This window comes from Rhodanobacter ginsenosidimutans, from assembly GCF_042655685.1.
GTDB lineage: Bacteria > Pseudomonadota > Gammaproteobacteria > Xanthomonadales > Rhodanobacteraceae > Rhodanobacter > Rhodanobacter ginsenosidimutans.
The window spans coordinates 114,813-171,549 of record NZ_JBHSMM010000001.1 but is presented as its reverse complement, the minus strand read 5'-3'; the positions used below and the strand labels follow the sequence as shown (position 1 = coordinate 171,549).

General features: G+C 67.1%; 48 protein-coding genes, 1 riboswitch and 1 other annotated feature (2 of these 50 only partly in view). Of the genes, 26 read left to right on the top strand and 22 right to left on the bottom strand.

Annotated features, from left to right (window positions below):
- Positions 1 to 1,215, bottom strand: partial view of a M16 family metallopeptidase gene (locus tag ACFPK0_RS00710; RefSeq protein WP_377337656.1) — the 5' portion only. The gene continues 174 nt to the left of window position 1, outside the view; 1,215 of the gene's 1,389 nt are visible here — the first part of the coding sequence; its start codon is at positions 1,213 to 1,215; its stop codon lies off the left edge, out of view.
- Between the two features lie 145 nt (positions 1,216 to 1,360).
- Here ACFPK0_RS00710 and ACFPK0_RS00705 point away from each other — a divergent pair, with 145 nt between their 5' ends.
- The 3 genes from ACFPK0_RS00705 (at position 1,361) to fabB (ending at position 3,910) form a co-directional block, all read left to right on the top strand.
- Complete coding sequence (locus ACFPK0_RS00705; protein ID WP_377337654.1) at positions 1,361 to 1,936, top strand: DUF2239 family protein; 576 nt, start codon at positions 1,361 to 1,363, stop codon at positions 1,934 to 1,936.
- 248 nt (positions 1,937 to 2,184) lie between these two features.
- Positions 2,185 to 2,700 (top strand): 3-hydroxyacyl-[acyl-carrier-protein] dehydratase FabA, encoded by a 516-nt coding sequence (fabA, locus tag ACFPK0_RS00700; protein WP_056083299.1) that lies wholly within the window; start codon positions 2,185 to 2,187, stop codon positions 2,698 to 2,700.
- Between the two features lies 1 nt (position 2,701).
- Positions 2,702 to 3,910, top strand: coding sequence for a beta-ketoacyl-ACP synthase I (gene fabB, locus ACFPK0_RS00695; RefSeq protein WP_377337652.1), 1,209 nt, complete (start codon positions 2,702 to 2,704; stop codon positions 3,908 to 3,910).
- Between the two features lie 103 nt (positions 3,911 to 4,013).
- On the opposite strand, the gene ACFPK0_RS00690 is transcribed toward fabB, so the two are convergent.
- From ACFPK0_RS00690 to ACFPK0_RS00675, 4 genes are all read right to left on the bottom strand, one after another.
- Positions 4,014 to 4,784: a prephenate dehydrogenase gene (locus ACFPK0_RS00690; RefSeq protein ID WP_056083305.1), complete on the bottom strand. Its 771-nt coding sequence runs from the start codon at positions 4,782 to 4,784 to the stop codon at positions 4,014 to 4,016.
- Between the two features lie 272 nt (positions 4,785 to 5,056).
- Complete coding sequence (locus ACFPK0_RS00685) at positions 5,057 to 8,233, bottom strand: efflux RND transporter permease subunit (protein ID WP_377337650.1); 3,177 nt, start codon at positions 8,231 to 8,233, stop codon at positions 5,057 to 5,059.
- Between the two features lie 301 nt (positions 8,234 to 8,534).
- Complete coding sequence (locus ACFPK0_RS00680; RefSeq protein WP_377337648.1) at positions 8,535 to 11,693, bottom strand: efflux RND transporter permease subunit; 3,159 nt, start codon at positions 11,691 to 11,693, stop codon at positions 8,535 to 8,537.
- A gap of 1,061 nt (positions 11,694 to 12,754) precedes the next feature.
- On the bottom strand, positions 12,755 to 14,617 hold the full coding sequence (locus ACFPK0_RS00675) for a TonB-dependent receptor domain-containing protein (protein ID WP_377337646.1): 1,863 nt from the start codon (positions 14,615 to 14,617) through the stop codon (positions 12,755 to 12,757).
- Positions 14,618 to 14,757: 140 nt separating this feature from the next.
- A riboswitch (cobalamin riboswitch) is annotated at positions 14,758 to 14,981 on the bottom strand.
- 126 nt (positions 14,982 to 15,107) lie between these two features.
- Between ACFPK0_RS00675 and ACFPK0_RS00670 the strand changes: the two genes are divergently transcribed.
- From ACFPK0_RS00670 to ACFPK0_RS00645, 6 genes are all read left to right on the top strand, one after another.
- Positions 15,108 to 15,773, top strand: a complete 666-nt coding sequence (locus tag ACFPK0_RS00670) for an alpha/beta hydrolase (RefSeq protein ID WP_056083313.1) — start codon at positions 15,108 to 15,110, stop codon at positions 15,771 to 15,773.
- A 26-nt stretch (positions 15,774 to 15,799) separates the two neighbouring features.
- A complete protein-coding gene (locus ACFPK0_RS00665; RefSeq protein WP_377337644.1) occupies positions 15,800 to 16,837 on the top strand; it encodes a sensor histidine kinase in 1,038 nt (345 codons plus the stop codon).
- Positions 16,834 to 17,541 carry a LytR/AlgR family response regulator transcription factor gene (locus ACFPK0_RS00660; protein WP_377337641.1) on the top strand — a complete coding sequence of 236 codons (708 nt, stop codon included), beginning with the start codon at positions 16,834 to 16,836 and terminating at the stop codon, positions 17,539 to 17,541. The genes ACFPK0_RS00665 and ACFPK0_RS00660 overlap by 4 nt, the downstream gene beginning before the upstream one ends.
- Positions 17,542 to 17,859: 318 nt before the next feature.
- On the top strand, positions 17,860 to 18,612 hold the full coding sequence (locus ACFPK0_RS00655; RefSeq protein WP_377337640.1) for a TIGR04255 family protein: 753 nt from the start codon (positions 17,860 to 17,862) through the stop codon (positions 18,610 to 18,612).
- The gene (locus ACFPK0_RS00650) at positions 18,605 to 19,168 is read left to right on the top strand and encodes a hypothetical protein (protein WP_377337639.1); all 564 of its coding nucleotides are present in this window, start codon (positions 18,605 to 18,607) and stop codon (positions 19,166 to 19,168) included. Before ACFPK0_RS00655 ends, ACFPK0_RS00650 begins: the two co-directional genes overlap by 8 nt.
- Positions 19,168 to 19,617 carry a hypothetical protein gene (locus ACFPK0_RS00645; protein ID WP_377337637.1) on the top strand — a complete coding sequence of 150 codons (450 nt, stop codon included), beginning with the start codon at positions 19,168 to 19,170 and terminating at the stop codon, positions 19,615 to 19,617. The genes ACFPK0_RS00650 and ACFPK0_RS00645 overlap by 1 nt, the downstream gene beginning before the upstream one ends.
- A 279-nt stretch (positions 19,618 to 19,896) precedes the next feature.
- Here the strand turns inward: ACFPK0_RS00645 and ACFPK0_RS00640 are convergent, their stop codons facing one another.
- Entirely contained in the window at positions 19,897 to 20,949 is a 1,053-nt protein-coding gene (locus ACFPK0_RS00640; RefSeq protein WP_377337635.1) for an NAD-dependent epimerase/dehydratase family protein, read from the bottom strand.
- A gap of 437 nt (positions 20,950 to 21,386) precedes the next feature.
- Between ACFPK0_RS00640 and ACFPK0_RS00635 the strand changes: the two genes are divergently transcribed.
- Complete coding sequence (locus ACFPK0_RS00635; RefSeq protein ID WP_377337633.1) at positions 21,387 to 22,046, top strand: glutathione S-transferase family protein; 660 nt, start codon at positions 21,387 to 21,389, stop codon at positions 22,044 to 22,046.
- A 30-nt stretch (positions 22,047 to 22,076) separates the two neighbouring features.
- Here the strand turns inward: ACFPK0_RS00635 and ACFPK0_RS00630 are convergent, their stop codons facing one another.
- Positions 22,077 to 23,558, bottom strand: a complete 1,482-nt coding sequence (locus ACFPK0_RS00630) for a SulP family inorganic anion transporter (RefSeq protein WP_377337631.1) — start codon at positions 23,556 to 23,558, stop codon at positions 22,077 to 22,079.
- 73 nt (positions 23,559 to 23,631) lie between these two features.
- Positions 23,632 to 23,685 (bottom strand) — a sequence feature (sul1 is cis-regulatory element that is thought to sense ions involved in sulfur or methionine metabolism; They are found in Alphaproteobacteria).
- Positions 23,686 to 23,870: 185 nt separating this feature from the next.
- On the opposite strand from ACFPK0_RS00630, the gene hemC reads away from it, so the two are divergent.
- A complete protein-coding gene (gene hemC, locus ACFPK0_RS00625) occupies positions 23,871 to 24,785 on the top strand; it encodes a hydroxymethylbilane synthase (RefSeq protein WP_056083347.1) in 915 nt (304 codons plus the stop codon).
- Between the two features lie 256 nt (positions 24,786 to 25,041).
- Here the strand turns inward: hemC and ACFPK0_RS00620 are convergent, their stop codons facing one another.
- Together ACFPK0_RS00620 and ACFPK0_RS00615 are read right to left on the bottom strand one after the other, a co-directional pair.
- Complete coding sequence (locus tag ACFPK0_RS00620; RefSeq protein WP_056606962.1) at positions 25,042 to 25,839, bottom strand: DUF481 domain-containing protein; 798 nt, start codon at positions 25,837 to 25,839, stop codon at positions 25,042 to 25,044.
- Positions 25,840 to 25,924: 85 nt separating this feature from the next.
- Positions 25,925 to 26,821, bottom strand: coding sequence for a hypothetical protein (locus tag ACFPK0_RS00615; protein ID WP_056083353.1), 897 nt, complete (start codon positions 26,819 to 26,821; stop codon positions 25,925 to 25,927).
- Between the two features lie 127 nt (positions 26,822 to 26,948).
- Here ACFPK0_RS00615 and ACFPK0_RS00610 point away from each other — a divergent pair, with 127 nt between their 5' ends.
- Positions 26,949 to 27,920: a helix-turn-helix transcriptional regulator gene (locus ACFPK0_RS00610; RefSeq protein ID WP_056083356.1), complete on the top strand. Its 972-nt coding sequence runs from the start codon at positions 26,949 to 26,951 to the stop codon at positions 27,918 to 27,920.
- A gap of 92 nt (positions 27,921 to 28,012) precedes the next feature.
- Here ACFPK0_RS00610 and ACFPK0_RS00605 read toward each other — a convergent pair whose 3' ends face one another.
- A complete protein-coding gene (locus ACFPK0_RS00605; protein WP_377337627.1) occupies positions 28,013 to 29,821 on the bottom strand; it encodes an SLC13 family permease in 1,809 nt (602 codons plus the stop codon).
- Positions 29,822 to 29,975: 154 nt separating this feature from the next.
- Between ACFPK0_RS00605 and ACFPK0_RS00600 the strand changes: the two genes are divergently transcribed.
- Complete coding sequence (locus ACFPK0_RS00600; RefSeq protein ID WP_056083359.1) at positions 29,976 to 30,905, top strand: patatin-like phospholipase family protein; 930 nt, start codon at positions 29,976 to 29,978, stop codon at positions 30,903 to 30,905.
- A gap of 8 nt (positions 30,906 to 30,913) precedes the next feature.
- Here the strand turns inward: ACFPK0_RS00600 and ACFPK0_RS00595 are convergent, their stop codons facing one another.
- Both ACFPK0_RS00595 and ACFPK0_RS00590 read right to left on the bottom strand, forming a co-directional pair.
- Positions 30,914 to 31,282 (bottom strand): DUF488 domain-containing protein, encoded by a 369-nt coding sequence (locus ACFPK0_RS00595; protein ID WP_377337625.1) that lies wholly within the window; start codon positions 31,280 to 31,282, stop codon positions 30,914 to 30,916.
- 32 nt (positions 31,283 to 31,314) lie between these two features.
- Positions 31,315 to 32,031, bottom strand: a complete 717-nt coding sequence (locus tag ACFPK0_RS00590; RefSeq protein WP_377337623.1) for a glycosyltransferase — start codon at positions 32,029 to 32,031, stop codon at positions 31,315 to 31,317.
- 1,032 nt (positions 32,032 to 33,063) lie between these two features.
- On the opposite strand from ACFPK0_RS00590, the gene ACFPK0_RS00585 reads away from it, so the two are divergent.
- The 3 genes from ACFPK0_RS00585 to ACFPK0_RS00575 all read left to right on the top strand — a co-directional run bounded on the left by ACFPK0_RS00585 (position 33,064) and on the right by ACFPK0_RS00575 (position 36,075).
- Positions 33,064 to 34,149 carry a DUF748 domain-containing protein gene (locus tag ACFPK0_RS00585; RefSeq protein WP_377337621.1) on the top strand — a complete coding sequence of 362 codons (1,086 nt, stop codon included), beginning with the start codon at positions 33,064 to 33,066 and terminating at the stop codon, positions 34,147 to 34,149.
- A 43-nt stretch (positions 34,150 to 34,192) separates the two neighbouring features.
- Complete coding sequence (gene glmU, locus ACFPK0_RS00580; RefSeq protein WP_056083370.1) at positions 34,193 to 35,566, top strand: bifunctional UDP-N-acetylglucosamine diphosphorylase/glucosamine-1-phosphate N-acetyltransferase GlmU; 1,374 nt, start codon at positions 34,193 to 34,195, stop codon at positions 35,564 to 35,566.
- Between the two features lie 92 nt (positions 35,567 to 35,658).
- Positions 35,659 to 36,075: a hemerythrin domain-containing protein gene (locus tag ACFPK0_RS00575; protein WP_056083373.1), complete on the top strand. Its 417-nt coding sequence runs from the start codon at positions 35,659 to 35,661 to the stop codon at positions 36,073 to 36,075.
- A 25-nt stretch (positions 36,076 to 36,100) separates the two neighbouring features.
- Here the strand turns inward: ACFPK0_RS00575 and ACFPK0_RS00570 are convergent, their stop codons facing one another.
- Entirely contained in the window at positions 36,101 to 37,084 is a 984-nt protein-coding gene (locus ACFPK0_RS00570) for a chorismate transformation FkbO/Hyg5 family protein (RefSeq protein ID WP_056083376.1), read from the bottom strand.
- Positions 37,085 to 37,178: 94 nt separating this feature from the next.
- On the opposite strand from ACFPK0_RS00570, the gene ACFPK0_RS00565 reads away from it, so the two are divergent.
- From ACFPK0_RS00565 to ACFPK0_RS00540, 6 genes are all read left to right on the top strand, one after another.
- Entirely contained in the window at positions 37,179 to 37,448 is a 270-nt protein-coding gene (locus ACFPK0_RS00565) for a phosphopantetheine-binding protein (protein ID WP_007082529.1), read from the top strand.
- Between the two features lie 117 nt (positions 37,449 to 37,565).
- Positions 37,566 to 37,859, top strand: coding sequence for an ApeI family dehydratase (locus tag ACFPK0_RS00560; RefSeq protein WP_377337617.1), 294 nt, complete (start codon positions 37,566 to 37,568; stop codon positions 37,857 to 37,859).
- Positions 37,856 to 38,809, top strand: coding sequence for an LpxL/LpxP family acyltransferase (locus ACFPK0_RS00555; RefSeq protein ID WP_056083381.1), 954 nt, complete (start codon positions 37,856 to 37,858; stop codon positions 38,807 to 38,809). The genes ACFPK0_RS00560 and ACFPK0_RS00555 overlap by 4 nt, the downstream gene beginning before the upstream one ends.
- Positions 38,763 to 39,401, top strand: a complete 639-nt coding sequence (locus ACFPK0_RS00550) for a LolA-related protein (protein ID WP_304437642.1) — start codon at positions 38,763 to 38,765, stop codon at positions 39,399 to 39,401. Before ACFPK0_RS00555 ends, ACFPK0_RS00550 begins: the two co-directional genes overlap by 47 nt.
- A gap of 2 nt (positions 39,402 to 39,403) precedes the next feature.
- Positions 39,404 to 41,722 (top strand): MMPL family transporter, encoded by a 2,319-nt coding sequence (locus ACFPK0_RS00545; RefSeq protein ID WP_377340186.1) that lies wholly within the window; start codon positions 39,404 to 39,406, stop codon positions 41,720 to 41,722.
- The gene (locus tag ACFPK0_RS00540; RefSeq protein WP_377337614.1) at positions 41,706 to 42,140 is read left to right on the top strand and encodes a hotdog family protein; all 435 of its coding nucleotides are present in this window, start codon (positions 41,706 to 41,708) and stop codon (positions 42,138 to 42,140) included. The genes ACFPK0_RS00545 and ACFPK0_RS00540 overlap by 17 nt, the downstream gene beginning before the upstream one ends.
- Here the strand turns inward: ACFPK0_RS00540 and ACFPK0_RS00535 are convergent.
- From ACFPK0_RS00535 to ACFPK0_RS00510, 6 genes are all read right to left on the bottom strand, one after another.
- Positions 42,125 to 43,267 (bottom strand): Fic family protein, encoded by a 1,143-nt coding sequence (locus ACFPK0_RS00535; RefSeq protein WP_056083392.1) that lies wholly within the window; start codon positions 43,265 to 43,267, stop codon positions 42,125 to 42,127. The genes ACFPK0_RS00540 and ACFPK0_RS00535 overlap by 16 nt on opposite strands.
- Before the next feature lie 113 nt (positions 43,268 to 43,380).
- Positions 43,381 to 44,973, bottom strand: coding sequence for an NAD(P)/FAD-dependent oxidoreductase (locus ACFPK0_RS00530; protein WP_377337612.1), 1,593 nt, complete (start codon positions 44,971 to 44,973; stop codon positions 43,381 to 43,383).
- Between the two features lie 2 nt (positions 44,974 to 44,975).
- A complete protein-coding gene (locus ACFPK0_RS00525; protein WP_377337609.1) occupies positions 44,976 to 46,238 on the bottom strand; it encodes a cation:proton antiporter domain-containing protein in 1,263 nt (420 codons plus the stop codon).
- Between the two features lie 49 nt (positions 46,239 to 46,287).
- Positions 46,288 to 47,043, bottom strand: a complete 756-nt coding sequence (locus tag ACFPK0_RS00520) for a glycosyltransferase family 2 protein (protein ID WP_056083398.1) — start codon at positions 47,041 to 47,043, stop codon at positions 46,288 to 46,290.
- On the bottom strand, positions 47,040 to 47,831 hold the full coding sequence (locus ACFPK0_RS00515; RefSeq protein WP_377337607.1) for a beta-ketoacyl synthase chain length factor: 792 nt from the start codon (positions 47,829 to 47,831) through the stop codon (positions 47,040 to 47,042). Before ACFPK0_RS00515 ends, ACFPK0_RS00520 begins: the two co-directional genes overlap by 4 nt.
- Complete coding sequence (locus ACFPK0_RS00510) at positions 47,828 to 49,021, bottom strand: beta-ketoacyl-[acyl-carrier-protein] synthase family protein (RefSeq protein WP_377337605.1); 1,194 nt, start codon at positions 49,019 to 49,021, stop codon at positions 47,828 to 47,830. The genes ACFPK0_RS00515 and ACFPK0_RS00510 overlap by 4 nt, the downstream gene beginning before the upstream one ends.
- Positions 49,022 to 49,180: 159 nt before the next feature.
- Here ACFPK0_RS00510 and ACFPK0_RS00505 point away from each other — a divergent pair, with 159 nt between their 5' ends.
- Both ACFPK0_RS00505 and hemF read left to right on the top strand, forming a co-directional pair.
- Positions 49,181 to 49,885, top strand: a complete 705-nt coding sequence (locus ACFPK0_RS00505) for an ElyC/SanA/YdcF family protein (protein ID WP_377337603.1) — start codon at positions 49,181 to 49,183, stop codon at positions 49,883 to 49,885.
- Positions 49,886 to 50,107: 222 nt separating this feature from the next.
- Positions 50,108 to 51,010, top strand: a complete 903-nt coding sequence (gene hemF, locus ACFPK0_RS00500) for an oxygen-dependent coproporphyrinogen oxidase (protein ID WP_377337601.1) — start codon at positions 50,108 to 50,110, stop codon at positions 51,008 to 51,010.
- A gap of 106 nt (positions 51,011 to 51,116) precedes the next feature.
- Here the strand turns inward: hemF and ACFPK0_RS00495 are convergent, their stop codons facing one another.
- Positions 51,117 to 52,631 (bottom strand): mannitol dehydrogenase family protein, encoded by a 1,515-nt coding sequence (locus tag ACFPK0_RS00495; protein ID WP_377337598.1) that lies wholly within the window; start codon positions 52,629 to 52,631, stop codon positions 51,117 to 51,119.
- On the bottom strand, positions 52,628 to 54,136 hold the full coding sequence (locus ACFPK0_RS00490; protein ID WP_377337595.1) for a UxaA family hydrolase: 1,509 nt from the start codon (positions 54,134 to 54,136) through the stop codon (positions 52,628 to 52,630). Before ACFPK0_RS00490 ends, ACFPK0_RS00495 begins: the two co-directional genes overlap by 4 nt.
- 348 nt (positions 54,137 to 54,484) lie before the next feature.
- Here ACFPK0_RS00490 and kduI point away from each other — a divergent pair, with 348 nt between their 5' ends.
- Together kduI and kduD are read left to right on the top strand one after the other, a co-directional pair.
- Positions 54,485 to 55,333, top strand: coding sequence for a 5-dehydro-4-deoxy-D-glucuronate isomerase (gene kduI, locus ACFPK0_RS00485; RefSeq protein ID WP_377337590.1), 849 nt, complete (start codon positions 54,485 to 54,487; stop codon positions 55,331 to 55,333).
- A 7-nt stretch (positions 55,334 to 55,340) separates the two neighbouring features.
- Entirely contained in the window at positions 55,341 to 56,096 is a 756-nt protein-coding gene (kduD, locus tag ACFPK0_RS00480) for a 2-dehydro-3-deoxy-D-gluconate 5-dehydrogenase KduD (protein ID WP_377337588.1), read from the top strand.
- Positions 56,097 to 56,197: 101 nt separating this feature from the next.
- Here the strand turns inward: kduD and ACFPK0_RS00475 are convergent, their stop codons facing one another.
- Positions 56,198 to 56,737, bottom strand: the 3' portion of a protein-coding gene (locus ACFPK0_RS00475; protein ID WP_056607576.1) for a DUF4097 family beta strand repeat-containing protein. It continues 105 nt past the right edge of the window; only the last 540 of its 645 coding nucleotides appear in the window; its start codon lies beyond the right edge, outside the window; its stop codon occupies positions 56,198 to 56,200.

Sequence of the window (56,737 nt, the reverse complement as noted above, 5' to 3'; positions counted from 1 at the left end):
CAGCGCCGCCTGGCCCAGCGCGAAGGCCAGCCCTTGCGCGGTCTGGCGCTGTTTCAACTCGTCGGTCAGCAACAGCGTCTTGGCGCGCTCCAGTTCGTCGGCGGGAATCGGCTGGGTGGCCAGCCAGATGATTTCCTCGTGCAGCAGTTTTTCCGCCTCTTCCGGCGCGTGGCCGCTGGCCAGGATCGCGTAGGCCAGGAACAGGCCCGGCCCCACCCGCACATCGGCTTCCGCATCAACCTCGCGCGCCACCTGGTGGCGATACACCAGCGCCTGGTACAGCCGCGATGCGTCGCCGCGAGCCAGCAGCGCGGCGGCCACCTGCAGCGCGATGGTGTCGGCGCTGTCGGCCGCTGGCGGAATCAGCCAGCTGAGCGCCACCGCCGGCAGCGGCGCGGTGGCCGCGCTGATGGTGACGCGGCGGTTCTTGCGCCGCTTCGGCTCGGTGGCGGTGACGCGCGGGATCGGCGTGGCCGGCTTCGGTATCCAGCCGAAATACTGGTCGACCCAGGCATCGAGCTGCTTCGGGTCGAAGTCGCCCGCCACGATCAGGGTGGCGTTGTCGGGGCGGTAGAAGGTGCGGTGGAAATCGATCACGTCCGGCAGCGTTGCCGCTTCCAGATCCTCGATGCTGCCGATGGTGGGGCGACGGTAGGGATGCACCGTGTAGGAGTTGGGATCGATCGCGTTGAACAGCTTGCCGTAGGGGTTGGCCAGCACGCTCTGGCGATATTCCTCCTCCACCACGGCGCGCTCGGATTTGAAATTGGGCTCGTCCACGTTGAGGCTGGACAGCCGCTCGGCCTCGGCCCACAGCAGCGTCTGCAGGTAATTGGCCGGCACCACCTCGAAATAATTGGTGACGTCGTCGCTGGTGGTGGCGTTGTTGGCGCCGCCCACGTCCTCGGTGAGCCGGTCCATCTGCTCGGCCTGCATGTGCCGCGTGCTCTTGAACATCAGGTGCTCGAACAGGTGCGCGAAGCCGGAGCGGCCTTTCGGGTCATCCTTCGAACCCACGTGGTACCACATCTGCACCGCCACGTTGGGACTGCTGTGGTCCTCCACGCTCAGCACCTGCAAGCCGTTCGGCAAGGTGCGTTGCTGGTAGTGCAATGGAGGGATATCCAGATCCGCCGCCGCGACCGGCGCGGGCAGGGCCATGGCGGCAAGCAGGACGAGCGAAGCCAGCAAGGGGGCCGGACGCAGCAGGCGCATGGGCATTCCTGTCGGTTGAAAGAGGTAACGATAGCAAGCCGGCGCGGGTGCGCGTCCATCCCGACGAACGAGATTTGCCCGGGTGATATTGACGATGAATATTTACCGGGTAATATGCCGGTACATTTCTACCCGGATCAAACTCATGGTGCCTACCGACGACGTGACCTGCAGCGCCTTCGACGATCGCCACCTGATCGCCCGCGGCCCCCTGGCCGAGGTCGTTCGCGCCACCAAGCTGGCGCTCGACGCGGGTGCCGCCGGTTCGATCCTGATTTTCGACGACCGCACCAGCCAGCTGATCGAGGTCGATTTCCGCGGCTCGCCGGATGAGGTAATGGCACGGCTGCCGGGGCCTGCGCCCACCGCCGCCCGCGGCCCCGGCCGTCCCCGACTGGGCGTGGTGGCGCGCGAAGTCACCCTGCTGCCGCGACACTGGGACTGGCTGGGCCAGCAGCCCGGCGGCGTATCGGGCGCGTTGCGTCGCCTGGTGGAACACGCCACCCGCCAACAGGAACCGCAAGCCCGGGCACGCCAGGCGCAAGAAGCGACCGACCGCTTCATGCGCGTGATGGCCGGCGACCTGGCGGGTTACGAAGAGGCATCGCGGGCGCTGTACCGCGGCGAACGGGAGCGTTTCGCAGAACTGACGGCGAAGTGGCCGACCGACGTGCGCCAGCATCTGTTGAAGCTGGCGGCCGGCGCATGGACACCAGAGTGACCGTTTGAGCGCCAAACCTCAGCGCCACAAAGAAACCGTAATCCCCTCTCCCCTGCGGGGAGAGGGCAGGGAGAGGGGGACACGCCGCGGGGAAGCCACCCAGCTTCTTGACGCCCCGTTATGACCCCACCCGCTACCGTGTGTCGCATTGTGCGAATCGGCGTGCCCCTGTCACCATACGGTTTGACCGGTAGCTGTGGCCTGCATGCGCGCACTTCACTCCGGCTTCCTCCACTGATGAGCTTTTCATGACGCGTCCTTCCTCGTTAGATCACGATCAACTGCTGGCTTGTGCCCGTGGCGAAATGTTCGGCCCCGGCAACGCCCGCCTGCCCTTGCCGCCGATGCTGATGTTCGACCGCATCACCCACATCTCCACCGAAGGCGGCGCCTACGGCAAGGGCGTGATCCAGGCCGAGATGGATATCCGCCCCGACCTGTGGTTTTTCGCCTGCCACTTCGAGAGCGATCCGGTGATGCCCGGCTGCCTGGGGCTCGACGGCATGTGGCAGCTCAGCGGTTTCTACCTGCCGTGGCTGGGTGAGCCGGGCCTGGGCCGCGCGCTGGGCGTGGGCGAGGTGAAGTTCACCGGCCAGGTGCTGCCCACCGCCAAGAAGCTGCGTTACGAGATCGATATCCGCCGGGTGATGCGCGGCAAGCTGCGGTTGGTGATCGCCGATGGCAAGACGTTCGTCGACGACCGCCTGATCTACGCCGCCGACAACATGCGCGTCGGCCTGTTCCAGTCCACCGAGGGTTTTTGAGATGCGTCGTGTTGTAGTGACCGGTATGGGTGTGGTGTCGTGCCTGGGCAACGACGGGGCGACGGTTTCGTCGGCCCTGCGCGACAGCCGCAGCGGCATCCGCGCCGTTCCCGATTACGTGGAGCTGGGCCTGCGCAGCCATGTGGCCGGCGTGCCCGAGATCGACCTGGTGGCCGAGATCGACCGCAAGCTGAAGCGCTTCATGGGCGATGCGGCGGCCTATGCGTATGTGTCGATGCGTGACGCGATCGCCAACGCGGGCCTCTCCGCCGAACAGGTCAGCAACCCGCGCACCGGCGTCATCGCCGGCTCCGGCGGCGGCTCGCCGCAGTGGCAGATCGAAACCGGCGACCTGCTGCGCAACAAGGGCGTGCGCAAGATCGGCCCGTACATGGTGCCGCGCACGATGTGCTCCACCGTGTCGGCCACGCTGGCCACCGGCTTCGGCATCCTGGGCCTCAGCTATTCCATCTCCGCCGCCTGCGCCACCTCGGCGCACTGCATCGGCGCGGCGGCGGACCTGATCCGCCACGGCGCGCAGGACATCGTCTTCGCCGGTGGCGGCGAGGAAGTGCACTGGGGCATGACCTCGCAGTTCGACGCGATGGGCGCGCTCTCCACCAGCTACAACGCCACGCCCGGATCGGCCTCGCGCCCGTACGACGTCAGCCGCGACGGCTTCGTCATCGCCGGTGGCGGCGGCATGCTGGTGCTGGAGGAGTACGAACACGCGCGTGCCCGCGGCGCCAACATCCTGGCCGAGCTGGTCGGTTACGGCGTCACCTCCGACGGCGGCGACATGGTCGCGCCCTCGGGCGAGGGCGCGGTGCGCTGCATGCAGATGGCCATGGCCAATGTCAGTGGCCCGATCGACTACCTCAACACCCACGGCACCTCGACGCCCGTGGGCGACGTGGTCGAGCTGAAAGCGGTGCGCGAAGTGTTCGGCGACGCGGTACCGCCGCTGTCCTCGACCAAGGCCCTCACCGGCCATTCGCTGGGCGCCGCCAGCGTGCACGAGGCGATCTACAGCCTGCTGATGCTCAACGAGAACTACGTGGCCGCCTCCGCCAACATCACCGAGCTGGATCCGCTGGCCGAAAGCTTCCCGATCGTGCGCGAAAGCCGCGACGCGAAGCTGACTACGGTGATGTCCAACAGCTTCGGCTTTGGCGGGACCAACGGCACGCTGGTGTTCGCGAAAGTCTGAGCCTGCCCTTGTAGGAGCGGCTTCAGCCGCGACGCTTTTGGTTCGGTTGGACGAAAGGCGTCGCGACTGAAGTCGCTCCTACAGTCGCTCCCACCGGTGAGGGTCAGGCATCCTGCTTCCGCACCGGAATCGCCAAACTGTCGTCATCCGCACTGGCAAGCTGCCGGTCGATGCGCTGCAAGGCCCCCAGCAACTGCGCCCGCGCCTCGGCGGCGAACGGGTTCTCCTGCTGGATCGCGGCAAACAGATGCCCGGCATCGCCGCGCACCGCCGCCAGCATGTTCTTCAGGCCCTGGAACGACGGCGGCGTCACCGACAGGTCGTCGTCCACGCCGATCTCGATCAGCCCCTTGGCCAGGAAAAACGCCAGCGCGTGGGTATGCGCCATGTGCCGGTCATGCGTGGCCGGGTCCTGGTCGATCACCTCGCAACCCAGCTCGCGGAACAGTGCGCGCGTGCGCTCGGCCGCCTGCGGATGCCGCGCGCTGGCGCACACCACCGTGCGCAACGGCCGCTCGCCCCGCGCCAGGCTGAGCGGGCCAAACAACGGGTGCGTGCCCACGTGCGGTATCGCATCACCCAGTTGCTCGTCCATCAGCGCGCAGGGGTGCAGTTTCACGCTGCCCACGTCGATCACGGTGTGCCCAGCGCCCAGATGCGGCTTCAGCGCGGCCAGCGCCTCCGCCATCCGCGGCACCGGCATCGCCAGCACCACCCAGTCCGCGCCATCGATGGCGGCGACCATCGACGCCGCCGCCAGCGCGGCCGGCACCTCGGCCTGCGGATCATGGATACGCACCTCATGCCCCGCCCGCGCCAGCAGATCGGCAAACGCCTGGCCGAAGCGGCCGTAACCGAGTATCGCGAACACCATGGAGCCTTCCTGCGCGTCGAAAACAGTTGATGCTGCCACAAGCGCGGATTCTTCGTTCTATTGAGGGGCGTGATGGATTGAGCCAAACGTGGGATTGGCCGTCCAAAAGCATGATGTCGAGGCGGCATGCCCTTCGACTCTGGCCGCTGCGCGGCCGACGCTCAGGGAGAACGGTGGAGGTTCGTTCGGTCGATGTCGGGTTCCCTCATCCGATCACACTGAGCGTAGCCGTCCGCCGGACGGCGAAGTCGAAGTGCTGCGAGATCCCCGACTCAAGCCGAACCACCCGCCCGCGCACCCAGCCGCAACAACTTCTGCCGCTTCTTCTCAGCCTTGCGCTCCCTTCGCGCCGCCTTGCGCTCCCTGCGGTCATGGCTCCACAGATAAATCGCCGGCGTACTCAACAACGTCAGCAGTTGCGACACGAACAACCCGCCGAGGATCGCGATGCCCAGCGGCTGGCGCATTTCCGAGCCGTAGCCGAAGCCGATGGCCAGCGGCAGGGCGGCGCCCATGGCCACCAGGGTGGTCATGGTGATGGGGCGGAAGCGGACCAGGGCGGCTTCGCGGATCGCTTCGGGTGGTGAGCGGCCGTGTTCGCGTTCGGCGACGAGGGCGAAGTCGACCATCAGGATCGCGTTTTTCTTCACGATGCCGATCAGCATCAGCACCGCGATGGCGGACATCATGGTGAGCTGGGTGTGGGTGACCAGCATCGCCAGGAACGCGCCCATGCCGGCGGCCGGCAGCGTGGACAGGATGGTCAGCGGGTGGATCAGGCTTTCGTACAGCACGCCCAGCACCACGTACATCACCAGGATCACCGCCAGCAGCATCAGCAGGCCATTGTTGAGCGCGTCCATCAGGTTCTGGTTGTCGCCGGTGTAGCTTTTCTGCACGCCGGCGGGCAGGCCGGCGGCGAAGATGGCCTGGTCGACGTATTTCAGGCCGTCGGTCTGGGTCAGGCCCTTGGCCAGGTTGTAGTTGATCGAGGCCGATTCGAGCTGGTTGTAGTGGTTGATGGTGACCGGCGCGATGTGCGGTTCGATGTGCGCCAGCGCCGACAACGGAATCATCTTGCCTTCCGTGTTGCGCACGTAGGTGTTGAGCAGGTTGGCGGGGCTCAGTGACTGCTCGGCATCGGCGGTGAGCACCACGCGGTACTGGTTGATGTCGGAATAGATGGTGGAGATCTGGTTCTGGCCGAACGCGTTGTACAGCGCCGAATCGATCTGGCCCATGCTCACGTGCAGGCGGCCGGCGGCGTCGCGATCCACCTGCAGCAGCTGCTGCCGGCCGATGCTGTCGAAGCTGGTGCTGACGTCGCGGAATTGCTTCATGCCGCGCATCACCTGCGCCAGTCGCAGCGTCGGTTGCTGCAGCGGCAGGCCGGCGGTGCTGCTGAGCTGGAACGCATACTGGCCCTTGGCGCCGCCGCCGGGGCCGCCGCCGCCGATGAACTGCACCGTGGTCAGCGTCACGTCGAGGTCGCTGACCTGCTTGTAATACTTGTCCAGCCGGTCCACCACGGCCTGGCCCGGTTCGTGGCGGTCGTCGGGGCCGTCGCCCAGCGGCTTCAGATCCACGAACAGCGTGGACTGGTTGCCCACCGCGCCATTGTTGTTGTTGCCGCCGAGAATGGTGGAGACGTCCAGCACCGCCGGGTCGGCCTGCAGCACCGCGGCCATCGCCTGCGTGCGTTCGGCCAGCAGGGTCGGCGAGATGTTGGCGTCGGCGGTGATCTGCGCCTGCAGCAGGCCGGTGTCCTCCTTCGGCATCAGGCTGCCGCCGGCGGTCTTGGCCACCACTACCGCCAGCACCACGGTCAGCACCAGCAGCAGGATCGGTTGCCAGCGCATCACCCGCCGATGGTGCATGGCCCAGTCCAGCGCGCGTTCGTAGATGCGCAGCAGGCTGCCGTCGAAGCGCTCGGCCATGCGCTCCAGCCGGCCCGGCGTGCGCGTGCCGGACTCGTGCGCCAGCCAGGCGCCGCACAGGGCCGGCGTCAGCGTCAGCGAGACCAGCGCCGAGATCACGATGGTGGCGATCAGGGTGACCGAGAACTCGCGCATCAGCATGGTGAACATGTTGTTGCCGAACACCATCGGCCCGAACACGGCGATCAGCGACAAGGTGATCGACACCACCGTGAAGCCGATCTCGCGCACGCCGGTGAGCGCGGCCGGCAGCGGCGCCATGCCGCGCTCCATGTGGCGCACGATGTTCTCGATCACCACGATCGCGTCGTCCACCACGAAGCCCACGCACAGCACCAGCGCCACCAGCGAGAAGATGTTGAGGGTGAAGCCCAGCATCCACATCACCACGAACGCACCGGCCAGCGACAGCGGCACGCTGAACATCGCGATCACCGTGGGCCGCAGCCGGCGCAGGAACACCAGCATCACCAGCGCCACCATCACGATGCTCATCAGCAGCGCAATCTCCACCTCTTCCAACGCCGATTCGGTGGTGGGGGTGAGGTCGAAGATCGGGTGGATTTCCACGTCGGCCGGCATCAGGTGGCTGAAGCCCGGCAGGGCGGCGCGGATGGCGTTCACCGTGGCCACCGCGTTCGCCTCCGAGCGCTTGCTGATCTGCATGGTCACGGCGCGCTGGCCGTTGAACCAGGCCGCCGCGTACTGATCCTGCTGGCCACCGCTGATGGTGGCCACGTCGGACAGCCGCACCGGCACGCCGTCGCGGCTGGCGATCACCAGCGGGGCGAAATCGGCCACGGTGTGCAGCGCGTCGTTGGCGCTCACCGTCATCTGGGCGGCGCCGTTGCTGAGCATGCCTTGCGGCGAGGTGACGTTGGCCGCCCGCAGCGCGTTGGCCACGTCGTTGCTGGTGATGCCCTTGCGCGCCAGCGCGGCGCTGTTCAGCGCGATCCGCACCGCATGCGGCGCGCCGCCGGACACCTGCACCTGGGCCACGCCGGGGATCTGCGCCACGGCCGGTTTCAGCAAGGTGTCGGTGAGGTCGTAGAGCTGGTCGGGGGCCAGGCTGGTGGAGGTCAGCGACACCAGCAGCACCGGGATCTGCGAGGTGTCGAACTTGAAGTAGCCCGGCGGGCTGGGCATGCCCGCGGGCAGGTCGGCGGCGGCCGCGTTGATCGCCGCCTGCACGTCGCGGGCGGCCTTGTCGGCGGTGCGATCCATCTCGAACAGGATCTGGATCTGCGCGCCGCCCTCGCTGGCGCTGGAATACATCTGGCGCACGCCGGGAATCCGCCCCAGGTGCCGCTCCAGCGGCGCCACCACGGTGCTGGCCATGGTTTGCGCGTTGGCGCCGGGCATCTGCGCGAACACCACCACGCCGGGAAACTCGATCGACGGAAACGCCGCCACGCCCAACAACAGGTACGCCCACAGGCCACCCAGCATCAGCCCGATCGCCAGCAGCGAGGTGCCCACCGGGCGACGCACCATCGGCGCGAACACGTTCATGCGCACCGCCGTGCGTCACCGCGCGAGGTCGTCGATGGACGGGAACGGCGGCGGTTGGCGGCGAGAAGGGATGCAGGCATGCGCAGGGATATTACCGACGACGGCCTGCGCGTGGATGCCCGCCGCGCGAAAGTTTCTGCCACTCGGGTTCCCGGGAAAGCTTCGACCTCGCCCGTCATTCCTGCGAACGCAGGAATCCAGGGCCTTTGCGTTGAAGGGCCTGGAGGCACTGGATCCCAGCCTTCGCTGGGATGACGAGCAAAAGCTGATCCATCAGACCTCCCCAGGACCGGCACGCGGTTTACGACGCACTGGCCGCCAAACCCGCGCGCAGGCGCTTCTTCTCCGCCTTGCGCGCCTTGCGTGCGGCCTTGCGCAGCTTGCGGTCGTGACCCCACAGGTAGATCGCCGGCGTGCTCAGCAGGGTCAGCAACTGCGACACCAGCAGGCCGCCCACGATCGCCACGCCCAGCGGCTGGCGCATCTCCGAACCCACGCCAAAACCGATCGCCAGCGGCAACGCCGCACCCATCGCCACCAGCGTGGTCATGGTGATCGGGCGAAAGCGCACCAGCGCCGCCTCGCGGATCGCCTCGGGCGCGGACAGCCCGCGCTCGCGCTGCGCCACCAGCGCGAAATCCACCATCAGGATCGCGTTTTTCTTCACGATGCCGATCAACATCAATATCGCGATGATCGCCATCAGGCTGAGCTGGGTCTGCGTCACCAACATCGCCAAGAACGCGCCCGCGCCGGCCGCCGGCAAGGTGGACAGGATGGTCAGCGGGTGGCCCAGGCTCTCGTAGAGAATGCCCAGCACGATGTACATCGCCAGGATCGCGCCCAGCAGCAAGGTGCCGCCGTTGGATTGCAGATCCTGCAGCTCCTCGTCGGTGCCGCCGAACTTCAGCCGGATGCCGCCGGGCAGGTGGATCGCCAGCGCGGCCTGGTTGACCAGGTCGATGCCATGGCTTTCGGGCACGCCGGCGGGCAGGTTGTAGCTGATGTCGGTGGCTTCCAGCTGATCCTGGTGGACCACGCCGGACGGGCTGATGTTGGGCTCGATGCGGGCGATCGCGGACAGCGGGATCAACCGCCCCTGCGCGTTGCGCACGCGCGTGTCCAGCAGCGCGGCCGGGCTCAGCGACTGCGCGCCGGCACTGGTCAGCACCACGTGGTATTCGTTGATGTCGGAATAGATGGTCGACACCATGCGCTGGCCGAACGCGTTGTTCAGCGCCGTATCGACCATGCCCATGTTCACGTGCAGGCGCGCTGCGGCGTCGTGGTCCACCTTCAGCATCTGCTGCTTGCCCACCTCGTCGAATTCGCTGCCCACGTCGCGCAGCTCTTTCGACTTGCGCATCTGCTGCACCATCTTCAGCGCCCACGGCTGCAGGTCGCCGCCATCCTTGCTGATCATCTGGAAGCTGTGCTGCGCGCCCTCGTTGTTGCCGCCACCGCCGCCCATGAACTGCAGGGTGCGCAACTGCACCTTCATGTCGGGCAACACCTCGAACTGCTTGCTGAGCCGTTCCAGCACCACTTTCGAACTGTCGCGACGATGGCCCGGACCTTCACCCAGCGGCTTCAGGTCGATCCACATGCGGCCGTTGTTGCCCACCGCGCCGCCGTTGCGGCCCAGCATGGACGACACATCCAGCACGGCCGGGTCCGCCTGCACGATCGCCGCCGCCTGCTTCACCCGCTCGGCCATCAGCTGCGGCGAGATGTTGGCGTCGGCGCTGATGTTGCCGTTGAGCGCGCCGGTGTCCTCTTCGGGCATGAAGGTGCCACCGGCGGTCTTCACCACCGCCATGCCCAGCACCACCGTCGCCACCAGCAACAGCAGCGGTTGCCAGCGCATCAGCCGGCGGTGGTGCATGGCCCAGTCCAGCGCACGCTCGTAGACGCGGTGCAGCCAGCGGTCGAAGCGCTCGAACGCGCGCTGGATGCGGTTGAGCGGCTTTTCGCCGGCATGCTCCAGGGTGAGAAAGCGGCCGCACAGCGCGGGCGTCAGCGTCAGCGACACCAGCGCCGAGATCACGATCGCGGCGGTCAGCGTCACCGAGAACTCGCGCAGCAGCATCACCAGCATGTTGTTGCCGAACAGCAGCGGCGCGAACACCGCCACCAGCGACAAGGTGATCGACAACACGGTGAAGCCGATCTCGCGCACCCCGATCAGCGCGGCCGGCAGCGGTTGCTGGCCGTTTTCCATGTGGCGCACGATGTTCTCGATCACCACGATCGCGTCGTCCACCACGAAGCCGATGCACAGCACCAGCGCCACCAGCGACAGCAGGTTCAAGGTGTAACCGAACGCCCACATCGCCACGAACGCGCCGGCCAGCGACAGCGGCACGCTGAGCAGGGCGATCAGGGTGGGGCCGAGGCGGCGCAGGAAGATCAGCATCACCAGCGCCACCATCACGACGCTGATAACCAGCGTGAACTGCACTTCATGCAGCGCGGATTTGGTGGTCTGGGTGAGGTCAAGGATCGGCGTGATGGTGACATCGGCCGGCAGCATCGCGCGGAACGCCGGCAGCTGGTCGCGCACCGCGGCGGCGGTGGCCACCGCGTTCGCCTCCGGCCGCTTGGTCACCTGCATCATCACCGCGCGCTGGCCGTTGAACCAGGCGGCCTGGTATTGATCCTCCGGCCCGGAGGCTACCGTGGCCACGTCGGACAGCCGCACCGGCATGCCGTTTTTCATCGCGATCAGCAGGTTGCCGAATTCGGCCGGGTCCTGCAGCGCGTCGTTGGCCGACACCGTCATCTGCGTGTGGCCATCGCTGATGATGCCCTGCGGCGAGGTGACATTGGCCGCCCGCAGCGCGTTCGCCACGTCGTTGGTGGTGAGCCCCTTGGCCGCCAGCGCACCGGTATCCAGCGTCACCCGCACGGCGTGCGCCGTGCCGCCGAACACCTCCACCTGGGCCACGCCGGGGATCTGCGCCACCGCCGGGCTGAGCAAGGTGTTGGTGAGGTCGTACAGCTTGTCCGGCGGCAGCCCGGTGGAGGTCAGCGACACCAGGATCACCGGCACCTGGGTGGTGTCTGCCTTGAAGTATTGCGGCGGGTTGTCCATGTGCGTGGGCAGGTCGACCGCGGCGGCATTGATCGCCGCCTGCACGTCGCTGGCGGCCTTGTCCGCGCTGCGCCCCATATACAACTGCAACCGCACGAAGGTGCGCCCCTCGGTGCTGTTGGAGTACATCTCCTTGACCCCGGGAATGCGCCCCAGATGCCGCTCCAGCGGCGCCGCGACCGTGGCTGCCATGGTCTGCGCGCTGGCGCCCTGCATGTTGGCCGACACCATCACCACCGGCAGATCCATCGACGGCAGCGCGGCCACGCCCAGCAGTTGGTAAGCCCAGCTCCCCGCCAATATCAACCCGATCGCCAGCAGCGAGGTGCCGATCGGTCGGCGGATCATGGGCGCAAAGATATTCATGGGCTCTCCGTGGCGGGCAAGGATAGCCGCTGCCATGGCCCACCGCGATGTGCCTGAAGTCGGCCCTGCCGGATGGCATGGGCCTACCGAGCCGCGACCTTCTTTTGTAGGAGCGCACCCTGTGCGCGATGCTCTTGTTCTTTTTTTGGCCGTCTGTAGGAGCGACTTCAGTCGCGACGCTTTTGCTCTTGAATATGGCTCTAGAAAAGAGCTTTCGATCGCCTTTGGCGCTCGAGTTACTTTCTCTTTGCGTGGCCAAAGAGAAAGTAACCAAAGAGAAAGGCCACCCCGCTTCCGCGCCTTGCGGGCATCGTGCCCGCAAGGTCCGCGGTCGGGCTACGGGGTTTGTCGACAGTCCATCCATGGACTGACGCCAAACTGGTTCGCATCCATGCGGACCACCCTGCGGGCTTTTCCTTCGCCCGCCCGCCGCTTCAGAGGGGCCCCGGGTAGAGCAGCGCGCCATCGTGGCGCGCACTCGGTGCGCAGCGGCTGCGCCGCTGCGAGAGCGTCGCCGCGTGACGTTTTGCTCTTTCCCTCACCGTCCGATCACCCTTAGCGTAGCCGCGCAGCGGCGAAGTCGAAGGGTGAGGTTTGCGGGGCCTTTCGACTCTCGACTTAGGCCTTCGGCCTACGCTCAGGGAGAACGGTTGGGCTGGCGGCGGTGCTTTTGCTTTTGCTTTTGCTTTTGCTCTCGACCTTGCTCTGGCTCCATCCCGAGTGCGGGCCAGGATGGCCCGCTGCTCTACCCGGGGCCCCTGTGCGGCGGTGAGGCGGGGTCGACAGGCCGCGTAGCGGGCGTTGCCAGGGATGGCAACGCCTTTTCGCGCGGGCAGGAGCCCGCCCGAAAAGCCCGGCCCCGACTCACGGACTTGCCGGGCATGGATGCCCGGCAAGCGCCAAGTGGGGTGGCCTTTCTCTTTGGTTACTTTCTCTTTGGCCACGCAAAGAGAAAGTAACTCGAGCGCCAAAGGCGATCGAAAGCTCTTTTCTAGAGCCATATTCAAGAGCAAAAGCGTCGCGACTGAAGTCGCTCCTACAGAGGGAGCCAAGCAGGGGCATCACCGCATCGCAGGGCTATACCGCACCGTCAAAAAGAAACTCCGCCCCGGCTGGTTGTAGTACCAGACCGTTTCGTAGTCGCGGTCGAAGGCGTTCGCCAGGCGGGCTTCCAGTTGCCAGTCGGGGGTGAAGTGGTAGCTGGCGCGCAGGTCGGTGGTGGTATAGCCGGGCACGGCTTGTCGGTTGCCGGCGTCGGCGTAGCTGTGGCTGCGGGCGTTGAGGGTGGCACCCAGGCCGAACGCGCCGAAGCTACGGTCGACATCCAGCCGGGCGGTGCGTTGCGGGCGGCGCATCAGCAACTTGCCGTCGTTCGGGCCGCCGTCCTCGTTTCGCGGCTGCAGCCAGGTCAGGTAGCCCTGCACTTGCCAGCCGGCGAGGTCGATGCCCAGCTGGCCTTCCACACCGCGGATGCGGGCCTTGCTGATGTTCAGCGGGAAGTAGTTGCTGTCCAGCGCGATCATCTGGTCGATGTGGGTCTGGTAGGCGTTGATGCCCCAGTTCCAGTGGGTCAGGCGCTGGTTGAGGCCGAGTTCGACGCTGCGTGATTCTTCCGGTTTCAGGTCGGGGTTGCCGCTGCCGTAGGGGTAATAGACATCGTTGAAGGTGGGCGCGTGGAAGGCGGTGCCGTAGCTGGCCGAGAGGCGCAGGCCGTGGTCGAAACGGTAACCCCAGGCGGCGCCGCCGGTGTTGTGGTTGCCGAACTGGCCGTTGTGGTCGCGGCGCGCCGAGAGCTGGATTTCCTGGCGGCCGAAGTTGCCCTGGTATTGCGCGTAGCCAGCGGTGTTGTTGCGGCGGGTGTCGAGGTAGCCGGTGTCGCTGTCGACGCGCTCACCCTGCCAGTCGAGGCCCACGGTCAGCAGTTGGTTGGGCGCCACGGTGATGTCGTTCTGCCAGCCGGCCTGGTCGTGGCGCGAGCCGATGTAACCGCGAAAATCCTGGTTCTCGTAGCTGTCGTATCGGTCCAGGTTCTGGCCCAGGTTCAGCGTGGTTTTCCAGGCGTCGGTGGGGTTGATGCTGAAACGCCCGCCGGTCACCTGCTGCAGGGTGCGGCTGCGGTTCTGGTAGCTGCCGTCGAACTCGACCTCGCCCAGGTTGCGCAGCCAGGTGCCGGAGAGTTCGGCGCCGTTGTCCCAGCGGTAGCCGCCGCTGGCGGTGAGGTTCTTGTTGCGGTTGCCGTCGCGGTCGGGCTCATCGATGTAGCAGGCGGTGAAGGCCTCGGCCGCACCGATGCGGCAGCTGTTGATGCCGCGGGTGTACTGCGCGCCCACGCCGATGTTGTACCAGGCGTGCTCGTCGCCGCCGGACAAGCCCGCCTGCCCGCGCAACAGGTTGTTGCTGCCGGTGGTGAGGCTGAAGGACGGTTGCAGGCCGCCGCCGGGCTGGCCGTGGCGGGTGAATATCTGGATCACGCCGCCGATCGCATCGGCGCCGTAGAGGCTGGAGCGCGGCCCGCGCACCACTTCGACGTGGTCGATCTGTTCCACCGGAATCTGCTCGAACGCGGCCAGGCCCGCGGTGACGGAACCCACCCGCACGCCATCGACCAGCAGCAGCACATGGGTCGCATTGGTGCCGCGCATGAACAGCGACGTCTGCTGGCCCAGGCCACCCAGGTTGCCCAGGCTCACGCCCGGCAGGCCGGTCAGCAGGTCGGTGACGGTCAGCGGTTGCAGCCGGTCGATGTCCTCGCGGTTGATCACGCTGACCGCGGCCAGCGATTCGTCGACGGTGATCGCGGTACGCGTGGCGGTGACGATCACCGCGTCCAGGTTCTCCGTGCCCACGGGATCGGGCCGGCCCGCATCGGCTTGCGCCGCCATCGATGCGGCCAGCAGCGCGGCGGCCAGCAGGGTGCGTTTCATGTACGTGTGTTCCACAGGCATTTCTCCGCCGCGCGCCCGCGCACGGCTCTTTGCGTCAATGAGCCGGTGGCGAAGAAGGAGGGGACGGAACAACGGGCAGGCGAGCGCCGACACGACTGTTCGGCCTCGCCCACCGCGAGCCACCAGGAATCGTGCAGGCCGGTCTCCGGGCTCACGAGTGGCAGGGGAAACCTGCCTCGAACAGCGCCTTCCCGTGCAAGCACAGTGGCATTCGCTGATCGACGATTCTCGCTTACCGTTGCGGGGGCAGCGCCGGCCTTGCGGTGATCAACACCACGCACCGGCTTCCCGTTTCATCCCTTCGGCGTGAAGCCGTCGGGACACCTGAACCGAGCCACTTTAGCGTCGCGGGGTAGTTGAGGCAACGAGCGGGCGGTGTGGTGCTACGCCGCACAAGCATCGCGAACGGTCCGGGCGGGCGCCGGGCGACTGCTACGATGCTGCCCGTCTTCCACCGCCGATCGATGCCATGTCCCTGCTGCCCACCGTCGAACACGAAACCGCCGCCAACCCCACCCACAGCATCATCTGGCTGCACGGCCTGGGTGCGGATGGCAACGACTTCGCGCCGATCGTGCCGGAGCTGGTGGCGAAGGATTGGCCGGCGCTGCGCTTCGTGTTTCCGCATGCGCCGGTGCAGCCGGTGACGATCAACGGCGGCGTGCCGATGCGCGCCTGGTACGACATCCACGGTTTCGACGCGCGGGCGCCGCAGGACGAGGCGGGGATTCGCGTGTCGATCGCCGCCGTCGAGGCGCTGATCGCCCGCGAGAACGCGCGCGGCGTGGCGGATGAAAACATCTTCCTGGTCGGCTTCTCGCAAGGCGGCGCGATCGTGCTCAGCGCCGGTCTGCGCCATCCGCGCAAGCTCGCCGGCATCGTGGCGCTGTCCACCTACGTGCCGATATCCAGCCTGCTGGCCGCCGAACGCCATCTGGCCAACGGCGCCACGCCGATCTTCTGGGGCCATGGCAGCGCCGATCCGGTGGTGTTGTACCAGCGCGGCGTGGATTCGCGCGATCTGTTGTTGTCGCTGGGTTACACGGTGGACTGGCACAGCTACCCGATGCCGCATTCGGTCTGCGCCCAGGAGATCGCCGACCTGCGCCAGTGGCTGGGCGCGCGGCTGGCCTGACCCGCGCGGTGCGGCATACTCGCCTGATGCGCGAACCGCCCGCCCGCCGCCCCGAAGCCAGCCCCTTGCCGGACTTCTGCCGGCTGCCGGCGGTGTTCGCCTGGTTCGTGGTGGGCGCGCTGACGGTGACCGTGATGTGGCTGGCGCCCGGGCAGACGCGCGGCTGGTCCGGCTACAGCGTGGCGGTGCTGTTCGTCAGCTGGCTGGCGCTGGTGATCGCGGTGCTTCTGTGCAAATCGCGGCCGTGGCTGCAACGCCTGCCGGGCCGCTGGCCGTACCTCGGCGCGTGGCTGCTGATCATGCTGATCGTGGTGGCCGCCAGCGCGGCCGTGCACTGGCTCGACGCCTCGCTGCAAATGCCTTTCATCACCGCGTCGATGGGTGCGTTCGTGCGCGACAACGCCGTCATCGCCGCGCTGCTGGGCGCGGCGATGCTGCGCTATTTCTACGTGCTGGCGCAGTGGCAGGCGCGGCTGGCCGCGGTGACGCGGGCGCAGGTGGGTGCGTTGCAGGCGCGCATCCGGCCGCACTTCCTGTTCAACAGCATGAATACCGTGGCGGCCCTGATCCGGGTCGACCCGGCCGCCGCCGAACGCACCGTGGAAGACCTGTGCGAACTGTTCCGCGCCGCGCTGGGCCAGCACGACACCGACACCGGCACGCTGGGCGAAGAGCTGGCGCTGATCGAGCGCTACCTGGCCATCGAGCAATGGCGCCTGGCCGAGCGCCTGCGCGTGGTGCGCCAGCTGGATGAGCTGCCGGCCGATTTCCCGCTGCCGCGGCTGCTGCTGCAACCGCTGGTGGAAAACGCCGTGCGCCACGGCATCCAGCCGCTGCGCGCGGGCGGCGAGGTGGTGCTGCGCGGCGCCCGCGAAGGCGCTGGCGTCATGGTCGAAATCATCAACCCCCTGCCCACCACACCGCCGGAACCGGGCAACGGCCACGGCCTGGACAGCGTGCGCCAGCGCATCGCCTACCACTACGGCCCGCGCGCCCGCTTCGAGGCCGGCCCGCGCGGTGACCAGTTCGTGGTGACCCTGCACCTGCCGGGGCCAGCCGCATGACCCGCGTACTGATCGTCGACGACGAACCGCTGGCACGCGCCCGCCTGGCCGCACTGCTGGCCGAATGCGACGGCTGCGAACTGGTCGGCAGCGTGGCCGACGGCGAAGCCGCGCTGGCCGTGCTGGGCGAACTGCAGCCCGACGTGCTGCTGCTGGACATCAACATGCCCGCACTCAGCGGCACCGCCCTGGCCGGCCGACTGGCCGGACGCTCGCGGCCACTGATCATCTTCTGCACCGCCTACGAAGCCCATGCACTGCAGGCCTTCGAACTGGGCGCCGTCGACTACCTGCTCAAACCCGTACGCCTCGACCGCCTGCGCGAAGCCCTGCAACGCGCCCAACGACGGCTGGCCGAACAACCCCGCGAACGCACCACCTTCCTCCACGGCCGCCTCCGCGGCGCACCCGTGCGCATCGCGCTCGACGAAGTGATCTGCCTGCTGGCCGAAGAGAAATACGTGGTCGTGCAACATCAGGGAGGGGAATTGCTGATCGAGGAATCGCTGCGCCAGCTGGAGGAAACCTATCCCGAGCAACTGCTGCGCCTGCACCGCAACTGCCTGGTGCCGCCGGCTCGCTTGCTGGGGCTGAAAATCTTGCCGGATGGCCGTGCGTTGGCACGGCTGGAAGGCACTGAGCTGGCGCCTGAAGTGAGCCGGAGAAATTTGCCGGCGGTGCGGAAGTTGTTGCGATTGGGGTGAGTTGGACGGCCCTAATAAGTGGGATCTCCCTCCCCTAGGGCGCTACAGCCAGGAACGGAAGTTGGAGGAAGCGTGCCTTGGAGACGCCGAAAACCTAAGGAAACCGGGTGGCGAAGCCATAGAGGAGTAGACTCGATGCGGCCAAATTCCCCAAGTTAACATCGCGAGGTGGCCTGATCCGTATTGGCACAGCAGCACTCGCGCACGTGAGGCACAAGGCTAAATTGCTAGTGTTTTTGCTAGATAGTTGACTGCGTGAATGCACTCTTGTGTTACGCTTTGAGCGCCTTTGCGCCTATCACCAAATGGACAATTCACATGCCCAAACGCTTGCCGGTGAAGCTCAACAGGGAACCTCTTGTCGAAGCCACATGCCAGCTGCGCGTTACCAGTCAAGTAGCGTTGAACACGGTTTTCCCCGGCTACCTACTAGCAAAGCACCCTGGTGATGTCTCCGAGCTTCAACAGCTACCGGCGGCGATGTTCCCTGAGCCAATGCGTATGATTGACCCCGAATTGGCCTATGTTCCGCGAGTACGCTTCAAGTTCAAGGGTGTTCTGGTAATGATTGGTGAACGCTCGGTGGCGGTGACCAATCCCGCCCCTTACCTTGGATGGCTTCGTTTCAAGGATCTAATCACTGAGGTCTTCAACGATCTTCTCGCGTCCAAGCTGATTTCCGGAATTGAGCGCCTCTCCATCAAATATTTGAACGTCCTGAAAGCAAATGAGGAACCAAACCCTCAGAACGCACTGGCTTGGAACCTTCGCGTGGGCGGTCTTGAATTAGATATGCGAACCACTCATATGCGGACCGAAATTCGGAACAATGGCTTGGTAACTATTGTTCAACTCATCGGTGGCGCCATAGTTCAGGCACAAGGTCAGGCTGCGGAGGAGGGATCGTTGATCGATATCGACACAGTCCAGCCGGTGGAACAGCAGGAGCTCGGAGAGTTTGCGGACTCTCTGTCTGACCAACTGGATCGGGTACGTCGTGTTAACAAAGAGGTCTTCTTTGAATGTTTGACCGACGAGGCCGTAATGACGCTCGGGCCTACTTATGAATGATTGCATCCACCGAATGCCTGAAAGGTTGTATGGGGCTGCTACTGCCACAGTAATAGCCTTTAGTCTGCTGACGCCACCTAGCGTGGCGGCCGAATGCCCGTCTCATGTACGGCATATTTACCCTGCCAACGCCACCACTGATGCTACCCCTCAGTCATCCACTGTTCTCGCTGGAGGGTTGCATGACAGGATCGGCCCCTCCGCTAAGGCGGTATTAGGGGAGCTAGGGATTCAGCGACTGGAAAGTTTTTTGCAATTGCGAGCCGGATGGGATGGTCCGACCAGTAAACCCATAAGACTAGACTCCATCGATGTGTTCTCTCAGTTTTTTTCCGACACCGCACTGCGCCCGGAACAAATGGGAGTGTTCATGTCAGCTGAGGGCAACGTCGTGGTCAACTGGCTTGATAAAACGGCTCAGCTTGTCGAATTAGAATTCGATCCCGATGGCGTAAACTACTTTATTGAGAATGGCGAAATAGAGGGCACTATCTCTGCTAATGATTTGAGTCTTAGCGGAGTACCCCACGCCTTCAAAAATCACGCGGTAATCTGATGGCGGCCGGTGACCCGCTTGCCGGTGACGAAGAAGTAGTCCGCGCATATATGCATCCCTATTGGGATGACAACGTCAAGCGCGCCTCGAAATCAGCCTTTACCTGCTCCAATGTGTCTGTAAGTCGGCTAGCGATTTATGACCTTAATCAAATTGTTGAGGTCTTCAAGAAGGATTTTGAAGGCCGCAATGATATTAAAGCCATTGGGTGTGCCAAAGTCGCAGACATAGTTCAAACAGCTGAAGAACTCGCCGATGGTAAAAGGTCACCAATTACGCTGAAGGTAATCGAAGACCCGATTAAGGATGACCTTCGCGCCACAGATAATCCTGCTCATGCATTGATTTGCAGTAGGGATCGCAACTTACCGTATCAACCAAAGAAGATCACCGGCGGGGTGGCTAACCGACTTGTTCGCTTATTCAAGTTGACAACTCTTTCTGAGTAGCTCACGACCAGAAACAGGGAAACCGGGACGGAGGCCGAGGTTTTCCCCACGTTTTCATTCTGTCACGGCCATCTGGTCAAGCAGCGCCGGACATGGCTTTCGTATCTGCTCTATGAGTTCTGCGAGCCTGGCATTTGACCATTGTCGCGCCAGCGCCTCACGGCCAAGCCGCATGACCGAGTACAGCCATCGTTTGGATCGAAACGGCGCCAACCATTGGCCGATGCCTGCCGTTTCGCAGGCTATGCCGACCAGACAGTTGGCGAAGACCGTGAAACGCTACGAGAACATCGCCCCTACGCCACGCAGGAAGCGCGCCGAAACGTCGTCGTACAGGGCGTTTGCCTCGGTGTCGATGCTGCGCCGCTCGGGTTTTTCCATGAACCAGGCGATCGACTCGTGGATCGCCTCCTCGAAACGGTGTTGCGGTCGATAGTCGGGTACGAGGGAGCGCACCTTGGCGTTGTCGAAGATCGCGGCATTCGCCTTGTCGCCCTTGATGGGGCCCTCGAAGGCGTCTTTGTTGAAGCGCACCAGGAGATCGGTGGGCACGAACACGGTCTGCTCGTAGATGCGCTCGGGGTCCAGGCCCGCGGCGCTGGCGATGAACGCGTGGATCTGATTCCACGTCATCACGTCGTCCGACGTGATGTGAAACGCCTCGCCGATCGCCTTGTCGTTGCCCAACAAACCCGCAAAAGCCTGCGCGAAGTCGCGATGGTCGGTCAGGGTCCACAAGCTGGAGCCGTCGCCAGGAACCAGGATGGAGGCGCCGCGCTTCATGCGGTCGACGACGGTCCACGGGTGCGTCCACGAGTTGATCGCGGCGGGGATGTCGCAATGCGCATACGTGTGTGAGGGCCTGACCACGGTGAACGGGAATCCGGTTTCACGGTGGGCGGACTCAAGTCGCGCCTCCGACTCCGCCTTGTCCCTGCTGTATTGCCAGTAGGGGTTGGCAAGCGGCGTGGCGCTTTCCCTGGCGATGTAGAAGCCTGGAGGGGTTTCGTAAGCGGAGGCGGACGAGATGAAGACGTACTGCCGGGTAATGCCCGCGAAGGTCTCGATATCGCGGCTGATGTGGTCGGGATCGAATCCGATCCACTGGACCACCGAGTCGTAGTGGCCGTTGGCCGCAACGTCGGACTTGATCGCCGCCCGGAACGACGCCGTGTCGTTGACGTCGGCCACGATCACGTGAGCGCCCTGCGGGGCATCGGCCTTGAGCGAGGTGCCCCTGTTGATCAGGGTCAGGTCGTGTCCCCGGGCGACGACGAGCGGCGACACCGCCGAAGAAATAAGTCCCGTTCCCCCGATAAACAACATGCGCATGGTGGGCTCCCTCGTTCCATCTCAGACCGGGTCGAGACGATTCGACCCACGCGCCAATGTATCTGGTTGGTGGTGACACGAGAGGTGCTCCGGCGACAACGGCAGGCGCCTCAGCACAAGGCCATTCGCCACGAGTTTTACAGCGCATCCCTGCCCGCGGCGAGTTGGGTGCAGGTGCAACGGCTTTACCTGTCGTCCTATGTTCTGGAAGTCGAGCTGACCGCGGAGTTTGAGGAATGAGGGTGCGCCGTGGGGCACGCTTGTCTGCGGCAACACGAAAAGCCACCCGCAACATTCATGGCCGGCAACGGCGAGAGCGTCGCGACTGAAGTCGCTCCTACATGTGGCGGGTGTTTGCCGCGGTATCTGGCGGATTGATTTGGCGTTCGCGACACTACGGCCTCGCCGTTCCCGCATAGCCCTGAGGAGTCGCCGCCATGTCGCTCGCGCTTTACGGTCATCCGTTCTCCTCGTACACGCAGAAAGTGCTCATCGCGCTGTACGAGAACGCCACTCCCTTCGAGTTTCGCTGTCTTGGGCCGGACACGCCGCAGCATGCGGCCGAGTGGTTGCGTCGCTGGCCGCTGGGCAAATTTCCCCTGCTGGTGGATGGCGAGCGCAGCGTGGTCGAGACGACGATCATCATCGAGTACCTGCAGCTTGCGCATCCCGGGCCGGTCCGGCTGTTGCCCGCGGATTCGATGGCCGCGCTGGACGTGCGCTTTCTCGATCGCTTCTTCGACCTGCACGTGATGCAGTGGGTGCAGCACGCGGTGAATGGCGCGCTGACGGGTGACCCCGTGAAGCGCGAGGACGGGCTTGCGCTTGCGGCGAAGAAGCTGGATCTCGCCTATGCCTGGCTGGAAAAACAGCTGGCGGGCAGGACCTGGGCCGCCGGCGAGGCGTTCACGCTGGCCGATTGCGCGGCCGCGCCCGCGTTGTTCTACGCGGACTGGACGCAGCGGATTCCGGAGACCTGCCCGGTGTTGCGTGCCTACCACGCGCGCTTGCTGGCCCGGCCCTCTTTCGCCCGCGCCGTGAACGAGGCGAGGGAGTTCCGGCCGCTTTTCCCGCTGGGCGCGCCGGATCGCGATTGAGTGAGGCCCGGCGGGTGATTGCCCGCCGCTCTATGCACCGCCTTTCCGCACCGGCTCGGGCAGACGGTGCCTGGCAAACCTGTCCACCATCGATGCGCTGGCCTCGTTCAGGCCGGCGACTTCCACCTGGGCGCCGTGGCGGCGCAGCTTGTGCACGATGTCGTCGAGCGCGCCGATGGCCGAGACGTCCCAGAAGTGGGCGCCGCTGACATCGATGGTCACTTGGGCCGGCACATCCTGGTAGTCGATCGCATCCACCAGGCTATTGGAGGAGGCGAAGAACACCTGGCCGGTGACGTAGTAGGTGAGGATGCGTCCGTCACTGGAGCTGGCGGCTTTTACCTCGAACATCCGCGCGACCTTGCCGGCGAAGAACACGCCGCTGAGCAGGACGCCGACGAAGACGCCCTTGGACAGGTCGCGCGTCGTCACCACCACGATGACGGTCGCCAGCATCACCACGCTGGACTGCCATGGATGCGAGCGCAGGCTCTTGAATGACGACCACTCGAACGTGCTGATCGAGACCATGATCATCACCGCCACCAGCGCCGCCATCGGGATGCGCCTTACCCAGTCGCCCGCCACCACGATCAGGAACAGCAGGAAGCAGCCCGCGAACAGGGTCGACAAGCGGGTACGGCCGCCGGCGGTGACGTTGATGACCGACTGCCCGATCATCGCGCAGCCGCCCATGCCGCCGAGGAAGCCGGTGACGAAGTTGGCGGCGCCCTGCCCCATGCATTCGCGGTTCTTGTTGCTGGGCGTATCGGTCATGTCGTCGACGATGCGCGCCGTCAGCAGCGATTCGAGCAGACCGACCGCGGCCATGGCCAGCGAGTAGGGGAAGATGATGCGCAGGGTTTCCAGCGTGAATGGCACCTGCGGCACGCCGAACAGGGGCAGGCTGGAGGGCAGCGGGCCCATGTCGCCGACGGTGCGCAGCTTCAGGCCGGCCATGATCGAGAACGCGGTGATCACGATGATGCTCACCAGCGCGGAGGGCACGCGTTTCGTCAGTAGCGGGAAAAGGTAGATGACCGCCAGGCCGGCGGCGACCATCGCGTACATGTGCCAGTCGGCGCCCACGAACTGCGGTAGTTGCGCCATGAAGATCAGGATGGCCAGCGCGTTGACGAAGCCGGTCATCACCGAGCGCGAGACGAACTTCATCACCAGCCCCAGCCGGGCCGCGCCGGCGACGACCTGCAGCAGGCCCATCAGGATGGTGGCGGCGAACAGGTATTGCAGGCCGTGATCGCGCACCAGCGTGATCATCAGCACCGCAGTCGAGGCCGTGGCGGCCGAGATCATGGCGCGGCGGCCACCGAGGATGGCCGAGGTCACCGCGATCGAGAACGAGGCGTACAGGCCCACCTTGGGATCGACGCCGGCGACAATGGAGAAGCCGATGGCTTCGGGGATGAGCGCCAGCGCCACCAGCGCGCCGGACAGCAGTTCGGTGGGCACGTTGGTCAGCCAATCGCGCCGGAAGTTGGGGAAAGTCCGCATTTTTTTCAGGCCAAAGCGTTCGCGGACACCGCCGCATCAGCGGCATGTCTCTCGGGCAGGGGATGGTGTCGCGAGGTTTCCGGGGGATAGGCGCCCGGACGAGCCACCCGGCAGGGCCGGGTCCATGGAGGTGCGTATGCTCGCGGTTTCGGGGCGGCGGATCAACCGGCCATGCCGGAACCGGCACATGCAAGCCGGGCCGGACTGGCTACGGTAAAAGCGAAACGCGGTCGGGCCTGCGGCGAATCGTCGGGCGGTCTGGCCCGCCGTTCTGCGCGACAATACGGTTTTGCCAATGCCCGCGGAGTCCCCATGACCACCACCTTGCGCATCGCCACCCGCAAAAGCGCGCTCGCCCTCTGGCAGGCAGAGCACGTGGCGGCCTTGCTGCGCGTGGCGCATCCCACGGTGGATGTGGTGCTGGTGCCGATGAGTACGCGCGGCGACGAGATCCTGGATCAGCCGCTGGCCACGATCGGCGGCAAGGGCCTGTTTCTGAAGGAGCTGGAAGTGGCGATGCTGGAAGGGCGCGCCGACCTGGCCGTGCATTCGCTGAAGGATGTGCCGGCCGACCTGGAGCCGGGTTTTGCGCTGCCGGCGATCCTGCCGCGGGCGGATGCGGCCGATGCGTTTGTCAGCAACGATTACGCCGACCTGGCCGCATTGCCGCAGGGCGCGCGGGTGGGCACGTCCTCATTGCGGCGACAGACCCAGTTGCGGGCGCTGCGGCCAGATCTGCAATTGCTCGACCTGCGCGGCAACGTGGGCACGCGGCTGGGCAAGCTCGATACCGGTGACTACGACGCCATCGTGCTGGCGTGCGCGGGGCTGGAACGGCTGGGCCTGGCCTCGCGTATCCGCTCCCGACTGGCCGCGCCGGACTGGCTGCCCGCGCCGGGGCAGGCGGCCATCGCGATCGAGGCACGCGACGACAATCCGCGCGTCCTGCAGTTGCTGGCGGCGCTGGACGATACCGATACGCGCATCACCGTCAGCGCGGAGCGGGCGATGAACCGCGCGCTGGGCGGCAGCTGCACCGTACCGGTGGGCGCCTGGTGCGTGCTGGGCGAACACGGCCTGCATCTGCGCGGCATGGTGGGTGATGTGGAGCGTGGGCGATTGCTGCACGCCGAAGCCCATGCGACCAGCGACCAGGCGCAAGCCCTTGGCGAACAGGTGGCCGAGGCGCTGTTGCAGCAGGGCGCCGGGGCGCTGTTGGGATTGTGAGGTAGAGCGACCCCTCCCCAACCCTCCCCTGCGCGCAGGGGAGGGAGTACGGCGAGGCACTCTTGTGGCTCCTCCCCCTGCTGGCAGGGGGAGGCTGGGAGGGGGTGGCTCGGGCTTGCCGCGAAGGTCAAGAGCGAAACCCCTCCCCGGCCCTCCCCCGCAGCAAGCAGGGGAGGAAGAAAGGCGACCGCTCTCCAACGACAACGGCCCCCCCGCTTGCGCGGAAGGGCCGTGGCGATACCCCGGTGCAATCAGCTCAGAAGCTGTAGACCAGGTTGGTGGTGGTGAGCGTGTCGGTGTTCTTGGTGCCCGGCAACACGTCGGTGTTGTGGCGCACCTGGAAGCCGACTTTCAGCGCCAGCTTCTTGGTCATGCTGACGGCCAGCCCCGCGTCGTTCTGCAGGTAGGTGTTCTTCGAGCCTGCTTCGACCAGCAGCGTGTCGTCGAACGAGGTGTTTTCGGTGAGCTTGTACTTGTAGTTGACCAGGCCGCGGCCGACCATCTCGCTTTCGGTGGGCTGGCGTACGGCCACGCTTTCGTTGTCCACGATGATGTGGGTGTCAGCCGGGCGGTAACGCTTGTAACCGGGGCCGACTTCGAACGAGAGCTCGTTGCGCTCGTCTTTCAACGCGATGTAGCCGTAGCCCAGCGAGACGATGCCCTGCCACAGGTTGGCGCCGAAATCGTCGTGCTCGTAACGCGCCGCGCCCACGATGTAGCTGCGCGGATCAAGCTTGTAGCCCACCGACGCGCCGCCGTCGTAACGGTTGGCGGTGGTGTTGAACTCCTTGATCGTGTTGCCGGCTTCGTCCTCGATCGTCTGCTGGCTCTTCGAGCGCAGGCCGTCGACGAAGAAGCTGTTCTTCCACTGGTCGTTTTCCTGGTTCAGGCCGAGCTTGGCGTTGAGGTTCTCCGAACGCGAGTTGCCGGTGGAGGACGCGAAACCGAACTCGCCCGAACCGCTCCAGCCGCCGTTGTTGGGTGCGCTTTGCGCCTGCACGCCGAAACTGGCACACGCCGCCAGCAGCGCGCTGGCCATCAAGGTCTTTTTCATCCGGGGAGCGATCCATTTGTTAATTAAAAGTGAGTTACTACGATAGCCGGCCGCATTGAACTTGCTATGAATGACGCCGGCAAGTTCAGCGGATGATGTCATTCCGGCGCACGGCGGCGAACTGGCGTTGTTCCAGCCAGCGCCCGAGCAGGCAACTGGGCGCTGCCACGGCAGCGGCCAGCAGCGGCGTGTGGATCCACATGGCCAGCACGATCGCCAGCGCCGGGACGGCGTAGGCCAGCAAGGTCGACACCCACCGGGCCGAGCGCAATACCGCCGTGCGTGCGGGGCGACGGCGCTCCAGCGATCGCCAGGCCCGGACTTCCGTCACCCACGTCGCCAGCGCCAGCGCCAGCAACACCGCCAGCCATGGCATGCCCAGGAATGGCGAGCCCTGCTGGCCCTGCGCCACCGTGATGGCCCACAGGCACAGGCCACCGGCATAGCCGGCGAAAAGCACCCGGCGCAGCGGAAACTGCCGTGACGGCGGCGGCGGTGCCGGCCGCACCCAGCGGCGGCGATGGTCGTAATGGTTGTAGGCGAGGCTGGCCAGGCTGCAAAGCGCCAGCGCCGCACCGGCCAGTCGCGTCGCCCAGAAATCGTTGTCGCCGCGGGCCAGGCCGGCCACGCCAAGCATCGGCAGGTAGGTGACAAACGCCAGCAACGCCGCCCGCGTGGGTCGGCTGTCGCGATACGGCTGCCAGCCATACCAGTCGTGCGCGGCACCGCGCCCCGGCAGGCAGGCCAGCATCAGGCCGAACCCGGCCAGCACCAGCCCGGCCGCCAGCGGCACCAGCGTTCCGCTGCGGCCATCCGGCCGTCCCAACACCAACGCCATCCCCAGCCACGCCCACAGGCCGTAGCCGCTCGTGGCCAGCACGCGCCAGAACGGTGCCGCCACATGGGTGACCGCCCGCGCGGCTTGGCTGCCGTTCGCGTCGTTGGCCGGCGCGGCATCGGGCGAGGAGGAGATCGGTGGCATGGACGTTGTCAGTCAAGGCATCGAACGCTCAGGATACGGCAAGCGCCCCGGTGTGTCCCGGCGACCGCATCACACACGCCGCCCGTGCTACAACGCCTGCATTCCAACCCCAGCCTGGACCCGCGTCATGGACCGCTACGAACGCATACTCACCCTGCATCGCATGCTGAAATCGGCGCATTACCCGATCCCGTTGCCACGCCTGCTGGGCGAGCTGGAATGCTCCCGCGCCACGCTGTATCGCGACGTGGCGTTTCTGCGCGATGCGCTGGGCGCGCCGATCGAAAGCGCCGGCGGCGATTCGGCCGCGTTCCGCTACGCACTGGGCGAGGGCGAGCGTTTCGAACTGCCCGGCTTGTGGCTCACCTCCGACGAACTGGCCGCGTTGCTGGCCCTGAACGAATTGATGGGCCGCAGCGGACCGGGCGTGCTGGCCGGCGCGCTGGCACCGTTCAAGGCGCGCATCGAAGGGCTGCTCACCGACCAGGGCAGCGGCACCGCCTTGCCGCTGGAGCGCATCCGGGTGATCCCCTGGGGCGAGCGGCGGCTGGACCAGCAGGTGTTCCGCACCGTGGCTGGTGCCGTGTTGCGGCGGCGGCAACTGCGCTTCCGCTACCGCGCGCGCACCACCAATGCCGACAGCCACCGCACCGTGTCGCCGCAGCGGCTGACCCACTACCGCGACAACTGGTACCTCGACGTGTGGGATCACGACCGCGAGGCGCTGCGCAGCTTCGCGGTGGACCGCATCGCCGAGGCGCAGGCGCTGGAGCAGCCGGCGATCGACGTCAGCGAAGGCGACCTCAACGACCTGCTCGCCTCCAGCTACGGCATCTTCGCCGGCAAACCCAAAGCCTGGGCCACCCTGCGCTTCTCCGCCCACGCCGCCCGCTGGGTCGCCGACGAACACTGGCACTCCCAGCAAAAAGGCGAGTGGCTGCCCGACGGCCGCTACGAATTGAAAGTGCCGTACTCCAACTCGAAGGAACTGCTGATGGACGTACTCAAGTACGGCCCGGATGCCGAAGTGGTGGCACCAATGTCGCTGCGCGAGGAGATGAAGATCCTGCTGCAGCTGGCCCTGGGCGGGTATCAGTGAAGCTGGGAATCGGGAATCGGGAATCGGGAATCGGGAATCGGAAAAGCCTCCTATCCGCCCATTCCCTATTCCCCATTCTCCATTCCCTGCTCCTAGGGATTGAAAGGCCAGAACACCGGAATCAGCCACATCGACACCGCGCAGAAAATCGCGATCAGCGGGATGCCCACCTTCATGAAGTCGGTGAAGCGGTAGCCGCCGGCGTAATAGACCATGGTGTTGGTGGGGTAGCCGACCGGGGTGGCGAAGGAGGTGGCGGCGGCAAAGGCCACCGCCACCACGAACGGGCGTGGATCGGCGTGCACCGCGTGCGCCACGGTGATCGCGATGCCTACCATCAGCACCACCGACGGGTTGTGGCCCATCAGCTCGGTCAGCAGCGCGGTGAGCAGGTAGACCATCAGCAGCGCGGCCAGCGGGCCGTGTCCGCCCACCAGTTCCATCGCGCCTTGCACCACCACGGTGGACAACCCGGTGTTCTCGATCGCCAGTCCCAACGGCAGGATCGCGCCGAGCAGCACGATGATCTTCCAGTCCATGCCCTCGTAGACGTCTTTACGGCCAAAACAGCCGGTGAGCGCCATCGCCACCGCACCGCATATGGCGGCGATGGGGATCGGCAGCCAGTGCAGGCCGGACACCACCACCACGGCGGCCATGATCGCCGCAGCCACGATCGCCTTGCGCGACATGCCACGGGAATCGTCGCGCTCGTTCAACACGATGAAGGTCTCGTCGCTGCGCAGCTTGGCCATGGCGTCTTCGTCCACCAGCACCAGCAGCACGTCGCCGACGGCCAGGCGGGTGACGCTGAGCTTGTCGCGCAGCACTTCGCCGCGCCGGTGCAACGCCAGCACCGTGGCGCGGTAGCGCCAGTCCAGGCCGATCTCGGCCAGGCGGCGATCCTCCACCGGGCTGGCCGGTGCCACCATGATCTCGGCCAGCACGCGGGGCTGCTCGCCCTCTTTCGCGTAGCGCCGCTCGGGTGCGTTGTGCAGCCTGGTCTGGCGCTGGAATTCCTCGATCTTGTCCCAGTCACCGCGCACCAGCAGCACATCGCCAGCCTGCAGTTTCTGTTCGCGCGGCGACCACATGCGCCGTTCGCCGCGCAGCAATTCCAGTGGATAGACGTTGAACTTCTCGCCTAGCCGCGCCTCGGCGATGGCCGTGCCCAGCAGCGGTGAATCCTCACTCACTTCCAGCTCGGTGACGTATTTGCCGATGTCGCTGCCCTGCGGCAGGGTCGCGTCGATGTGCTTGGGCAACAGGTGCCGGCCGATCAGCATCAGGTAGGTGATGCCCACCACCGCCAATACCGCGCCCAACTGGGTGAACTCGAACACGCCGAACTCGGCCATGCCGTGCTTTTGCGCCAGGCTGTCGGCGAGCAGGTTGGACGAAGTGCCGATCAGGGTGCACACGCCACCCATCTGCGCGGCGTAGGCCATCGGCATCAGTACCCGCGCGGGCGAGGTGCCGGTGCGCTGGCATACACGCAGCGCCAGCGGCAGGAAGGTGGCCACCAGCGCGATGTTCTTGACGAAGGCGCCCAGCGGCGCGATCGCCAGCATCATCGCCAGGGTCAGCAGCCATGGTTTGCGGATCTTCATCAGCAGGCGGGTCAGCGGATCGAGCACGCCGGAGCGCTCGATGCCCAGGCTCAGCGCGAACATTGCCGCCACCGTCACCGTGGCCTCGTTGCTGAAGCCGGACAAGGCCTGCACCGGTGTGACGATGCCCAGCACCACCAGCGATCCCAGCACCAGCAGCGCCACAAGGTCGATGCGCACTTTCTCGCTGACGAACAGCGCCATCGCACCCACGATGATCGCGACCGTGGCCCATGCCTGCCAGCTCACCGGCGCCCCCCCGCGCAGCGCGGGCGCGATTTCGCGGCGCAAGACATCCGGCGCCCGACGATGGTGTGGGCGATTGGTTTGTCGTCATTCACGCCCCGCATCATGGGACAAACACCTTGTCGGTTCCAGAATGCGTGGACTTCAACACAGGCTGGTGCCAACGTATCGTGATGACCCGGACCCCTTCGACGAAGCCATGACCGACGCCTTGCCCGCATCCTCCACCGTCCGCAAACCCACCGTCGCGCTGGCGCTGGGTGCCGGCGGCGCGAAGGGCCTGGCGCATATCGGGGTGATCCGCGAGATCGAGGCGCAGGGTTTCGAGATCGTGGCCATCGCCGGCAGCTCGATGGGCGCGCTGATCGGCGGCATCCACGCGATGGGCAAGCTCGATGTGTACGCCGACTGGGTCAGCGCGCTGGCCAAGCTCGACGTGCTGCGGCTGGTGGACTGGACGTTCTCCGGCGGCGGCCTGATCAAGGGCGAGAAGATCATCGAGACGCTGCGCGCCCTGGTCGGCGATACCCTGATCGAGGAGCTGCCGCTGACCTTCACCGCGGTGGCCACCGACCTGGACCGCGGGCGCGAGGTGTGGCTGGGCCGTGGCAGCCTGTTCGACGCCATCCGCGCGTCGATCGCGATCCCCACCGTGTTTCGCCCGTACACCCTCGACGGCCGGCGCCTGATCGACGGCGCGCTGCTCAACCCGGTGCCGGTGACGCCGCTGATCCGTGAAGCGGCCGACTACCTGGTGGCCGTCAGCGTGGACGGCCCGGCGCTGGTCGCCACTCCGGCGAATGTGCCGGCGGAGGCGCCGCGCGAAGGCAACGGCTACCGCCAGCGCATCGGCGATTTCATCGGCCGCATGATCCCGCATGGCGAAGCCCGGCCGGCGGTACCGGGCGCGTTCGAGCTGCTGACGCAGGCGATGGATCTGATGCAGGCGAACCTGTCGCGCCTGCGGCTGGCCGCCTACGAGCCAGACCTGCTGATCCAGCTGCCACGCAACATGGCCAGCGCGTACGAGTTCTACCGCGCCAGCGAATTGATCGAACGCGGCCACGAACAAACCCGCGACGCGCTCGCCAACTGGCACCGCGGCGGGGCGCCCGTTCGCAACCCCTGACGCCGGCCTCAGCGCGGCTTGTGCCGGCGCAGCCACTGCTCCATCAGCGCCTGCAACGCCACCGCGTCGTTGTGCTCCTCATCGCGGGCGCCGTACAGCAAGGTCACCGGCTCCCTGGCGGATCGCCGCGCGAGCGCTTGCCAGACGTCGGCCGAGTCGGCCAGCTCGGCCGCGTAGCGTTGGCGGAATTCGTCCCACAGCGCCGGGTCATGGCCAAACCACTTGCGCAGTTCGGTGGACGGGGCCAGCGCCTTGGCCCAGACGTCCATCAGCACCGCCTCCTTCTTCAGCCCGCGCGGCCACAGGCGATCGATCAGCACGCGGTAACCGTCGCCCTCGGCGGGCGCCTCGTAGACGCGTTTGATGGCGATGCCCATGACAACCTCCGCAGGCCGCGCGCAGGCGGCGGTTACAGTTCCTCGACCACGGTGACCTTGCCGCGGCGCATCAGCCACGCCACGCCGCGCAGGTCGGCCAGCCCCACCCACAGCCGGTCCAGCATGCCGTACTTGGAAACCCCCGCCGTGCGCGGGCGATGGCCCACCGGCACGCTCTGGGTCTGGAAGCCGGCGCGCTTCACCAGCGCGGGCAGGTAGCGGTGCATGTGGTCGAAATAGGGCAGGCGCAGGAACACCTCGCGCTCGAACAATTTCAGCCCGCAGCCGGTGTCCGGCGTGGCGTCGCGCAGCATGCGCGAGCGCACCGCGTTGGCCACCTTCGAGGAAATGCGCTTGTTGAAACTGTCACGGCGGGTGGTGCGCCAGCCCGCGAACAGCCGCACGTCGGCCGCCGCGGCATCGCGCGCGGCCAGCAATTTGGGGATGTCGGCCGGGTCGTTCTGGCCATCACCATCCAGCGTGGCGATCCACGGCGCCTGCGCCGCCCGCACGCCGTTCCACACCGCCGTGCTCTGGCCGCTGCGGGTGACGTGATGCAACACGCGCAACTCCGGATGCAGCGCTTTCTGCGCCGCCAGCACCGCGCGGCTGTCGTCGCTGGAGTCGTCGTCGATGTAGATGATCTCGAACGCCAGCTTGCCACGCAGCGCGGCGGCAATCTCGGCCAGCAGGGGCGGGATGTTGTCGCGCTCGTTGAACACGGGAACGACGACGGATAATTGCGGCATGGGGAAGCCTTTCAGCGAGACAAAGGCTGCGCGCGGCGCAGCGACAACAGAGTTTAATGCCTAGCGCCGCCACTAGGCGGCTGCGCTCTGGGAAATGGCTGTGGGAGCGACCTCAGTCGCGATGCTTTTGCTCTTGAATGTGGCTTTAGAGCAAGAGCTTTCGATCGCCTTTGGCGCTCGAGTTACTTTCTCTTTGCGTGGCCAAAGAGAAAGATAACCAAAGAGAAAGGCCACCCCACTTGGCGCTTGCCGCCCATCCACGGGCGGCAAGTCCGTGAGCCGGGGCCGGGCTTTTCGACAGGGCATCCTGCCCTGACGAAAAGGAGCCGACATCCTTGTCGACTCCCGCTCCGCGGCCTGTCGACCCCGCCTCACCGCCGCACAGGGGCCCCGGGTAGAGCAGCGGGCCATCCTGGCCCGCACTCGGGATGAAGCAAGGGCAAAAGGAAAGGCAAAGGCAAAGCCGCCAGCCTCAACCGTTCGCCCTGAGCGTAGGCCGAAGGCCGAAGTCGAAGGGTTGCCACTTAGCCTCACCCTTCGACTTCGAAGCTGCGCGGCTACGCTCAGGGTGATCGGAGTTTTGAGGAAAGCCCCATGCCGCGACGCTCTCGCAGCGGCAACGCCGCTGCGCACCGAGTGCGCGCCACGATGGCGCGCTGCTCTACCCGGGGCCCCTCTGAAGCGGCGGGCGGGCGAAGGAAGAGCCCGCAGGGTGGTTCGCATGGACGCGAACCAGTTTGGCGTCAGTCCATGGATGGACTGTCGACAAACCCCGTAGCCCGCACGCGTACCTTGCGGGCAGGATGCCCGCAAGGCGCGTAAGCGGGGTGCTCTTTCTCTTTGGTTACTTTCTCTTTGAGCACGCAAAGAGAAAGCAACTCGGTCGCCTAAGGCGATCGAAAGCTCTTCGCTCTACAAGCAACATCAAAACCAAAAAGCATCGCGACTGAAGTCGCTCCCACAGGCCGCCCCGCCCACATCGCGCCCACATTCACATTCCTAGAATGCGCCGGAGCCCCGAAAGGATCGCCCATGAAATTCCGATATCGCCGCTCCGTCGGCTGGCTGCTGGTGGTGATTGTGGTGCTGGTGGTGGCGCGGCTGGCCTTGCCGTATGCGGTGAAAAGCTACCTCAACCAGCGCATGGAGCGGATGGGCGATTACCACGGCCAGCTGGCCGATGTGGACATCCACCTGTGGCGCGGCGCCTACGGCATCGACGGGCTGAAAGTGGTCAAGGTCAGCGGCAAGGTGCCGGTGCCGCTGTTCGATGCCGCCCACACCGATATCGCGATCAGCTGGCGCGCACTGACCCACGGCCGCCTGCGCGGCAAGGTGGCGTTCACCCGCGCATCGCTGAATTTCGTGGATGGCGACGGCAACGCCAGCGGCCAGTCGGGCAAGGGCGTGAACTGGCGCGACCAGCTGGAAATGCTGGTGCCGATCCGGCTGGACGAGCTGGCAGTGCACGACAGCACGGTCACCTTCCACAACTTCACCTCGCATCCGCGGGTGGACATGAAGATGACCGACGTGAATGGCACCGTCGTCAATCTCACCAACGCCGACCGCCGCGACGGCCGCCGCGTGGCCACCCTGCAGGCCACTGCCAGGGTGCTGCAGGACGCGCCGCTGCAGGTCAAGGCCAGCATCGATCCGCTCGACCGAAGCGGCGATTTCATGGTCGAGCTGCGCATCAGGGACATCCAGCTGACCCGCCTCAACGATTTCGCCCGCGCCTACGCCAAGCTGGATTTCGCCGGCGGCAGCGGCGATTTCACGATGCAGCTGGAGGCGCGCGACGGCCAGCTCGATGGCTACGCCAAGCCGCTGCTTCACGGGGTCGAGATCTTCAGCTGGAAACAGGACGTGGAAGAGGACAAGAAGAATCCGCTGCGCGTGGCCTGGGAAGCCGTGGCGCAGGGCGTCACTTCATTGTTCAAGAATCACGCGAAGGACCAGTTCGCCACCCGCGTGCCGATCAGCGGGCGCATCGACGACAGGAAGCTGGGCACCTGGGCCGCGATCGTGGGCGTGCTGCGCAATGCGTTCGTGAAGGCATACACGCCGCAGCTGGAGGATCTGAAGCCCGCGCCGAAGGCAACTGAAAGCGACTGATGCCGCTGCTATCCTGCGTGGTTTCCGAACTGCATGGTGAACCATGGCAACGCCGCCCCTGCACGTGATCGTCCTCGCCGCCGGCGCCGGCACGCGAATGAAATCGGCCCGGCCCAAGGTGCTGATGCCGCTGGCCGGCCAGCCCCTGCTGGCCCATGTAGTGAACGCGGCCCGGGCCTTGCAGCCGGCGGCGATCCACATCGTGCACGGCCACGGCGGCGACCAGGTGCAGGCCGCGTTTGCCGAGCAGACCGACCTGCGCTGGGCGCTGCAGGCCGAGCGCCTGGGTACCGGCCACGCGGTGGAGCAGGCGCTGGCCGGCGTGCCGGATGGCGTTCGGGTGCTGGTGCTGTATGGCGACGTGCCGCTGACCCGCGTCGAGACGCTGCAGCGGCTGGTGCAGAGCGGCAGCGCGCTGGGCCTGCTCACCATGCGCCTGGCCCAGCCGCGGGGCTATGGCCGTGTGCTGTGCGATGACGCCAGTCGCGTGCAGGCCGTGGTCGAGGAAAAGGACGCCGATGCGCAGCAGCGCGCGGTGGATCTGGTCAACACCGGCATCCTGGTGGCCGACGCGCAGGCGCTGCGCGGCTGGATCGGGCGGCTCGATCGCAACAACGCCCAGGGCGAGTACTACCTCACCGACATTTTCGGGATGGCCGCGCAGGAAGGCCAGCCGGCGCTCAGCGTCGAATGCGACGATCCGGTGGAAGCGGCCGGCGCGAATGACCCGCTGCAGTTGTCCACGCTGGAAGCCGCCTACCGCCGCCGCGCCGCCGAAACCCTGATGCGCGAGGGCGTGCGCCTGGCCGACCCCCTGCGCCTGGACGTGCGCGGCACGGTCGAGGCCGGCAGCGACGTGGAGCTGGATATCGACGTGATCCTGGAAGGCCGCGTGCAGCTGGGCGACCGCGTGCACATCGGCCCGTTCTGCCGCCTGCACAACGTGCAGCTGGCCGCGGGCACCGTGGTGCAATCGCATTGCGACCTGGACGGCGTGGTCACCCACGGCCCCTGCACCATCGGCCCGTTCGCGCGGTTGCGCCCCGGCACCGAGCTGGACGCGGGCGTGCACATCGGCAACTTCGTGGAAACCAAGAAAACGCATCTGGGCGAGGGCAGCAAGGCCAACCACCTCACCTACCTCGGCGACAGCGTGGTGGGCAGCGGCGTCAACATCGGCGCCGGCACCATCACCTGCAACTACGACGGCGTGAACAAGTTCCAGACGCACATCGGCGACGGCGCCTTCATCGGCTCCAACAGTTCGCTGGTGGCACCGGTGACGATCGGCGCGCAGGCCACCATCGGCGCCGGCTCGGTGATCACCCGCGACGCGCCCGAGGGCGAGCTCACGGTGGCGCGTGGGCGACAGCTGACGTTGCCGGGCTGGAAGCGGCCGGTGAAACAGCCGCGCTGAGCGCGGGAGGTCGGCGGCGGCGTGACCCAGGTCAGTGCGGGTGCGTATGGTGGACGCCATGCTGCCGGCTCCCCCAGTGACGGAGTCACCGCATGTCCCCCACCCACCTCATCGTCAACCTCCGCAACGAGCACGCGCAAATGCGCGACATGCTGGATTCGGTGCGGCGCGTCGGCATTTCCACGCCGGACGGCCAGCGCCAGCTGAAGAAGGCGCGACAGTTGATCGTCGACCACCTGCATCACGAAGACACCCACCTCTACCCCGCCCTGCGCGGCAACCCGCAAACCCAGCCGCTGGCCAACGAATACGCCAACGAAATGCAGGAACTCTCACGCGAGATCCTGGCCTTTTTCGACGGCATGGAACGCGAACACGACGACCTGGTGTTCGCCCGCGGCTTCGGCAAGGTGATGGGCGTGCTCAACAAGCGCTGGACGCGCGAGGAAGTGCGCCTGTACCCGGCTTACGACGCGCATTGCGGCGACAAGCTGGCGGCCGCCGGCTGAGCGGACGACGCAGCAAAGACCGCGTTCAGGCGTAGCGCCAGCCGTCGATTTCCACCAGCAATTCACCACGGCAGATGTCGCCGTGCAGCACCAGCACCGGTACGCCGGGCAGGCGTTGCTGCAGGAAGTCGTTCACGCGTGCGGCATCGACACCGTGCCGCACGTAGGCTTTCAGCGGTGACTGGGTGTCGAAGCCGGCGCTCATGCCGGCGCTGGCCAGCAGGGCTTCGAGGTTGACCAGGGTTTCCTCAAGCTGCGCATCGAGGTCGTCGTGGTGCGCCGAGGCGTGGCCCACCACGGCCGCGGTGCCGGATATCGCCAGCGCATCCAGCGCCGGCAGGCTCATGGCGCGGGCGAAGCTGGGCGGCGTGCTGCCGTATTGGCGCGGGTAACGCCAGGCGCTGACCTGGCGCGGGTTTTCCACGCGCTGGCCCGGCTGGTCGCAGGCCAGCAGGTAGACCTGCAGCAGCGGCACCTCGCCATGGTGGCCGATGGCGGTGGCGGCGGGGAAGCCTTCGGCGAAGAAATCGCCCATGCCCTCGGCGCGACCGATGCAGAACTGCTTGTAACGCTCGGCGTCGCCCTCGCCCTGGTTGATGGCGGCCATGTAATTCCAGATGCGCAGCACATGGTGCTCGGCGCGCTGGCCGACGAAGGCGCGCAGCTGCTCATAGGCGTGGGTGGCGGTGGCCTGCGGGCCGCCGTAGTCGCGCTCGTCCAGCTCGATCACGGCGTACAACCAGCCGCCGCCGGCCGACCAGCGCAGGTCGCCGGCGACGCCGGATTCCACCGGCGCATCCACCTGCCAGATCTCCAGCGTTGACGGCGCGTCGAAACTTTCCAGCGTCACCTGCAGGCAGCGCGGGTCTTCGCGCCGTGCGCGCGCGCCGAAATCGAACAACGCCAAGGTGCCGGTTTCCGCCAGGGCAGCCTCGACATCGGCCACGCGGTAGGAAACTCGCGGTGCGCGCCGCAAGGGCGCGCGCTGTGGGTTTTCACATCCCTGCATCTTCGTTACAACCGGGTAAGACAAGGGCGCTATGTTACACTCCGCGCCCAGTGCCCCCGGGGGGAGGCAATGCAATTTGAGTACGGAAGCAAGCATGGCGGAACAGACAGCGGCGCAACACGAATTGGCCACGTTGGTCGTGCAATGCCTGAATCTCGAAACGGTCACCCCCGCGCAGATCGACCCCGACGCCCCGTTGTTTGGCGGCGACCTGGGGCTCGATTCCATCGATGCACTGGAAATCGCGCTGGCGGTGTCCAAGCGCTACGGTTTCCAGCTGCGTTCGGACAACCCGGACAACCGGCAGATCTTCACCAGCCTGCGTACGCTTTCGGCGCATGTCGAGCAGCACAAGGTCAGCTGAGCACTGCGGCCCCGCTGGCGTTTTCCCCCATCGCGCCGTGCTTCCCCGCGAATGCCTTGCCCATGGTCCGGGCCGTGCACTCACGCTGCCTGGCATGACCTTGCGTGTGGCGACATCATGACCGCGTTCGAACATCCCCTCTGCATCAACGCCACCCATCCGGCGCTGCCAGGCCATTTCCCGGGCCAGCCGCTGGTGCCCGGCGTGGTGTTGCTGGAGCAGGTGGCGCTGGCGCTGCGCGCCTGGCGCGGCCAGCGGCTGGCGCGGGTGGTGGAGGCGAAATTCCTGACCCCGCTGCTGCCTGACGAAGCGGCCACGGTGCGGCTGACGTCGGCCGAGGCGCGGGTGCGTTTCGAGATCCGCCGGGAGGACACCGTGCTGGCGCGCGGCCTCATCGAGGGCGCGGCATGAGCAACACCGAGAACTGGCAGAGCCGCCCCGAGGGCGGTGGCCGTTTCGCGTTGTGGCTGATCCGCAACATCGCCCTGTATGGCGGCCGCCGGCTGGGCCGCTTGTGCCTGTACCCGATCACGGTCTACTTCTACCTGCGCCGCGCGCCGGAGCGGCAGGCGTCGCGGCACTATCTGCAGCGCGTGTTCGGGCGGCCCGGCACGCCATGGCAGGTGATGAAACACCTGCACTGCTTTGCCGCCACGATCATGGATCGGGTGTTCCTGCTGGCGCATGGCGAGCGGCCGTTCCGGATCGAGGTGGTGGGCCTGGAACAGTTGGAACAGCGCGTGGCGCTGGGTCGTGGCGTGCTGCTGTTCGGTTCGCACCAGGGCAGTTTCGAGGCGCTGCGGGCGATCGGCGGGCGACGCCCGGAGCTGCCGCTGCGGGTGGTGCTGGACAAGCAGAAAACCCCCGCGATGACCGAACTGCTGGAAGCGCTGGCACCGGAGATCGGCGACTGCGTGATCGATGCGGCACAGGACGGCACCAGCATCGCGCTGGCGATGGCCGAAGCCTGCCAGCAAGGCGCGGTGGTGGCGATGCTGGCCGATCGTGGCCGCGGCCACGAGGTGTTGCGTCGCGTCCCGTTCCTGGGCTCGACCGCGCCGTTCCCGGTCAGCCCCTGGTTGCTGGCGCATACGCTGCAGGTGCCGGTGGTACTGTGCTTCGGCATTTATCTGGGTGGCAACCGCTATCGGCTGACGTTCGAGCCGTTCGCCGACCAGGTCGAGATTCCACGACAAAACCGCGGGCCCGCGCTGGATACCTTGATGGCCCGGTATGCACAGCGGGTGGAACACTACATCCATGTCGCTCCCTACAACTGGTTCAACTTCTATGATTTCTGGCAAGACGCTCGTGATGATGTCGGGCCTGCTGCTGTGGTCGGCGAGCATATCGGCGTCTGAAGCGGCGACGCCGGCGCCGGCCTCATCGGCCACGCTGGCCCTGATCAACGCGCTGGGGCAACCGGCGCCCGCGCACACCGCCTTCGCCGAAGCGCGCTTCATGCAGGTGCTGGACCGGCCGCTGGTGATTTCCGGCGAGCTGGCCTGGCTGGGTGGCGACAAGCTGCAGCGGCGCGTGGAGCAGCCCAAGGCCGAAACCTTCACCATCGCCGACGGCGAGGTGACCCAGGAGCGTGCCGGCAAGAAACCGCGCCACTTTTCGTTGAGCCGCGCACCGCAACTGCAGGTGCTGCTGGACAGTTTCGTGGCCCTGCTCAGTGGCGACCCGGCGCATCTGCAGCAGGTGTTCACCATCAGCCACCACGGTGACCCCGCCGCGCAATGGACGCTGAACCTGGTGCCGCGCGACACCAAGGTCGCCCGCACCATCGCCGCCATCACCATCAACGGTTACGCGACCATGTCGCGCTGCATGCAGATGCACGAGGCCGATGGCGACCTGGCGGTGGACCTGCTGGGCCCGCTGGCAGCGAAGATGCCGGCGCAACCCACCCGCGAATCGCTGCTGGCGCTGTGCGGGGAGGCGCCTTGAGCCTGCGCGGGGGCGGGCGCACCACGCTGCTGGTGCTGTGGTTGCTGGCGCTGGCCGGACTGGGCTGGGTGGTCAGCCAGCGGCTGAAGATCAGCACCGACCTGCGCAGTTTCATGCCCGCGCCGACCACGCCGGACCAGCGCCTGTTGATGGAGCAGGTGGGTGAAGGCCCGGGCTCACGATTGCTGCTGCTGGCGATTTCCGGTGGCTCCGACGACCAGCTGGCGGCGCTCAGCCAGGGACTGGTGGCGGCGCTGAAAAACGACCCGCGCTACAGCCAGGTCATCAACGGCAGTTTCGATCCCGGCGCGCTGGACCCGGCCCTGTTGCCGTATCGCTACCTGCTGTCGCCCACGCTGGATACGCAGCCGCTGGACGAGCCCTACCTCGCCGATCAGCTGGAGCAGCGGCTGGACGAGCTGTCCTCGCCCGCGGCCAGCCTGCTGAAGGGCCTGCTGCCGCGCGACCCCACGCTGGAGGTGCTGAAGTTGGCCCAGATGTGGGCGCCGGCGAAATCGCCGCAGGTACGCGACGGCGTCTGGTTCTCGGCGCAGGACGAAGCCCTGCTGCTGGTGCAGACAGTCGCCGCGGGCTTCGACCCCGGCGCCCAGCAGCAGGCCATCGACGGCATCGAAAAGGCGTTCCACACCTTGCCCGGCAGCGCCGGCGCCAAGCTCGAGTTGAGCGGCCCGGGTTATTTCAGCGTGGTGGTGGGCGCGCAGACGCGGCATCAGGCCGACTGGATCGGGCGCATTTCCACCGTGGGTTTCATCGCCTTGCTGCTGCTGGCGTATCGCAGCATCGGCTCGCTGCTGCTGTCGGCGCTGCCCATCGCCAGCGCCGCGCTGGCCGGCATCGTGGCGTTGACGCTGGCCTTCCCCGACGTGCACGGCATCACCCTGGCGTTCGGCTTCACCCTGCTGGGCGTGGCGCAGGAATACCCGATCCGCGTGCTCAGTCATCGCCGCGCGGGCGAGGATGCGCTGCAGAGCGTGCGCAGCTTGTGGCCGCTGCTGCTGACCGCCATCGCCTCGGCCTGCATCGCCTATCTCGCCTTCTACGCCTCGGGCGTGAACGGCCTGAAGCAGCTGGCGGTGTTCACCATCGTGGGCCTGCTGGCGGCCGGTTTCACCACCCGTTATCTGCTGCCGCACCTGCTGCCGCGGCGGGTGCGCGACGTGGCCGACATGGGTTGGCTGGTGCGCGCGCGCGACGTCGTGGATCGCCTGCCGCGACCGCGTTGGCTGCCACTGCTGGTGGCCGCCGCGATCGTGGCGATGCTGGCGCTGGCGCCCGGCCCGTTCTGGCAGAACAACCTGGCGGCGTTGACGCCGTTGCCGCAAAGCATGCTGCAGCACGACGCACGCCTGCGCCAGGCGCTGGGCGCGCCCGACGTGCGCTACCTTCTGGTATTGCAGGCACCGACCGCCCAGGGTGTGCTGGAGCTGTCGCAACGGATGCAGCCGCGCGTCGATGCGCTGGTCGCCAGGCATGCGGTGGACACGCTGGAACTGCCCTCGCGCTACCTGCCCGCGGTGGCCCTGCAGCGCGAGCGCCAACAGAAGTTGCCCGACCAGGCCACGCTGCAGCATGACCTCACTGAAGCACTCGACGGCCTGCCGTTCCGCGCCGACCTGTTCCAGCCCTTCCTCGATGACGTGAACACCGCACGCACGCTGCCACCGCTGACACCCGAACGCTATGCGCAGACGCCGCTGGGCCAGCGTCTCGCCGCGATGCTGGTACCGCGCGATGGCCATTGGCTAGGCCTGGGTACGGTCAGCGGCGTACACGACGTGGCCGCGCTGCAGGCGCTGGGCGAAGGCAGCCACGGCAGCGTGCGTCTGCTCGACCTGAAGGCCGCGTCCGAATCGCTGGTGGTCGATTACCGCACGCGCATCCTGCAGGCGCTGCTGGCCGCGGCGGTGCTGCTGGTGCTGACCATCAGCTTCGCCTTGCGCAGCGTGCGCCGCGCCTGGCACGTGCTGGCGCCGATGACCCTGGCCACCTTCCTGGTGCTGGCGGTGGAGCGCATGGCCGGCATCGAGATCTCGCTGTTCCACCTGGTGGCGCTGATCCTGGCCGGCGGGCTGGGCCTGCATTACGCGCTGTTCTTCGAACGCGACACCGGCGACCCGGCAGAGCAGCGGCGCACGCTGCACGCCACGCTGGTGTGCGTGCTGTCCGCGCTGCTGGTGTTCGGCATGCTGGCGTGGGCCACGATCCCGGTGCTGCGCGCGATCGGGCTCACCGTGAGCCTGGGCGTGGCCTTCCATTTCTGCCTGTCGATCCTGATGGCGCCGCATGCTTCCGAAAACTGACTGGGCTCATTTGATTCCGCACGCAGGCACGATGTGCCTGCTCGACGGCGTGCTGGCGTGGGACGCAAAAACGATCCACGCCATCAGCGATGGTCACGCACGCGCCGACAACCCGCTGCGCGGCGAACACGGCCTGCACGCCGTGCACCTGGCCGAGTACGGCGCCCAGGCGATGGCTGTGCACGGCGCGCTGCTGGCGCGGGCGGATGGCGTGGAGAAAGTCCGGCCGGGGCGGCTGGTCAGCCTGCGCGACGTGCAGTTGCACGCGGAATATGTCGATCAGCTGGATGGCCGTCTGGACGTCCATGCCGAATGCCTCTACGCCGACGACAGCGGCGCGCAATACGCGTTCCGCGTCGAGCATCGTGGCCACCTGCTGGCGACGGGGCGCGCGGCCGTGATCTACGCGGCCGGCTGAACCGCCTTGATTTGATACCGCGTGCTGCGGCCGCCGCCCGGCAGCCGCTCCAGGCACCCCTTGTCCAACAGGTCCGCCAGATGACGGGTGGCAGTGGCCTTGGATACCCTAGCCAGCGCCTGGTATTTGGCGGCGCTGATGCCGCTTTCGAAGCCGCGCTCGCCGCCATCGAGCAGGCGGTTGAGCAGCTTGATCTGCTCGGGCAACAAGCCATGGTGATGGTGCTGCTGCCAGAAGCGCGCCTTGGCCAGCACGCGATCGATGCGCTGCAGCGCTTGCTGCAGGCTGTTCAACAATGTGGACAGAAACCAGTGCAGCCAGGCCGTGATGTCGAGATCGGCCTTCTGGCTGGATTCCAGCACGCGGTAGTAGCCCGCGCGGTCGCCCAGGATGCTGGCCGACATGGCATGAAAGCGGATGGCCTGGTGTTCGCCTTGGGCCAACGCAAGATCCGTGATGGCGCGGGTGAGTCGACCATTGCCATCGTCGAAGGGATGCAGGGTGACGAACCAGAAGTGGGCAATGCCGGCGCGCAACAGCGGGTCGAGGCGGGTATCGCCACGGCTGGCGTTGAACCAGTCGAGGAAGGCATTGAGCTCGGTTTCCAACCCCGCGCGCGGCGGCGCCTCGAAATGCACGGTGGGTCGATCGATGCGCCCGGACACCACCTGCATCGGCTCGTCGCCGCGCAGTCGACCGACGCGAACCGGGTGCGCGAGCAAGGTGTCAGGTTGGGGAAATAACCACACATGCCAATGCAACAGGCGCGGCATATCCAGCGGTGTATCGCTGTGCTGGATGGCATCGAACATCAACTCGGCCAGACCTTCGCTGCGCGGGGTGGGGCGCGCGCCTGCGTCGGCGGCAACACCCAATCGGCGGGCCAGCGACGAGCGCACCGATCCGACGTTGAGCGACTCCCCCTCGATCGCCGACGAGGTGATGATGTTTTGCAGCAAGGTGTCCAGCTCGTCCTGCGCCCGGGGTTCGCCCGCGACGGCGCCCGCCATGCCCAGCAGCCGGCCTTGGGCGTGCTGGCAGTCACGCAGCAGGGGTGCCAGCGTTTCGGCCTGCCAGCGAAAATGCGGCCAATGCGGCTTTTGCCAGATCCAGCGGGGACTGTCCAAGCGCGGCGCTCCGGGTTGTGAGCCGATTAGCAGACCTATTCGGCTCATTGAATGAGCCGATTATGGTGTTTATTCGGCTCGCTGACCAGCGTTCACCCGCGCGACCGTCCGGTTCAGCCCGGCGCCATGAACAACATCGGCTGTGGCAGGCCGGAAGGCGTGGCGTCCACGTCCGCGCCGGCGGCAGCCTGCGCGTCGATGGCGTCCGCCAGACCTTGCAGCAAGCGCACGTTCTCACGCAGCCGCTCGCGCACGCCGGCGTCGTCCAGGGTGTCGTGCATGCCCTCGTTGAGGGCGACGAACCACGGCAGCTGGCGCTGGTCGAAGATCACCGGCGGGTTTTGCGGCGTGGTGGTTTCGTGCCATTGGCGGAAGCGCGCCTGCATGCGCTGGTTGAGCTCCTGCGCCAGCGCCAGCTCGGGTGCCACGTCGGCGAACAGCGCCACGTCGGCCAGCCGCTGCTGGAACACCAGCTGGCACAGCACGCCCCAGTAGAACGCGTGGTCCCAGATGATCTTGGCGGCCATCACGGTGACGTCGCCGAACAGCGGGTACTGGTCGCGGAAGATCTGCAGCATGCTGTCGTAGAACGACTGGTACAGCCGCTCGTAGCTGCGCACGCGCGGCGCCAACGGCAGGCCGGCGCGGTCGTCGGCAATCAACTGGCAGATGTAGGTGTTGCCGATGGCGATGAAGTCGCTGCCGGGGGAATAGAACGGGTCGAGGAACGCACCGGCCTCGCCGGCCAGCGCCCAGCGGTCGGCGCTGAACAGCTGCGAGCAGCCGTAGGAATAATTGCGCAGGAAGCGGAAATCCAGCAGCTTGTCGGCACACCGTGCCACCTCGCGCGCCACTGCCGGCTGATGGCGCGCCAGCCACGCCTGGGCACGGTCGAAGGTGTTGAACTCCTCCAGCGGGTGCATGGCCGCGTCGGCCACGATGCCGACCGAATGCGCGCCCGAGGCCAGCGGAATCAGCCACACCCAGTAGCCGGGGCCGCACAGGTGGTTGGTGGAACGCCAGCGCTCCGGCGGCGTGCAGCGGCGGCGCCAGTCCGGGTCATCGGACCAGTCGTCGGGCTTGAGTCGCTCGTCGACGCGGAACCAGGCGGCATTGACGTGGTGGCCGTTGTCCACCGTGAGCTCCAGCCGCCGCCGCACCAGGCCGGCGCGGCCGGACGCATCGACCAGCCAGCGCGCATGCAGCACGTGCTCGCCATCCGCGTCGCTGCAGCGCACGACATGGCCGTCGCTGCCCTTGCCCAGATCGAAGCCGCGCACGCGGCTGCCCTGGCGGAAGTCGATGCCGCGGCGAACCGCCTCCTCGCCCAGGAAGTTCTCGAAGATGCCGCGGTCCAGCTGGTAGCTGGGGGCGGGGAAGACCTCGCTGACGCCCAGTTCGGCAACGGCATCGATCGCGCTGCTGCCGTGGGTGAAGAAGTAGCGCAGGCCGAACTTCAGGATGTGTTCGCGCTGCAAATAATCGCGCAGGCCCAGGGTTTCGCCGAAGTAATGCGCGCCGATGTCGACGGTGGATTCGCCCACCTTGTGCGCGGCCAGCGGCAGCGGATGGGTGGCGCGTTCCAGCACCACGATGTCGAGCCCGGGAAGCCGGTCGTGCAGTTGCAGCGCCAGGGTCAGACCGGCAAGGCCCCCGCCCAGGATGACGACGTCGTGTGTGGTCTGGCCGTCCGTGGTGGCGGTCATGTTTACTCCAGTCGGGGGGCGTGCGGGATGGTGTCAGCGGGGATCATCGGCCGCGCTGGCGCGGGGCGGCGATCCAGGGCCACCAGCATCGGGGTGGCCATCATCGTGGTGATGATGGCGATCAGCAGCAGGATGGTGAACAGTTGCGGCCCGATCACCCCGGCATCCAGGCCCACCTTCAGCACGATCAGCTCCATCATGCCGCGGGCGTTCATCAGCGAGCCCACCGCGAAGGCGTCGCGCCAGCGGTAGCCGCCCAGCCGCGCGCCCACGGCGCCGCCGAACAGCTTGCCGGACGCCGCCACCAGCAGGATCAGGGCCAGCGCGCCGAAGGCCTGGATGTCCAGCGCCGCGGCGGTGGTGCTGAGGCCGGCCAGCGCGAAGAACACCGGCAGCAGCGCCATCACGGTGATGTTCTCCAGCCGCAGGATCAGGCTGGCCAACAGCGCATCGTTGCGCGGCAAGGCCACGCCGAACAGGAAGGCGCCGAACACCGCGTGCAGATGCATCCAGTGGGTCAGCGCACCGCAGGCGAACGTGCCGATCAGCAGCAGGGCCAGCATGTAGCTGTCGGGGTGGCCTTGCTGCGCGTGGCGTCGCAACAGCCACGCCAGGCACGGGCGCAACACGCCAAGGCACAGCAGGATCATCGCGACGACGCCGATCGAGGCGCGCAGGAACGGCGTCCAGTCGCCGTTCGACGAGGCCATCGCCATGGCAAACGCCAGCGCCAGCCAGGCCAGCACATCGGCCACCGCGGCACTGGCCAGGGCGAGCTGGCCCACGGGCGTGCAGGTGCGGCGCGAGTCCTTGAGGATGCGCGCCAGCACCGGCATCGCGGTGATGCCGATGGCCGCGGCCAGGAACATCGCGAACGCCCAGAACGAAACCCCCGGGGGGGCGAATCGCGCCTGCAGGCTGGGCGCGATCAGCAGGCCCAGCGCCATCGGCAGCAGCACCGCCAGCACGCCGACCGCGCCGGCGGCGCGCAGCGAGCGGTGCGAGCCGGCCGGCAGGCGCAGTTCGGCACCCACGATCAGCATGAACAACACCAGGCCGAGCTGGCTCAGCGCATCCAGCGCGGGCAGCGTGTCGGCGGCGAACAGCCACTGTTGCCACTCCGGCGCCACGGTGCCCAGCAATATCGGCCCCAGTGCCAGGCCGGCCAGCATTTCCCCGATCACCCGCGGCTGGCCAAGCCAGCGCAACACCCACGCCAGCGTCCTCGACGCGGTCAATATCACGACCAGCTGCAACAACAACACTTGCCTTCTCCCCGAAACTACCTGTAACCCCTGGTCGTACAACCCCTCGTCAGACAACCCCCAACTGGTCCTGCACGATCGTCGGCGTACCACGCGATCGACGATGGCTGGCCATGATATGGCCGTAATGCACGACCCGGCCAATGGTGTAAACCGTGATGCGGACCACATCGCGCACCGGGCTGAAATGGCTGGGTCGGAACGAGCCATGGTAGCGCGAAGCGATCGGCACGGAGACCACGCCCAGCTTCTTCTCGCGCGAGGCGACGATCAGGATGGCCGCCTCGAACACAAAATTTTCCGCCGGCAGATCAACCAGTTCCAGCGCCGCGCGCGGATACCAGCGCTGCCCGCTCTGGGTGTCGGCCACCGGCTGGGCGCAGGCCCAGGAGACGCCCCAGTCGGCCACGGCGTTGGCGCGGCGGCGGCCCTTGGGCTGCTGATCCCTGTCCAGCAGGCGCGCGCCGATCACGATGTGGTCCGGGTAGCGGGCGGCGGCGGCGGCAATGCGCGGAATGTCGCTGGCCAGGTGCTGGCCGTCGCCATCCATCGTCACCACGGCGTCGTAACCCTGGCGCAGTGCTTCGCGAAAGCCGCGCCGCAGGGCTTCGCCCTTGCCGCGGCGGTGCGTGTGGCGCAGCAAGGTCACCGGCAGCGCGGCCACAATCTCCGGGGTGCGGTCGTCCGAGCCGTCGTCGATCACGATCACCGGTGCGCCCAGCGCCAGCACGGATTCCACCACCGACTGGATGGCCGCCTCTTCATTGAGACAGGGAATCAGCACGCACCAGCGCGGGGTATTCAAGCGACCGCCTCCGTGTCGATCCGCAAGCCCAGTCGGGGACCGGCGGCCAGCTGGCAGCGGCCGGTGCCGCGGGCCAGCATGGCCAGCAACGGCAGTGCTTCGGCGGATGCGTTGCCCGCGCGCCAGCCACTCAGCGGCGGCGCCAGATCGTTCCCTTCGCCACCGGCATTCAGCTGGATATCGAGCCGCGCCTGCGTCGCCGGGCCCGCCGCGGGGGCCAGCACCAATGCGCAGGCGAACGCTTGTTCACCGCCGATCACCTTGCCCAGCGGCCCGCTGCCGGCGGTGTCGGCGCATACCAGCAGCACGGGCCGCTGCTCGGCCAGCACCTGGCCGGCGGCTTCCAGCAGGCCGGCGCCGAAACTGGCGCGGTGCGCGCACACGGCGGTGGACGGCTCGTGACAACCGACCGCGATCGTCCAGTAGCCGACCGGCGCGTTGTGCACCGAGTTGTGGAAGCGGGTCGGCGACAGTTCGGTTGGCGAGTGCGCCAGCGTGGCGCACATGTAGTCGGTGATCGACTGCTCGCCATGCGACGAGGCGAAAACGCAAGCCAGGCTGGCCGCCTCGCGCCCGCTCATGGCCACCGCCTGGCCGGCCACCTCGACCGCCAGCAGCACGCTTTCCGGTGCGCGACGGCGCTCGTTCGGCGCCATCCTGGCCGCCGCCGGGCGCGCCGGCGGTGGTGGCGGCGAACCGCCATCGAGCAGGCTGCGCAAGGCATCGAAATCACCCAGTTGCGGCGACCACAGACCCATGCCGTCGACGTGAATCCGCAGCGCGCTCATGCCGCAAACCCCGCCGCCGCGAACGCCAGGCAGGCGTTGTTGCCGCCGAAACCGAACGAATTGCTCAACGCCACCTGGACTGGCTGGTGCTCGTTGCGCCAGGCGAAGCTGGGGCCGCAGGCCGGGTCCGGCGTGTCGCCACCGAGATTGCCGGGGACCAGGCCGTGTTCGATCGCCTGCAGCGCCACGGTGGCCTCCAGGATGCCGGATGCGCCCAGCGTGTGGCCGGTGAAGCCCTTGGTGGAACTGGCCCGCGTGGTGGCGGGAAACGTGCGGCTGACCAGCGCGGCTTCCACCTCGTCATTCTTCTGGCTGGCCGTGCCATGCAGGTTGAGGTAGTCCACCTGCGCCGCCTCGAGCCCGGCCCGCGCCAGCGCCGTATGCAGCGCTAGCCCCGCGCCCAGCCCCTGCGGATGCGGCGTGGACATGTGGTGCGCGTCGCTGGCCTCGCCGTAGCCCAGCAGCCGTGGTGCCTGCGGCGCCGCTTCCACCCGCTGCAGCAGGGCGAAGCCCGCCGCCTCGCCGATCGAGATGCCATCGCGCGCCACGTCGAACGGGCGGCACGGTTGGGTCGACACCAGCTCCAGCGCGTTGAAGCCGAACAACACGCTGTCGCACAAGGTATCCACGCCGCCCACCACGGCCGCATCGATCAACCCCAGCGCGATCATCCGCTGCGCGCTGGCGAACACCTTGGCGCTGGACGAGCAGGCGGTGGACACGGTGAGGCAGGGGCCTTCCAGCCCCAGCGCGGCGGCGACGAAAGCCGCCAGCGAGTGCGGCGCATGGATCGCCGGGCGCTGCATGTCGGCAGGGAAATCACCATTGGCATCGAGCCGCCGATAAGCCTCCTCGGTGGCACCGATGCTGGAGGTGGACGTGCCCACGAACAGACCGATGCGGCTGGCGCCATGGCGCTGCCGCGCTTCCTGCACCTGGGCCAGGAAGCCGTCCTGGTTCAGCCCCAGCCAGGCCAGCCGGTTGTTGCGGCATTCCCAGGACGCGTGTTCCGCGGGCAGGGCGGCCTGCTCCAGCCCGTCGACCCGACCGATCCAGCACGCCAGCGGCGCGCTGCTGAAATCGTTGGGGCGCAGGCCGCTGCGCATGCGCTCCAGCGTTTCACGCTGCGCGTCCAGGCCGTGGCCCATGGCGGAAGTGGCGGTGTACGCGGTAACCGCGAGAGGCATCATCGACAAAGACATCCGCCGGAGCGTAGCGGGCGCTCCGGGGCTTGCCTAGTCTGATCGGCGCCTTGTCGCCGCCGCGACGAATGTGAGGGTTGCCTTCACGGAATTGCGCGAGTGAGGGGGTTTGCGCACACTGCCTCTCTTTCTTGCATGCACCCACCCTTGTCTCCCAGCCTTTCCCCCGCGCAACGACGCCTGCGCTACCTGCGCGATCGCGACGTGCAATACGCCGCGCTGGTGACGGTGCTGGTCATGCTGCTGAGTGCCGGGTTGGTGTGGCTGGGCTACCTGATCCATGTCTGGCGGATTGCCGTGCGCAGCCCGCTGGCGCCGCCGCGCCGGATGACCGTGCTGGTGTTCGGGCAGAGGCTGGGGCACGACCACCCGCAGCGCGATTACCGCCTGCGTCTGCGCCGGGCAATGGCCTTGCTTCGGCAACAGCAGGTGGATCGCCTGCTGTTGCTGGGCGGCCGCAGCGGCGGCAACCGCAGCGAGGCCGAAGCCGGCCTGGCCTGGCTGCAACGGCGCGGCCTGCCCGCAGTGGCGCAAATCGAGCTGGAGCAGGATTCGATCGATTCGCTGGAAAACCTGCGCCACGCCCGCCGCCTGCTGCAGGCGCAACCGCCCGCCGGCGAGCTGCCCACCGTGGCACTGGTCACCAGCCGCTACCACCTGGCGCGCTGCCTGCTGCTGGCCCGGCGGCTGGGCTTCGACAGCGTGCCGATCGCCGCCGAGCCGGTGTTGCCGAAACGGCCGCGTTACGTCGGCCTGTTGCTGATGGAAGCCACCTACTTGATGTGGATCGACATCGGCCTGCGCTGGGCACGCCTGACCGGTCGCCACCGCATGACCGAACGGATCAGCTGACGCTCAAGAACACTGTAGGAGCGACTTCAGTCGCGACGCTTCTACCTTGAGGTACCGGAGCAAGAGCGTCGCGACTGAAGTCGCTCCTACAGTAGTTTGCGCCGCCTGGATGACAAAACCACCCGGAACCTGATCCAGCTCAGCCCGCCGCGGCACCCCGCCGCAGAGGTACCCCGGGGTCGCTTGCTAAGCTTGCGCCATTCCCCCGCGACGAGCCCCACGATGAGCCAGCAAGCCGATCTTGCCGAAACCTTTTTGCGCGATCTGCAGGATCGCATCTGCAGCGCGATCGAGCAGGCTGACGGCAGCGCCCGTTTCGAGGAGGATGCCTGGCAGCGCCCCGCCGGTGGTGGCGGGCGCACCCGCGTGCTGCGCGATGGCGCGGTGTTCGAGCAGGCCGGGGTGAATTTCTCGCGCGTGTCCGGCCACCAGCTGCCGCCCAGCGCCACCGCGCACCGGCCCGACCTGGCCGGCGGCAGCTTCATCGCCACCGGCGTGTCGCTGGTGCTGCACCCGAAGAACCCGCACGTGCCCACCACCCACGCCAACGTGCGCTATTTCGAGGCCAGCAAGGAGGGCGTGGAGCCGGTGTGGTGGTTCGGGGGCGGTTTCGACCTCACCCCGTTCTATCCGGTGGACGAAGACGTGCAGCACTGGCACTCGGTGGCGCGCGACTTGTGCGAGCCGTACGGTATGGACGTCTATTCGCGTTACAAGCAATGGTGCGACGAATACTTCTACCTGAAGCACCGCGACGAGACCCGCGGCGTGGGCGGACTGTTCTACGACGACTTGAACGAGGGCGGTTTCGAGCGCTGCTTCGCCTTCACCCGCGACGTGGGCGAGGGCTTTCTCGACGCCTACCTGCCTATCGTGGAGCGCCGCAAGAACGCGCCTTACGGCGAGCGCGAGCGCGAGTTCCAGTTGTACCGGCGCGGACGCTACGTGGAGTTCAACCTGGTGTACGACCGCGGCACCTTGTTCGGCCTGCAGTCGGGCGGGCGCACCGAATCGATCCTGATGAGCCTGCCGCCACGGGTGCGGTTCGAATATGCGTACGAGCCGGAGCCCGGCTCGGCCGAGGCGAAGCTGGCGGATTATCTGAAACCTCGCGACTGGCTGTAGGGTCCGGTTTCGCTGTGGGAGCGACTTTAGTCGCGATGCTCCTGCCTTGGAGTTTCAGAGCAACAGCATCGCGACTGAAGTCGCTCCCACAGGTTGGTTCGGTGACTCAGCGCAACGCCACATCGGTTTCGCGCAACACTTTCGCCAGGCATTCGGACTTCAGCCGCAAGCAGTCATAAGCCTGCGCCATGGCATCGACGAAGCGGCGGTCGCCCGTCATTGCAGGCGGAAACACGCTGTCGAGCGCGAGAAACGCCGGCAGGTCGTGCGCCACCTCGTTCACGCAGGCGCGGCCGATCCTGAGCAACTCCGGCGCCAGCGGATCGACCAGCGTCTCACCCGCCTGCGCCCGTTGCCGCACGAAATGCATCCATGCCGCCACCGGCAGGCACAGCCGTTCGATCGGGTGGCCGCTGCGCAGGTGGTCGAGAATCGTGCCGAACAGGCGGAACGGCAGTTTCTGCGAGCCGTCCCAGGCGATCTGCGCCAGCTCGTGGCGGATGGTGGGGTTGCGGAAGCGCTGCAGGATCGACTCGGTGTAGGCGGCCAGATCCATGCCGGACGGGCTGATCAGGGTGGGCCGGATGTCCTCCATCATCAGGCGGCGCACGAACGCGGCCAGCGCCGGGTCGTCCATGGCGTCGCCCACGCTGGCGTGGCCCAGCAGCAGGCCCAGATAGGCCAGCGAGGAATGCGCGCCGTTGAGCAGGCGCAGCTTGGCGCGCACGTACGCCGGCACGTCGCCGGTGAGGGTGACGCCGACGCTGGCGAAATCGGGGCGCTCGTTGCAGAACGCGTCCTCGATCACCCACTGGCTGAACGCCTCGCGCTGCACTGGCCACTGGTCGCGCACGCCCAGCGCCTCGCTCACGCGCTGGCACAGGGCGGTATCCGTGGCCGGCACGATGCTGTCCACCATGGTGCGGGGGAAGGTCGCTTCCTGCTCGATCCAGCGCGCCAGCGCGGTGCTGCCTTGCGCGGTGGCCAGCCGCAGCACGGCGGCGCGCAGGCGCTGGCCGTTGTCGACCAGGTTGTCACAGCTGATCGTGGTGAACGGCGCCAACCCACGCACGTGGCGACGGCGCAGGCCTTCGACGAGAAAGCCGAGGGCGCTGGCCGGTTGCTGCGGCGTGGCCAGGTCGTGCATCACGTCCACGTGGCGCAGGTCCAGTTCGCCGCGGGCATCCAGGCAATAGCCTTTCTCGGTGATGGTGAGGGTGACGATGCGGGTCTGCGGGTTGGCCAGCCGCTCCAGCACGCGCTCGCGATCCTCCGCGGCCACCAGCACTTCGCGCAGCGCGCCGATCACCCGGTAGGACACCTGCTGATCCCGCACCGCCATCGTGTACAGGCCCTGCTGCGGCCGCAGCGCATCGCGCAGGCCGCGGCTTTTCAGCGATACCGCGCAGATGCCCCAACCCGGTTCGCGCGCCAGCAGGCGGTCGATGAACACGGCCTGGTGGGCACGGTGGAAGGCGCCAGGCCCCAGATGGACGATACCGATGCTGATGGCGTCCAGCGGGTAGTCCGGCAGCGCCACATTGGCCGTCGGTGCCGGCAACGTGTCCGGGCCGAGCAGGGCGTTCGGCGCACCGATGACGGCGGCTTTCGCGCGGCTCACAGGGTGACTCCGGTCTTCCACAAGGCAATCTCGCGTTCGTCGTTGATCTCGTTGCGGGCCTCCTTTCCCGAGGCCGTGTCCAGCACCAGCTGTTGCAGTTCGTCAGCCAGCGCCTCCATGCCGCGACCGTCCAGCAGCGCACCGGCATCGAAGTCGATCCACCGGGGCTTGGCCGCGGCCAGCGCGCTGTTGGTGGCGATCTTCAGCGTCGGCACCGGAAAGCCCAGCGGTGTGCCGCGACCGGTGGTGAACAGGATCACGGTAGCACCGGCGGCGGTGAGCGCGGTGGCCGATACGGCGTCGTTGCCGGGCGCCTCCAGCAGGGCCAGGCCGGGCGACTGCGCGCGCTGGCCGTAGCGCAGCACCTGGGTGACGGTGGCGTGGCCGCCTTTCTGCACCGCACCCAGCGACTTCTCCTCCAGCGTGGTGATGCCGCCGGCGATGTTGCCGGGCGAGGGGTTCTCGTGCACGGGCTGGCCGTGATCGAGGAAATAGCGTTTGAAGTCGTTGACCAGGGTGCCGATCTGCTCGAACACCTCGCGGCTCTGCGCGCGCGCCATCAGCATGCGCTCGGCGCCGAAGATCTCGGGAATCTCGGTGAGGATGGGCGTGCCGCCGGCCGCGGCCACCCGGTCGGCAATGCGCCCCACCACCGGGTTGGCGGTGATGCCGCTGAAGCCGTCGGAGCCGCCGCATTTCAGGCCGATGACCAGGTCCGACAGGTCGCAGGGCTGGCGCCGGTCCTGTTCGGCCACCGCCACCAGTTCCTCCACCGCGGCCAGTCCCTGCTCCACCTCGTCGTCGGCAAGCTGCGAGTTGAACCAGCGCAGGCGGGCCGGGTCGACACCGTCCATGGCCTCCAGCAACCACTTCATCTGCAGCGACTCGCAGCCCAGGCCCACCAGCAACACGCCGCCGGCGTTGGGGTGGCGCGCCAGCGCGGCCAGCATCTGGCGGGTGTGTTCCAGATCGCTGCCCAGTTGCGAGCAACCGAACGGGTGGGTGAACGCATGCACGCCGTCGACGCGTCCACCAAAGCGCCGATCGGCTTCCTCGGCGATGCGTCGCGCCGTGCGCGCCACGCAGCCCACCGTGCACAGCACCCAGATCTCATTGCGGGTGCCGACCCGGCCATCGGCGCGGCGGTAGCCCTGGAAGACGGCGGCCGCGTCGGCATCGGGCGCGTGCGTCGGAGCCAGCGGCTGGTAGCGGTAATCCAGCGTGCCCGACAGCCCGGTGGCCATGTTGTGGGTGTGCACCCAGTCGCCCGCGGCCACCGGCGCGGTGGTGCGGCCGATCGCGAAACCGTATTTGTGCACCGGCTGACCGGCGGCCAGCGCCCGTACGGCGAACTTGTGTCCTTGCGGCACGGGCTGGCGCAGCCGCACCTCGCCGGCGGCCAGCGACACCATGGCGCCCTCGGCCAGATCGGCCAAGGCGATCGCCACATCGTCCCCGGCGTGGACGTGCAAGGCGGTGAGGGAAGCAGGACGGTCAGGGGTCATGGCATTCGTCGTAACAGCAAGTAACCGGTGTCATTGAACCTCACGGCGCAGGGATTTGTCGCGCTGGTCGGAGCACAGATGGGGCATCGCCACCGACAGGAGTGCCACGCTACACCCGAATCCGGATCGGGGACATCCCGCGCGGCGATGGAAATCCCCCGGCGACAAGGATATCCGCTGTTCAGGTTCGCCGCCGATGACACCGGTGACCAAAAAGCTGGCCAGATGGCTATGATGGGGCTCGCCACCGCCGACGGCGGCCGCAGGCTCGTCGCCGTCGATCGACCCCGCCAGCCTGCCGATCCACTCGCTCCCTGAACTCGCGCGCCTACCCGCAAGAGGACCGCCATGTACCAGAAGACCTACCACGCCACCCATCCCGACATGATGGACGGCGCCAGCAACGACCAGCTGCGCGACCGCTACCTGATGACCGAACTGTTCGCGGCCGACGAGGTCCGCCTCAACTACAGCCACAACGAGCGCTTCATGATCGGTGGCGCCGCCCCGCTGAAGCAGGCGCTGGCGCTGCCGCGGCAGACCGAGCCGGCCTCCGCCGCCGGTCAGCCGTTCCTGCAGCGGCGCGAGCTGGGCGCGGTGAACGTGGGCGGCGGCGTGGGCCGCATCCGCGTCGACGGGCAGGCGTTCGAGATGCAGCCCAAGGATGGCCTGTACGTGCCGATGGGCAGCGCCGAGGTGAGTTTCGAGTCGGTGGACCCGGCCAACCCGGCGCGCTTCTACCTGATCTCCACCCCCGCGCACGCGCGTTTCGAGCTGAAGCACATCCCGATCGACCAGGCCGTGGCGCTGGAGCGCGGCGCGCTGGAAACCTCCAACGAACGCACCATCTACCAGTACATCGTGCCGGCCACCTGTGCCTCGTCGCAGTTGCTGCTGGGGCTGACCGTGCTCAAGCCCGGCAGCGTGTGGAACACCATGCCGCCGCACCTGCACGACCGCCGCTCGGAGGTGTACTTCTATTTCGACCTGGGCGAGAACGACCGCGTCTACCACTTCATGGGCGTGCCCGATGCGCAACGCCACATCGTGATCGCCGACGGCGAGGCGGTGGTGTCGCCGCCGTGGTCGATCCACATGGGCGCCGGCACCAGCAACTACTGTTTCATCTGGGCGATGGGCGGCGAGAATCTCGATTACACCGACATGCACGTGCTCGACATCTGCCAGTTGAAGTGAGGTCGCCATGAATCCTTTCTCGCTGCAAGGCAAGGTGGCCTTGGTCAGCGGCGCCAACACCGGCCTGGGCCAGGCCATGGCGATCGCGCTGGCCGAAGCCGGCGCCGACGTGGCCGCCGTGGGGCGCACCGATCCGGCCGACACCGCCCAAGCGGTGCGCGCCGCCGGGCGCCGCTTCCACTGGGTCGAGGCGTCGCTGGATACCACCGCGCCGGTCCCCGCCATCATCGAAGCCGTCGAGCGCGAGCTGGGCGGCATCGATATCCTGGTCAACAACGCCGGCACCATCCGCCGCAACGACGCGCTGGATTTCAGCGAGGAGGACTGGGATGCGGTGATGGGCGTGAACCTGAAGACCGTGTTCTTCCTTTCGCAGGCCGTGGCGCGACGGCTGGTGGAGCGCAAGCGGCCCGGCAAGATCGTCAACATCGCCTCGATGCTGTCGTTCCAGGGCGGTATCCGGGTGGCCTCCTATACGGCCAGCAAATCCGGTCTGCTGGGGCTGACCCGGCTGCTGGCCAACGAGTGGGCCGCGCACGGCATCAACGTCAACGCGATCGCGCCCGGCTATTTCGAAACCAACAACACCACCGCGCTGCGCGCCGACGAAAAGCGCCAACGCGAGATCGTGGCGCGCATCCCGGCAGGCCGCTGGGGCGTGCCGGCCGACCTGGCCGGTGCGGTGGTGTTCCTGGCCGCAGCCGCCTCGGATTACGTGCACGGCACGGTATTACCGGTGGATGGGGGCTGGCTGGCGCGCTAACAGGCTCACTGCTGTTGTAGGAGCGGCTTCAGCCGCGACGCTCTTCGCATCTTAAGCAAGAGCGTCGCGGCTGAAGCCGCTCCTACACGAGCCGCGCGAACTTACGGAGTCGCGCCGCTGAACGTCTGCACCGTGGCGCCTTTCACCGGGCCGATCTGCGCGCTGTCGCTGACTTTCAGCACCACGTCGCGGCGAAATTCCAGCGTGCCCTTGACCACGGCATGCGGGCCGATCACCACGGTCGGCTTGCGGTCGTTGCCGCCAAACCAGCTGCTGGATTTGTCGACCAGGATGCCGCCTTCCACCTGCGAGCCGGCGCCGACGGTGATGTCCCCGGCCACCGTCTCGATGCCGCCGGCCACATGCGCCGCGTCCAGCGTGATGGCGCCATTGACGTTGCTGAGCTTGCCGCCGATGTCGGCGCCCCTGGCCAGCTCGACGCTGCCGTTGGTGGCATCGACGTCGCCGTTGACCTTGCTGTCGGTGCCGAGGTGGATGGCGCCGTTCACCGTGCTGAGCTCGGCCGCCTGCGCGCGCTCGCCCAGGGTCACCGCGCCGTTGACGGTCTGAGCCTCCTTGACGATGGCGCCGGCGCCGATCTCCACCGCGCCATTGACGGTGCTGACGTCACCGGCGTGCTG

Bases quoted from the DNA above. Each gene is read 5' to 3' on its own strand.
- ACFPK0_RS00705 (WP_377337654.1), top strand. From the start codon at position 1,361: ATGGTGCCTACCGACGACGTGACCTGCAGCGCCTTCGACGATCGCCAC.
- fabA (WP_056083299.1), top strand. From the start codon at position 2,185: ATGACGCGTCCTTCCTCGTTAGATCACGATCAACTGCTGGCTTGTGCC.
- fabB (WP_377337652.1), top strand. From the start codon at position 2,702: ATGCGTCGTGTTGTAGTGACCGGTATGGGTGTGGTGTCGTGCCTGGGC.
- ACFPK0_RS00690 (WP_056083305.1), bottom strand. From the start codon at position 4,784: ATGGTGTTCGCGATACTCGGTTACGGCCGCTTCGGCCAGGCGTTTGCC.
- ACFPK0_RS00685 (WP_377337650.1), bottom strand. From the start codon at position 8,233: ATGAACGTGTTCGCGCCGATGGTGCGTCGCCCGGTGGGCACCTCGCTG.
- ACFPK0_RS00680 (WP_377337648.1), bottom strand. From the start codon at position 11,693: ATGAATATCTTTGCGCCCATGATCCGCCGACCGATCGGCACCTCGCTG.
- ACFPK0_RS00675 (WP_377337646.1), bottom strand. From the start codon at position 14,617: ATGAAACGCACCCTGCTGGCCGCCGCGCTGCTGGCCGCATCGATGGCG.
- ACFPK0_RS00670 (WP_056083313.1), top strand. From the start codon at position 15,108: ATGTCCCTGCTGCCCACCGTCGAACACGAAACCGCCGCCAACCCCACC.
- ACFPK0_RS00665 (WP_377337644.1), top strand. From the start codon at position 15,800: ATGCGCGAACCGCCCGCCCGCCGCCCCGAAGCCAGCCCCTTGCCGGAC.
- ACFPK0_RS00660 (WP_377337641.1), top strand. From the start codon at position 16,834: ATGACCCGCGTACTGATCGTCGACGACGAACCGCTGGCACGCGCCCGC.
- ACFPK0_RS00655 (WP_377337640.1), top strand. From the start codon at position 17,860: ATGCCCAAACGCTTGCCGGTGAAGCTCAACAGGGAACCTCTTGTCGAA.
- ACFPK0_RS00650 (WP_377337639.1), top strand. From the start codon at position 18,605: ATGAATGATTGCATCCACCGAATGCCTGAAAGGTTGTATGGGGCTGCT.
- ACFPK0_RS00645 (WP_377337637.1), top strand. From the start codon at position 19,168: ATGGCGGCCGGTGACCCGCTTGCCGGTGACGAAGAAGTAGTCCGCGCA.
- ACFPK0_RS00640 (WP_377337635.1), bottom strand. From the start codon at position 20,949: ATGCGCATGTTGTTTATCGGGGGAACGGGACTTATTTCTTCGGCGGTG.
- ACFPK0_RS00635 (WP_377337633.1), top strand. From the start codon at position 21,387: ATGTCGCTCGCGCTTTACGGTCATCCGTTCTCCTCGTACACGCAGAAA.
- ACFPK0_RS00630 (WP_377337631.1), bottom strand. From the start codon at position 23,558: ATGCGGACTTTCCCCAACTTCCGGCGCGATTGGCTGACCAACGTGCCC.
- hemC (WP_056083347.1), top strand. From the start codon at position 23,871: ATGACCACCACCTTGCGCATCGCCACCCGCAAAAGCGCGCTCGCCCTC.
- ACFPK0_RS00620 (WP_056606962.1), bottom strand. From the start codon at position 25,839: ATGAAAAAGACCTTGATGGCCAGCGCGCTGCTGGCGGCGTGTGCCAGT.
- ACFPK0_RS00615 (WP_056083353.1), bottom strand. From the start codon at position 26,821: ATGCCACCGATCTCCTCCTCGCCCGATGCCGCGCCGGCCAACGACGCG.
- ACFPK0_RS00610 (WP_056083356.1), top strand. From the start codon at position 26,949: ATGGACCGCTACGAACGCATACTCACCCTGCATCGCATGCTGAAATCG.
- ACFPK0_RS00600 (WP_056083359.1), top strand. From the start codon at position 29,976: ATGACCGACGCCTTGCCCGCATCCTCCACCGTCCGCAAACCCACCGTC.
- ACFPK0_RS00595 (WP_377337625.1), bottom strand. From the start codon at position 31,282: ATGGGCATCGCCATCAAACGCGTCTACGAGGCGCCCGCCGAGGGCGAC.
- ACFPK0_RS00590 (WP_377337623.1), bottom strand. From the start codon at position 32,031: ATGCCGCAATTATCCGTCGTCGTTCCCGTGTTCAACGAGCGCGACAAC.
- ACFPK0_RS00585 (WP_377337621.1), top strand. From the start codon at position 33,064: ATGAAATTCCGATATCGCCGCTCCGTCGGCTGGCTGCTGGTGGTGATT.
- glmU (WP_056083370.1), top strand. From the start codon at position 34,193: ATGGCAACGCCGCCCCTGCACGTGATCGTCCTCGCCGCCGGCGCCGGC.
- ACFPK0_RS00575 (WP_056083373.1), top strand. From the start codon at position 35,659: ATGTCCCCCACCCACCTCATCGTCAACCTCCGCAACGAGCACGCGCAA.
- ACFPK0_RS00570 (WP_056083376.1), bottom strand. From the start codon at position 37,084: ATGCAGGGATGTGAAAACCCACAGCGCGCGCCCTTGCGGCGCGCACCG.
- ACFPK0_RS00565 (WP_007082529.1), top strand. From the start codon at position 37,179: ATGGCGGAACAGACAGCGGCGCAACACGAATTGGCCACGTTGGTCGTG.
- ACFPK0_RS00560 (WP_377337617.1), top strand. From the start codon at position 37,566: ATGACCGCGTTCGAACATCCCCTCTGCATCAACGCCACCCATCCGGCG.
- ACFPK0_RS00555 (WP_056083381.1), top strand. From the start codon at position 37,856: ATGAGCAACACCGAGAACTGGCAGAGCCGCCCCGAGGGCGGTGGCCGT.
- ACFPK0_RS00550 (WP_304437642.1), top strand. From the start codon at position 38,763: ATGATGTCGGGCCTGCTGCTGTGGTCGGCGAGCATATCGGCGTCTGAA.
- ACFPK0_RS00540 (WP_377337614.1), top strand. From the start codon at position 41,706: ATGCTTCCGAAAACTGACTGGGCTCATTTGATTCCGCACGCAGGCACG.
- ACFPK0_RS00530 (WP_377337612.1), bottom strand. From the start codon at position 44,973: ATGACCGCCACCACGGACGGCCAGACCACACACGACGTCGTCATCCTG.
- ACFPK0_RS00515 (WP_377337607.1), bottom strand. From the start codon at position 47,831: ATGAGCGCGCTGCGGATTCACGTCGACGGCATGGGTCTGTGGTCGCCG.
- ACFPK0_RS00510 (WP_377337605.1), bottom strand. From the start codon at position 49,021: ATGATGCCTCTCGCGGTTACCGCGTACACCGCCACTTCCGCCATGGGC.
- hemF (WP_377337601.1), top strand. From the start codon at position 50,108: ATGAGCCAGCAAGCCGATCTTGCCGAAACCTTTTTGCGCGATCTGCAG.
- ACFPK0_RS00490 (WP_377337595.1), bottom strand. From the start codon at position 54,136: ATGACCCCTGACCGTCCTGCTTCCCTCACCGCCTTGCACGTCCACGCC.
- kduI (WP_377337590.1), top strand. From the start codon at position 54,485: ATGTACCAGAAGACCTACCACGCCACCCATCCCGACATGATGGACGGC.
- kduD (WP_377337588.1), top strand. From the start codon at position 55,341: ATGAATCCTTTCTCGCTGCAAGGCAAGGTGGCCTTGGTCAGCGGCGCC.